40 protein-coding genes are annotated in these 40,676 nt (G+C 54.7%); 17 read left to right on the top strand and 23 right to left on the bottom strand.

The genetic code is table 11. The annotated features are described in order from the left end of the window. The first annotated feature begins 212 nt into the window (after window positions 1-212). The 3 genes from aat to RMS95_RS01100 are packed head-to-tail and all read left to right on the top strand — an operon-like array spanning window position 213 to window position 2,476. Window positions 213-935: a leucyl/phenylalanyl-tRNA--protein transferase gene (gene aat / locus RMS95_RS01110; protein WP_310642842.1), complete on the top strand. Its 723-nt coding sequence runs from the start codon at window positions 213-215 to the stop codon at window positions 933-935. Further along, on the top strand, window positions 932-1,681 hold the full coding sequence (locus RMS95_RS01105) for an arginyltransferase (protein ID WP_310642841.1): 750 nt from the start codon (window positions 932-934) through the stop codon (window positions 1,679-1,681). The genes aat and RMS95_RS01105 overlap by 4 nt, the downstream gene beginning before the upstream one ends. 9 nt (window positions 1,682-1,690) lie before the next feature. Then, entirely contained in the window at window positions 1,691-2,476 is a 786-nt protein-coding gene (locus RMS95_RS01100; protein ID WP_310642840.1) for an IclR family transcriptional regulator, read from the top strand. Window positions 2,477-2,524: 48 nt separating this feature from the next. Here RMS95_RS01100 and RMS95_RS01095 read toward each other — a convergent pair whose 3' ends face one another. From RMS95_RS01095 to RMS95_RS01070, 6 genes are all read right to left on the bottom strand, one after another. Further along, complete coding sequence (locus tag RMS95_RS01095) at window positions 2,525-3,448, bottom strand: D-alanyl-D-alanine carboxypeptidase family protein (RefSeq protein ID WP_405023344.1); 924 nt, start codon at window positions 3,446-3,448, stop codon at window positions 2,525-2,527. Between the two features lie 162 nt (window positions 3,449-3,610). Beyond that, window positions 3,611-5,149, bottom strand: a complete 1,539-nt coding sequence (locus RMS95_RS01090) for a 2-isopropylmalate synthase (RefSeq protein WP_310642838.1) — start codon at window positions 5,147-5,149, stop codon at window positions 3,611-3,613. 201 nt (window positions 5,150-5,350) lie between these two features. Then, on the bottom strand, window positions 5,351-6,154 hold the full coding sequence (gene pssA, locus RMS95_RS01085) for a CDP-diacylglycerol--serine O-phosphatidyltransferase (RefSeq protein ID WP_310642837.1): 804 nt from the start codon (window positions 6,152-6,154) through the stop codon (window positions 5,351-5,353). A 115-nt stretch (window positions 6,155-6,269) separates the two neighbouring features. Beyond that, complete coding sequence (ilvC, locus tag RMS95_RS01080) at window positions 6,270-7,286, bottom strand: ketol-acid reductoisomerase (protein ID WP_310642836.1); 1,017 nt, start codon at window positions 7,284-7,286, stop codon at window positions 6,270-6,272. Between the two features lie 38 nt (window positions 7,287-7,324). Continuing rightward, complete coding sequence (gene ilvN / locus RMS95_RS01075; protein WP_310642835.1) at window positions 7,325-7,816, bottom strand: acetolactate synthase small subunit; 492 nt, start codon at window positions 7,814-7,816, stop codon at window positions 7,325-7,327. Between the two features lie 16 nt (window positions 7,817-7,832). Further along, the gene (locus tag RMS95_RS01070) at window positions 7,833-9,605 is read right to left on the bottom strand and encodes an acetolactate synthase 3 catalytic subunit (RefSeq protein WP_310642834.1); all 1,773 of its coding nucleotides are present in this window, start codon (window positions 9,603-9,605) and stop codon (window positions 7,833-7,835) included. A gap of 258 nt (window positions 9,606-9,863) precedes the next feature. Here RMS95_RS01070 and RMS95_RS01065 point away from each other — a divergent pair, with 258 nt between their 5' ends. The 6 genes from RMS95_RS01065 to RMS95_RS01040 are packed head-to-tail and all read left to right on the top strand — an operon-like array spanning window position 9,864 to window position 13,042. Then, window positions 9,864-10,430 (top strand): RNA polymerase sigma factor, encoded by a 567-nt coding sequence (locus RMS95_RS01065; protein WP_310642833.1) that lies wholly within the window; start codon window positions 9,864-9,866, stop codon window positions 10,428-10,430. Then, complete coding sequence (locus RMS95_RS01060; RefSeq protein ID WP_310642832.1) at window positions 10,427-10,873, top strand: DUF3619 family protein; 447 nt, start codon at window positions 10,427-10,429, stop codon at window positions 10,871-10,873. Before RMS95_RS01065 ends, RMS95_RS01060 begins: the two co-directional genes overlap by 4 nt. Before the next feature lie 16 nt (window positions 10,874-10,889). After that, entirely contained in the window at window positions 10,890-11,543 is a 654-nt protein-coding gene (locus RMS95_RS01055) for a DUF3106 domain-containing protein (protein WP_310642831.1), read from the top strand. Next, window positions 11,540-12,055: an RDD family protein gene (locus RMS95_RS01050; RefSeq protein ID WP_310642830.1), complete on the top strand. Its 516-nt coding sequence runs from the start codon at window positions 11,540-11,542 to the stop codon at window positions 12,053-12,055. Before RMS95_RS01055 ends, RMS95_RS01050 begins: the two co-directional genes overlap by 4 nt. A gap of 10 nt (window positions 12,056-12,065) precedes the next feature. Further along, the gene (locus tag RMS95_RS01045) at window positions 12,066-12,449 is read left to right on the top strand and encodes a diacylglycerol kinase (RefSeq protein WP_310642829.1); all 384 of its coding nucleotides are present in this window, start codon (window positions 12,066-12,068) and stop codon (window positions 12,447-12,449) included. Beyond that, window positions 12,446-13,042, top strand: a complete 597-nt coding sequence (locus RMS95_RS01040) for a TIGR00730 family Rossman fold protein (protein WP_310642828.1) — start codon at window positions 12,446-12,448, stop codon at window positions 13,040-13,042. The genes RMS95_RS01045 and RMS95_RS01040 overlap by 4 nt, the downstream gene beginning before the upstream one ends. Window positions 13,043-13,120: 78 nt before the next feature. Here RMS95_RS01040 and RMS95_RS01035 read toward each other — a convergent pair whose 3' ends face one another. Both RMS95_RS01035 and RMS95_RS01030 read right to left on the bottom strand, forming a co-directional pair. Then, complete coding sequence (locus tag RMS95_RS01035) at window positions 13,121-13,459, bottom strand: P-II family nitrogen regulator (protein ID WP_104800057.1); 339 nt, start codon at window positions 13,457-13,459, stop codon at window positions 13,121-13,123. 66 nt (window positions 13,460-13,525) lie between these two features. Then, window positions 13,526-15,187 (bottom strand): NAD+ synthase, encoded by a 1,662-nt coding sequence (locus RMS95_RS01030; RefSeq protein ID WP_310642827.1) that lies wholly within the window; start codon window positions 15,185-15,187, stop codon window positions 13,526-13,528. Window positions 15,188-15,215: 28 nt separating this feature from the next. On the opposite strand from RMS95_RS01030, the gene RMS95_RS01025 reads away from it, so the two are divergent. Further along, window positions 15,216-16,391 carry a GNAT family N-acetyltransferase gene (locus tag RMS95_RS01025; protein WP_310642826.1) on the top strand — a complete coding sequence of 392 codons (1,176 nt, stop codon included), beginning with the start codon at window positions 15,216-15,218 and terminating at the stop codon, window positions 16,389-16,391. Window positions 16,392-16,460: 69 nt separating this feature from the next. Here the strand turns inward: RMS95_RS01025 and ppa are convergent, their stop codons facing one another. Continuing rightward, window positions 16,461-16,994, bottom strand: coding sequence for an inorganic diphosphatase (gene ppa / locus RMS95_RS01020; RefSeq protein ID WP_310642825.1), 534 nt, complete (start codon window positions 16,992-16,994; stop codon window positions 16,461-16,463). A 175-nt stretch (window positions 16,995-17,169) separates the two neighbouring features. On the opposite strand from ppa, the gene RMS95_RS01015 reads away from it, so the two are divergent. Further along, window positions 17,170-17,706 carry a 2,4'-dihydroxyacetophenone dioxygenase family protein gene (locus tag RMS95_RS01015; RefSeq protein ID WP_310642824.1) on the top strand — a complete coding sequence of 179 codons (537 nt, stop codon included), beginning with the start codon at window positions 17,170-17,172 and terminating at the stop codon, window positions 17,704-17,706. A 75-nt stretch (window positions 17,707-17,781) separates the two neighbouring features. Here RMS95_RS01015 and RMS95_RS01010 read toward each other — a convergent pair whose 3' ends face one another. The 5 genes from RMS95_RS01010 to RMS95_RS00990 are packed head-to-tail and all read right to left on the bottom strand — an operon-like array spanning window position 17,782 to window position 22,380. Further along, window positions 17,782-18,702, bottom strand: a complete 921-nt coding sequence (locus RMS95_RS01010) for a branched-chain amino acid ABC transporter permease (protein ID WP_310642843.1) — start codon at window positions 18,700-18,702, stop codon at window positions 17,782-17,784. 46 nt (window positions 18,703-18,748) lie between these two features. Beyond that, complete coding sequence (locus tag RMS95_RS01005; RefSeq protein ID WP_104800052.1) at window positions 18,749-19,633, bottom strand: branched-chain amino acid ABC transporter permease; 885 nt, start codon at window positions 19,631-19,633, stop codon at window positions 18,749-18,751. A 29-nt stretch (window positions 19,634-19,662) separates the two neighbouring features. Next, the gene (locus RMS95_RS01000; protein WP_310642823.1) at window positions 19,663-20,877 is read right to left on the bottom strand and encodes an ABC transporter substrate-binding protein; all 1,215 of its coding nucleotides are present in this window, start codon (window positions 20,875-20,877) and stop codon (window positions 19,663-19,665) included. 23 nt (window positions 20,878-20,900) lie between these two features. Beyond that, window positions 20,901-21,611, bottom strand: a complete 711-nt coding sequence (locus RMS95_RS00995; protein WP_310642822.1) for an ABC transporter ATP-binding protein — start codon at window positions 21,609-21,611, stop codon at window positions 20,901-20,903. Continuing rightward, a complete protein-coding gene (locus tag RMS95_RS00990; protein WP_310642821.1) occupies window positions 21,604-22,380 on the bottom strand; it encodes an ABC transporter ATP-binding protein in 777 nt (258 codons plus the stop codon). The genes RMS95_RS00995 and RMS95_RS00990 overlap by 8 nt, the downstream gene beginning before the upstream one ends. A gap of 111 nt (window positions 22,381-22,491) precedes the next feature. Here RMS95_RS00990 and moaA point away from each other — a divergent pair, with 111 nt between their 5' ends. Genes moaA through glp form a run of 3 tightly spaced genes read left to right on the top strand, consistent with a single transcriptional unit; the run spans window position 22,492 to window position 25,598 of the window. Further along, a complete protein-coding gene (gene moaA / locus RMS95_RS00985) occupies window positions 22,492-23,655 on the top strand; it encodes a GTP 3',8-cyclase MoaA (protein WP_310642820.1) in 1,164 nt (387 codons plus the stop codon). A gap of 24 nt (window positions 23,656-23,679) precedes the next feature. Next, window positions 23,680-24,318, top strand: coding sequence for a molybdenum cofactor guanylyltransferase MobA (gene mobA / locus RMS95_RS00980; protein ID WP_310642819.1), 639 nt, complete (start codon window positions 23,680-23,682; stop codon window positions 24,316-24,318). Beyond that, window positions 24,315-25,598: a gephyrin-like molybdotransferase Glp gene (gene glp, locus RMS95_RS00975; RefSeq protein ID WP_310642818.1), complete on the top strand. Its 1,284-nt coding sequence runs from the start codon at window positions 24,315-24,317 to the stop codon at window positions 25,596-25,598. The genes mobA and glp overlap by 4 nt, the downstream gene beginning before the upstream one ends. Window positions 25,599-25,636: 38 nt before the next feature. On the opposite strand, the gene RMS95_RS00970 is transcribed toward glp, so the two are convergent. From RMS95_RS00970 to RMS95_RS00950, 5 genes are all read right to left on the bottom strand, one after another. Continuing rightward, window positions 25,637-26,686, bottom strand: a complete 1,050-nt coding sequence (locus RMS95_RS00970) for a nitronate monooxygenase (protein ID WP_310642817.1) — start codon at window positions 26,684-26,686, stop codon at window positions 25,637-25,639. 38 nt (window positions 26,687-26,724) lie between these two features. Then, complete coding sequence (locus RMS95_RS00965; protein WP_310642816.1) at window positions 26,725-29,826, bottom strand: efflux RND transporter permease subunit; 3,102 nt, start codon at window positions 29,824-29,826, stop codon at window positions 26,725-26,727. A 21-nt stretch (window positions 29,827-29,847) separates the two neighbouring features. Beyond that, complete coding sequence (locus RMS95_RS00960; protein ID WP_310642815.1) at window positions 29,848-31,233, bottom strand: efflux RND transporter periplasmic adaptor subunit; 1,386 nt, start codon at window positions 31,231-31,233, stop codon at window positions 29,848-29,850. A 94-nt stretch (window positions 31,234-31,327) separates the two neighbouring features. After that, window positions 31,328-31,780, bottom strand: coding sequence for a ribonuclease HI (rnhA, locus tag RMS95_RS00955; protein WP_310642814.1), 453 nt, complete (start codon window positions 31,778-31,780; stop codon window positions 31,328-31,330). Further along, window positions 31,777-32,517: a methyltransferase domain-containing protein gene (locus RMS95_RS00950; RefSeq protein WP_310642813.1), complete on the bottom strand. Its 741-nt coding sequence runs from the start codon at window positions 32,515-32,517 to the stop codon at window positions 31,777-31,779. Before RMS95_RS00950 ends, rnhA begins: the two co-directional genes overlap by 4 nt. On the opposite strand from RMS95_RS00950, the gene gloB reads away from it, so the two are divergent. From gloB to RMS95_RS00935, 3 genes are all read left to right on the top strand, one after another. Next, window positions 32,516-33,298: a hydroxyacylglutathione hydrolase gene (gloB, locus tag RMS95_RS00945; RefSeq protein WP_310642812.1), complete on the top strand. Its 783-nt coding sequence runs from the start codon at window positions 32,516-32,518 to the stop codon at window positions 33,296-33,298. The genes RMS95_RS00950 and gloB overlap by 2 nt on opposite strands. Further along, window positions 33,295-34,767 carry a transglycosylase SLT domain-containing protein gene (locus RMS95_RS00940; protein WP_310642811.1) on the top strand — a complete coding sequence of 491 codons (1,473 nt, stop codon included), beginning with the start codon at window positions 33,295-33,297 and terminating at the stop codon, window positions 34,765-34,767. The genes gloB and RMS95_RS00940 overlap by 4 nt, the downstream gene beginning before the upstream one ends. A gap of 159 nt (window positions 34,768-34,926) precedes the next feature. Beyond that, window positions 34,927-35,415 carry a PAS domain-containing protein gene (locus RMS95_RS00935; protein WP_310642810.1) on the top strand — a complete coding sequence of 163 codons (489 nt, stop codon included), beginning with the start codon at window positions 34,927-34,929 and terminating at the stop codon, window positions 35,413-35,415. Window positions 35,416-35,480: 65 nt separating this feature from the next. Here RMS95_RS00935 and RMS95_RS00930 read toward each other — a convergent pair whose 3' ends face one another. The 4 genes from RMS95_RS00930 to RMS95_RS00915 form a co-directional block, all read right to left on the bottom strand. Beyond that, complete coding sequence (locus RMS95_RS00930) at window positions 35,481-37,328, bottom strand: methyl-accepting chemotaxis protein (protein ID WP_310642809.1); 1,848 nt, start codon at window positions 37,326-37,328, stop codon at window positions 35,481-35,483. Between the two features lie 144 nt (window positions 37,329-37,472). Beyond that, window positions 37,473-38,621, bottom strand: a complete 1,149-nt coding sequence (locus RMS95_RS00925; protein ID WP_310642808.1) for a GGDEF domain-containing protein — start codon at window positions 38,619-38,621, stop codon at window positions 37,473-37,475. A gap of 14 nt (window positions 38,622-38,635) precedes the next feature. Further along, a complete protein-coding gene (locus RMS95_RS00920) occupies window positions 38,636-39,541 on the bottom strand; it encodes a phosphate/phosphite/phosphonate ABC transporter substrate-binding protein (protein WP_310642807.1) in 906 nt (301 codons plus the stop codon). Then, window positions 39,538-40,464, bottom strand: coding sequence for a GGDEF domain-containing protein (locus RMS95_RS00915; protein ID WP_310642806.1), 927 nt, complete (start codon window positions 40,462-40,464; stop codon window positions 39,538-39,540). Before RMS95_RS00915 ends, RMS95_RS00920 begins: the two co-directional genes overlap by 4 nt. Window positions 40,465-40,676: the final 212 nt, after the last annotated feature.

Here is a 40,676-nt window from a genome sequence, read left to right as displayed (position 1 = left end):
TTTGGTATCGTTCTTCTCGGCTGAGGTGCTTGTACATTGGGCAATTTCGATTTGGCGGTTAAAGCGGCCATGATGCTCTCGCATCCTCAGCCACCTATAACCAGTTCATCTTTGTTGCACTTCGTCCTTGAATCCGCCTTCAATAAATTTATCTGTAGCTATAAAGTTAAATGACCAAACCATCAAATCACATTCCTTGGTTAGAGAATGACATGCCACTACCGCACGCGGAATCGGCTCAGCCCCAAGGGACAGAGCTCGCGGGTTTGGTCGCCGCAGGCGGTGGGCTGTCAACACAACGGTTATGTGAAGCTTATAGCCAAGGCATGTTTCCATGGTTCAGCGAAGGACAACCCGTGCTGTGGTGGTCACCCGATCCGCGGATGGTGCTCAAGCCCGGGGACTTCAAACTTCATCGCTCATTGCGTAAAACCATTCAAAAATTTATGGAATCGCCAGATGCTGAACTCAAAATTGACAGTGCTTTTTCCAAGGTCATCACACACTGTGCGCAGGCATCGCGCGCTGGCCAAGCTGGCACTTGGATCGTGCGCGACATGATCGATGCCTACGTGGCGCTTCACGAAGCAGGGTTTGCACACAGTGTCGAAACTTGGGTCAATGGCCAACTCACAGGCGGTTTGTACTGCATTGCAATTGGCCGAGCGGTATTTGGGGAATCCATGTTTGCATTGCAAACCGACGCTTCAAAAATAGCTTTAGCAGGCCTAGTTGCATTGGGCAAAGCGAACCACGTACCTTGGATCGATTGCCAACAAAACACACGTCATTTGGCATCTCTTGGCGCGAAAGAAATTGACAGATCCACGTTTCTAACAGGCATCACGACTGCTCAACATTTGCCCTCAATAAATTGGCAATTCGAGCCGATACACTGGCAAGAACTCCTAGCCACAGCAACCCACGAGCCATGACCCACCTCCAAGACTTGCCCCCACAAGCCTTGCAGTTTTACGCAACGGCACCCTACCCCTGCAGTTATTTGGCAGAGCACACGGCACGATCCCAAGTGGCGTCACCAAGCGAACAAGTCGACCACACTGCATATTCCGTATTGATTCGCCAAGGGTTTCGTCGCAGTGGCTTATTCACCTACAGGCCTTATTGCGACAGCTGCCGAGCCTGTATGGCCTTACGCGTCCAAGTCGCGCAATTTGCTCCCACTCGAAGTCAGAAACGCGCTTGGAAAAAACATGCGCACTTGGTCGCACGAGTCTTACCTTTGCATTTCCAAGCAGAGCATTACGCGTTTTACAAGCGTTACCAATCTGAACGCCACCCAGGCGGAGGCATGGACCAAGACAGTGTTGAGCAATACGCCCAGTTCTTGTTGCAAAGTCGCATCCACTCCAAATTGATTGAATTTCGCGAACCGAACTCACAAGATGGCAGTCTCGGCGCTCTAAAAATGGTGTCGATCGTGGACGAGATCGAAGATGGGCTCTCAGCGGTTTACACCTTTTTTGATCCAGACGACACGGCAAGTTATGGCACTTACAACGTCATGTGGCAGATCGAATATGCGCATCAATTGGGCTTGCCATTTGTTTATCTTGGTTACTGGGTCGAAGACAGCCCAAAAATGCGCTACAAAACCAAGTTTCAGCCGTTCCAACTGCTGAATCATGGCGAATGGGTGAATTTTGATTTCACGAAGTAAAATATCGTCATGCGCAAATCTACAGTTCCAGCGACTCCCAACATTCAAGTGATCGAGCGGATGTTCTCGCTCATTGACGTCTTGGCCTCGCGCGAAGAAGCCATTTCTTTGAAAGAAATCAGCGAGCGAACAGGACTGCATCCCTCGACGACCCATCGCATCTTGAACGACCTCGCTGTCGGTCGTTTTGTGGACCGTCCTGAAGCAGGCAGCTATCGCTTGGGCATGCGGTTACTGGAACTGGGCAATTTAGTCAAAGATCGGCTCAACGTCCGCGATGTGGCCTTTCAACCCATGCGCGAACTGCATAAGTTAATTCAACAGCCTGTCAATTTGAGCGTGCGCCAAGGCGACGAGATTGTGTACGTTGAACGTGCGTTCAGCGAGCGCTCGGGCATGCAAGTGGTTCGAGCCATTGGTGGACGCGCCCCCTTGCATCTGACATCGGTGGGTAAATTATTTTTGTCCATGGACGATCCGCAACGTGTACGTGCCTACGCCACACGAACAGGACTGAGCGGACAGACACGCAACAGCATCACCCAACTGCCTGTTTTAGAACGTGAGCTTTCCAAAGCCCGTCAATACGGCTTGGCCCGTGACAACGAGGAACTCGAACTCGGTGTGCGCTGCATGGCCTCAGGCATCTACGATGACCAAGGTAAGTTAGTCGCCGGACTGTCTATTTCGGCCCCCGCAGATCGACTGGACGAAGAATGGTTGCCTAAGCTTCAAGTGACCACCCAAGCTATCTCGCATGCTTTAGGTTTCAAAGACAAAGTAAACACGCTTTGAGACGTAAAAAAGGCCAGCAATTGCTGGCCTTTTTTAATTCAACTGGCTTCAAGTCTGAGGGCGATAAGCGTGGTTCACTTCAACCCAACGACGCACGCGCTCGGCGTCACCAATGCGGCTGAGTTTGCCGGCGGAATCCAAGAACACCAAAATCAACTTGCGTCCTGCGATTTTGGCTTGCATAACCAAGCACTGGCCCGCTTCTGAGATGTAACCGGTTTTTTGCAAACCAATGTCCCAATTGGGATTTTTTACCAATCGATTCGTGGTGTTGTACTGCAGGGTGCGCTTGCCCACTTCCACTTGATAGCTGGGTGATGTTGACAATTCACGCAGCATGGCATCGTGGTAAGCCGTCGACACCAAAGTGGCCAAATCTTTGGCGCTGGATTGGTTTTGGCTCGACAAGCCCGTGGGTTCGCTGTAGCGGGTGTCACGCATACCCAACTGGGCGGCTTTGTTGTTCATCAAGCCAACAAAGGTCGACAAACCACCTGGGTAGGTACGCCCCAGAGCATGGGCCGCACGGTTCTCACTGGACATCAAGGCCAAATGCATCAACTCACCACGCGTCAAGGTTGTTCCCACGCGCAAACGTGAGCTGCTGCCCTTTTCGGTGTCCACATCATCTTGCGTGATGGTGATGGACTCATCCATCGGCAGTTTCGCTTCGCTGATGATCAAGCCTGTCATGAGCTTGGTGATCGATGCGATGGGTAAAACGGCACGGTCGTTCTTGCTGAGCAACACTTCATGTGTGTCTTGATCGATGACATAAGCCACGCTTGATTTCAAATCAAGATCGTCTGCCGTCGCATGCAAGCCAGCGATTTGGCCGTAAGAAGGTTTAGCGGCAACGATCTTGCCTGCTTGGCTGCGAATATGCGCCTTCACGACCGATTTCTTTGTTTTCTGAACCGCAGGTTTGTGATTCGTTGCAGCTTGCACAGCCAACGAAGACAAAGAGGCCAAACAACCCAAAGAAATGGCGAGTAGGAATCGTTTCAAAATGAAATCCTTAAACTTGAAAATCAAGAATTAATGATACTCTAACAAAACTTAAAAAATCGCGCAAGATCAAAGACTTGCGCGATTTACATGAGATAACTGATAAGAAGTCACATTCCGTAAAATTTACCCTTGCGCTGCCACACGGTCCGATTTACTTTGAAGCTTATTGAGCGCACTTAAGTATGCTTTCGCTGAGGCTACCACGATGTCGGGATCAGAACCGACGCCATTCACCACACGACCGCTGTTTTGCAGACGCACCGTCACCTCACCTTGGCTTTCAGTGGAACCGCTGATGGCATTGACGGAATACAACACCATTTCCGCACCACTCTTTGCATGTGATTCGATGGCTTTCAAAGAGGCATCCACAGGTCCATTGCCATCGGACTCGCCGCGCACCTCTTTGCCTGCAACCGTGAACACCACACTCGCGTGAGGCCGTTCGCCCGTTTCGCTGTGCTGCGACAAAGACACGAAGGCGAATTGCTCTTTGTCTGCAATCACGCTTTCTTCACTCACTAAAGCCAAGATGTCTTCATCAAAGATTTCGCTCTTGCGGTCGGCCAATTCTTTGAACTTGGCAAAGGCGGTGTTGATATCGGCTTCGCTTTCCATCTGCACGCCTAAGTCTTCTAAGCGTTGTTTAAAGGCATTGCGGCCGCTGAGCTTGCCCAACACAATTTTGTTGGCAGACCAGCCCACGTCTTCCGCACGCATGATTTCATAGGTGTCACGCGCCTTGAGCACGCCATCTTGATGAATACCAGACGCATGCGCAAAAGCGTTAGCACCCACCACGGCCTTGTTTGGTTGAACCACAAAACCCGTTGTTTGGCTCACCATGCGGCTGGCAGCCACGATTTGTTTGGTGTCGATGCCCATCGACAAGTCGAAATAGTCTTTGCGCGTTTTGACCGCCATGACAATTTCTTCCAACGAACAATTGCCAGCGCGCTCGCCCAAGCCGTTGATCGTGCACTCCACCTGGCGTGCGCCACCAATCTTCACACCGGCCAACGAGTTGGCCACAGCCATGCCCAAGTCGTTGTGACAGTGCACCGACCAAATGGCTTTGTCGCTGTTAGGCACGCGCTCACGCAAGGTCTTGATGAAATTGCCATACAACTCTGGTACGGCGTAGCCCACGGTGTCGGGCACGTTGATGGTTGTCGCACCTTCGGCGATCACTGCTTCGATCACACGGCAAAGAAAATCCATCTCGCTGCGATAGCCGTCTTCAGGGCTGAACTCAATGTCACCGACCAAGTTGCGCGCAAAACGTACCGACTGCTTGGCCTGTTCCAAGACTTGCTCGGGCGACATGCGCAATTTCTTTTCCATGTGCAAAGGCGACGTGGCGATGAAGGTATGAATACGGGCACGATTTGCCCCCTTCAAAGCTTCAGCAGCGCGGCTGATGTCGCGGTCATTGGCACGAGACAAAGAGCAGATGGTGGAATCTTTAATAGTATTCGCGATGGCTTGCACAGCCTCAAAGTCGCCGTTAGAACTGGCGGCAAAACCGGCTTCGATCACATCCACTTTCAGACGTTCCAGCTGACGCGCAATACGCAATTTTTCGTCGCGCGTCATAGAGGCGCCTGGCGATTGCTCGCCGTCGCGCAAGGTGGTGTCAAAAATGATGAGCTTGTCGGTCATGGTCAGAACTCCTAAAAACTTGAAAAAACTTGCAGCGTGTGAATTGACCCCAAAGCAAAAGGCCCGCTGCAGGTGCATACGGGCCTTGTTTGGGATTGCGCGTGCGCTACCAACTCCGCCCGTTGGGGGATAGAAGCAGTAGTGTCAGCGAAAAATTTTGCATGGCTTGAATTTAGCACAAAGCCAAACCCATTCCTTGTCTCATTTGTGCAAACCTTGTTCATCAGGCTCATCCGTAGACGTGCTGATGACGCTGGTTTGCAAACCTTTGGCTCGGCGCCATGCGTACAAGGCGTAGCCGCTCAAGCCATAAAACATGAACAAAGCAAACAAAACGATCGGTGGGTGAATGTTGATCACCGCAATCACCAAAGCCAGCATCACGATGACAGCGAACGGCACGCTTTTCTTCATTTGCACATCTTTGAAGCTGTAAAACGGCACATTCGTCACCATGGTCAAGCCCGAGTACAAGCACATGGCAAACATCGGCCACATCACTTCTTCACCTTTGTAGCCCATGTCGTTCATCACCCAAATGAACCCCATCACCAAGGCTGCAGCCGCAGGCGATGGCAGGCCTTGAAAAAAGCGGCGATCCACCACCGCTGTATTCACATTGAAACGAGCCAAACGCAAAGCTGCGCAAGAGATATACACAAAGGCGGCCATCCAACCCCAGCGCCCTGCCCCTTTCAAGGCCCATTCGTAGGAAATCAAAGCAGGTGCAGCACCAAACGACACCATGTCAGCCAACGAGTCCATTTGCTCGCCAAATGCACTTTGGGTATTCGTCATACGGGCCACACGGCCATCCAAGCTGTCCAGCACCATGGCACAGAAAACGCCGATGGCTGCCATTTCAAAGCGATCGTTCATGGCCATCACGATGGCATAAAAACCACCAAACAATGCAGCCAATGTGAATAAGTTAGGCAAGACATAAATGCCTTTGCGCGGTTTGCGAGGCACGTATTCCTCAGCGCTATCGTGTAAATCTGACATGAGTCTTGCTCCGAAAAGTAGACGTTGAGTGTAAGGGCTAGCACGCCCAAAATTGAGCAACGCCGAGAATGACAAAGGCCACCGAAGTGGCCTTTGTCAATGCAAAAAGCAAGGCTTAGTTGCGACTTTGGTCAACCAATTTGTTCTTGGCAATCCAAGGCATCATGGCGCGCAGTTGCCCACCCACCACTTCGATCTGGTGATCGGCGGTGTTGCGACGGCGTGCAGTCATGCTTGGGTAGTTCAAGCGGCCTTCTTGGATGAACATCTTGGCGTATTCGCCGTCTTGAATGCGCTTCAAAGCGTTGCGCATGGCTTCACGGCTTTGTGCGTTGATCACTTCAGGACCGGTCACGTACTCGCCGTATTCGGCGTTGTTCGAGATCGAGTAGTTCATGTTGGCGATGCCGCCTTCATAGATCAAGTCAACGATCAGCTTCAGCTCGTGCAAGCACTCGAAGTAAGCCATTTCAGGGGCGTAGCCAGCTTCAACCAAAGTCTCGAAGCCCATCTTCACCAATTCAACAGCGCCACCGCACAACACGGCTTGCTCGCCGAACAAGTCGGTTTCTGTTTCTTCTTTGAAGTTGGTTTCAATGATGCCGGCCTTGCCGCCACCGTTGGCCATGGCGTAGCTCAAAGCCAAATCGCGGGCTTTGCCGCTCTTATCTTGGTGCACGGCCACGAGGTGAGGCACGCCGCCACCTTGGGTGTAGGTGTTGCGCACGGTGTGGCCAGGGGCCTTAGGCGCGACCATCCACACGTCCAAGTCTGCACGTGGCACGACTTGGTTGTAATGCACGTTGAAACCGTGGGCAAATGCCAACGAAGCGCCTTGCTTGATGTGAGGGGCCACATTGTTGGCGTAGACCTCAGAGATCATTTCGTCAGGCAACAAAATCATGACCACGTCAGCGGCTTTCACTGCGTCGTTCACTTCCATCACGGTCAAGCCGGCTTTGCCGACTTTGTCCCAAGATGCGCCACCTTTGCGCAGACCGACCACGACTTTGACGCCGCTGTCGTTCAAGTTTTGTGCATGGGCGTGGCCTTGTGAGCCGTAGCCGATGATGGCTACGGTTTTGCCTTTGATCAGGCTCAGGTCACAGTCTTTGTCGTAATAAACCTTCATGGTCTCTCCTAAAAAATCTTTTGAAAGGGGGTTAAAAATCAAACGCGCAAGATGCGCTCACCGCGGCCAATGCCACAAGCGCCCGTGCGAACAGTTTCGAGAATTGCGCTGCGGTCGATCGCCTCCAAGAACGCGTCGTTCTTGGACAGATCGCCCGTCAACTCAATGGTGTAGCTCTTCTCAGTCACGTCAATGATGCGGCCACGGAATATATCCGCCATGCGCTTCATCTCTTCACGCTCTTTGCCTACAGCGCGCACTTTGACCATCATCAATTCACGCTCTGTGTAAGGGCCTTCCGTCAAATCAACCACCTTGACCACTTCGATGAGGCGGTTCAAATGCTTGGTGATTTGCTCAATGACGTCATCTGAACCGTGAGTTTGGATGGTCATGCGTGACAAGCTGGCGTCCTCGGTCGGTGCGACCGTCAACGACTCAATGTTGTAACCACGCGCAGAGAACAAACCCACCACACGCGAGAGCGCGCCGGGTTCGTTTTCGAGCATCAGGGAAATGATATGTTTCATGTCTTGTTCTCCCTGATCACAAATCTTCGCTGTTCAACAGCATTTCAGTGATGCCCTTACCAGCCTTGACCATCGGGAACACGTTCTCGGTGGGGTCGGTACGGAAGTCCATGAACACGGTGCGATCCTTGAGCTTGCGAGCTTCGCGCAGCGCGGGCTCCACATCCTCTGGACGCTCAATCAACATGCCCACATGGCCATACGCCTCTGCCAACTTCACAAAGTTAGGCAACGCATCCATGTAGCTGTGGCTGTAACGGCCCGAGTACTCAATTTCTTGCCATTGACGCACCATACCGAGGTAACGGTTGTTCAAGGCCATGATCTTGATCGGCGTGTTGTATTGCAAACAGGTGGACAGTTCTTGGATGCACATTTGCACAGAACCTTCACCTGTCACACAAAACACTTCGCTGTCAGGCTTGGCCAGCTTGATGCCCATGGCGTATGGAATACCCACGCCCATGGTGCCCAAACCGCCTGAGTTGATCCAACGACGTGGTTCGTCAAAGCCGTAGTACTGCGCAGCCCACATCTGATGCTGGCCCACATCAGACGTGATGTAGGTGTCGGTACCCTTGGTCATTTTGTGCAAGGTTTCGATCACGTACTGCGGCTTGATCACCGTCGTGTTCTCGCGGTCGTATTTCATGCAATCGCGCTTGCGCCATGCGTCGATGGTCTCCCACCAACTGCCCAAAGCATTCGAATCAGGCTTGAGGCCAGACTCTTTGATCATCTCGATCATCTCGACCAACACGTCTTTGACATCACCCACGATGGGGATGTCCACTTTCACGCGCTTGGAAATACTCGAAGGATCAATGTCAATGTGAATGATCTTGCGTTCGTTTTGCGCGAAATGCTTGGGGTTGCCAATCACACGGTCGTCAAAACGGGCACCCACGGCGAGCAAAACGTCGCAGTTTTGCATGGCGTTGTTGGCCTCCAACGTGCCGTGCATGCCCAACATACCCAAGAACTTGGGATCGCTGGATGGGTACGCGCCCAAGCCCATCAAGGTGTTCGTGCAGGGATAGCCCAGCATGTCGACCAAGGTACGCAGTTCTTGCGAAGCGTTGCCTAACAAAACACCGCCACCGGTGTAGATGTAAGGCCGCTTGGCCGACATCAACAACTGAAGTGCTTTGCGAATTTGACCGCCGTGGCCTTTGCGCACGGGGTTGTAAGAGCGCATTTGTACGTCAGCGGTGTAGCCTTCGTAGGTTGTCTTGTTGAAAGACACGTCCTTTGGAATATCCACCACCACAGGACCGGGACGGCCACTGCGCGCAATGTGAAACGCTTTCTTGAGCGTGATTTCCAGATCGCGAACGTCTTTCACCAAAAAGTTGTGTTTGACGATGGGGCGGGTGATGCCAATGGTGTCGCACTCTTGGAATGCATCCAAACCAATCGCATGCGTCGGCACTTGACCGGTGATGATCACCATCGGAATGCTGTCCATATAAGCCGTGGCAATACCAGTCACGGCATTGGTCGCACCTGGGCCCGAGGTGACAAGGGCCACACCGACATCGCCTGTGGCGCGTGCGTAACCGTCAGCCGCATGAACCGCCGCTTGCTCGTGACGAACCAGCACGTGCTGAATGGTGTCTTGCTTGTACAAAGCGTCGTAAATGTAGAGAACGGCACCGCCGGGGTAACCCCAGACGTACTTAACGCTCTCAGCTTGAAGCGCTTTCACGAGAATCTCAGAGCCCATCAGCTCCTGCGATTGCCCGTTCAAGGCTGTGGCGGAGTTTTTATCCGCAGTGGAAGTATTCATGATTAACCTTAGTGAATTTCGTCAACGAAAAACCCGGGGTGCTTCTTGGCGAACCCTTGTGGGGCAGCGTCGAAACTTGAGGCCTTCAGCCATGGACGCATGAGTGATTGCGCCGGACCCAGACCCGTTTGCCTATTTTTTGTCGAATTGCAGCCTACGATTATGGCATCAAGCGCAAGCGTCAATCGAGCGATACATCTGCATTTGCTTGACTCCAGTGACATAATCGCGCCCGTCTCATCTTGAACAATGTCCTTCGTGGCCTCAGAAAAAGAACTTTCAGACTTCCTTCGTAGCGTAGAAAAACGGGCATTCAAGCGCTCGGTTTATCACGTTCGAGACGATGAAGCGGCCCTTGACATCGTTCAAGACAGCATGATGAAGCTCGCCGAGCATTACGGCGACAAACCAGCCAACGAGCTGCCCATGCTGTTCCATCGGATTTTGTCGAACACCACCTTGGACTGGTTTCGCCGAAATAAAACCAAACGTGCCTTGTTCAGCAACTTCAGCGACTTTGAGTCGGGCAGCGAAGATGGCGACTTTGACCTCTTGGAGTCGTTGGCCGCAGAAAACGACACACAAACCACTCAAAGTGCGGAAGATAACTTTGCAAGCACTGCACGGGTTGAAGATATTGAAGAAGAGATACAAAATTTGCCTGCGCGTCAACGAGAAGCCTTCCTGCTACGTTATTGGGAGGACCTCGACGTTGCCGAGACGGCAGCTGCCATGGGATGTTCAGAAGGAAGTGTCAAAACGCACTGTTCGCGTGCAGTTCTAGCGCTCAGCAAAGCGCTCAAAGCAAAGGGAATTCAACCATGACGACCACACATACATTCAGCCCTTCGCTTCAAGACCAATTGGGGCAGCGTATCGCTGCGCGACTCAACGCCGATACGTTGGACCTCCCTCACGACATCACCGAACGGCTGCGCGCAGCCCGCACGCGTGCAGTGGCAGCCCGGCTCACACCACAAACTCGATTACAAACCAGCCAAGCCGTGGTTGGCCAAAATGGGACAGCATTGCTTCACTTTGGTGACGAAGGTCTCAACTTGTGGAGCCGCTTGGCGTCATTCTTCCCACTTATCGCCCTAGTTGCTGGTTTGGCACTTATTTCTACGTTTTTAGATGACGATCGCGCCAATGAGTTGGCCGAAATCGACTCCGTGTTATTGACCGATGACCTGCCTCCTGCCGCTTACGCAGACCCTGGTTTCCTTCAATTTCTCAAAAACCCCATCGTTCTTGACAAACAAGAGTAAACCAAGCCCTATGTCTGTGCTGCGTCCGCTTTCGCTGCTTTTTGCACCATATCTCTTGGCGTGCTTCGCTCTGTTCGGCGTTTGCAACCTGAGTGCGGCGCAAACAACGGCCGCCACCACGCCGCAAATGGGCACGATCACCGCGCCCAGCCGTCCATTGTGGCAAGAGCTCTCCTCAGCACAACAACAAGCTTTATCGCCACTGATCCAACTGTGGCCATCGATGACTGAGCCACACAAGCGCAAATGGCTCGCCGTTTCGCAAAACTTTGCACAACTCTCAACCGACGAGCGCGCCACCATTCAAAGTCGCATGCGCGAATGGGCTGCCTTGACCGCACAACAGCGGGCTGCTGCCCGCTTGAACTTCGCCAATGCCCAACAATTGTTGCAAGAGGACAAGCGTGCCAAATGGGAGGCCTACTTGGCCTTGCCTAACGAAGCCAAACAAAAACTAGCCGCTCAGCACGTCAAGCCCGTCATTGGTGCCGCCCCCGCTGTGAAGCCTATAGCGGCTGGAAAAATTACCACACCTCCTGCAGCCAGCAACACCAAAGCCCTGCCACGCATTGCATCTGATCAAGTGGCTCCCGCCACCTTGTTGCCCATGACCACAAGTACCGCACCAGATACCGCACAGGCTCCTGACAGCACGGTTTCCCCTGAATGAGTTCGCATCTTGAGGTGACCGACGCGGCGCTCCGCGCGCCTGGCTTGCGTCGACGCATGGCATGTTGGATTTACGAAGGCTTGTTGCTGTTCGCCGTCATGTTCATGGCTGGCTACCTTTTCAGCACACTGAGCCAAACCCGACACGCACTCGACAACCGCCATGGTTTGCAGGCATTTTTATTCCTGATCTTTGGCATTTATTTCACGTGGTTTGGTCACAAGGGCCAGACCTTGGCCATGAAAACTTGGCGAATTCGCGTGGTTGACACCTCCGGACAAGCCCTCACCCAAGCCCGTGCTTTGTGGCGTTACGTCTTGAGCTGGGTCTGGTTTTTACCGCCCTTGATGCTGGTCTCTGGCTTTTCGTTGTCTGGCAGAGAAACCCTGTGGCTGCTCTTGGGTTGGGCATGTGTGTGGGCATTGCTAAGTCGCTTTCAGCCAGAAGGTCAGTTTTGGCACGATGTGTGGGCAGGCACACGGCTGATCCATTCAGAACCTCTGAGCCGTTAAAGTTGTCTATATGGAAGTTAACCCTCAAAAACAACGCACAGGCCTGAGTCGACTCTTTCACGCGTTTGGCTACTCACTCAGCGGCTTGCGTGCAGCTTGGTTTGAAAAGGCTTTTCGCCAAGAAGCCATCGCGGCTTTGGTCTTGGTGCCTTCTGCCTTTTGGCTGGGCAGCACTTGGCTTGAAATCGCCATGCTCGTCAGCGTGGTGTTTTTGGTCATGATTATCGAGTTGCTCAACACAGGCATCGAGTCGGCCATCGACCGAATTGGCCCTGAATGGCATGAGCTGGCGAAACGTGCCAAAGATATTGGCAGTGCAGCCGTGCTGATGAGCTTGGTGCTTTGCCTCGGCGTTTGGTTCGGCGCACTTTGGACGCACGTCATTGCCTCATGATCACTAAAAATATCCCCGCTTTTTCCGTCTGTGTGTATTGCGGCTCACGCGACGGCGCTCTGCCGATCTACGCAGAGATCGCGCGTGAAGTAGGCCAATGGATTGGCACCCACAACGGCCAATTGGTGTACGGCGGCGGCAACAATGGCTTGATGGGTTTGGTAGCGCAAGCCACGGCAGACGCTGGCGGTCGGGTCGTGGGAATCATTCCCAAAGCGCTTCAGTCCAAAGAAAACACCCGCACCGCCTGCACCGAATTGCATGTGGTGGACACCATGCACGAACGCAAGCGCATGATGGCCGAACGGGCTGATGTGTTTTTAGCCCTGCCCGGCGGTATTGGCACCTTCGAAGAATTTTTTGAAGTTTGGACTTGGCGTCAACTCGGCTACCACGACAAACCCATTGGCTTGCTGAACACCCAAGGCTATTACGACGGCCTTTTGAGCTTTGCAAAAAACAGCGTGGCGCAAGGCTTTTTGAGCGACTGGCAGATGGACTTGATCCGCACCGGCGACCAAGCACAACCGCTGTTGCGCGACTTGGTACAAGCCGCAGGCTTCACACCACAGCCGCATTTGGCCGCGATCTAAGCGCCACACCGTAAGCGCCATCTTTATGAAAAAAGCCGCCCTCTGCAAAGAGGGCGGCTTTTGACGGGGTGGGTAAGCTTAAATCGCCGTTTCATCCAACTCGCCTGTGCGAATACGCACCACACGCTCCACAGGCGTGACGAAAATTTTGCCGTCACCGATCTTGCCGGTGCGTGCGGCACGAACGATGGCGTCGACACAGTTGTCCACATCACTGGACTTGACCACCACCTCCACCTTCACCTTGGGCAAAAAGTCCACCACGTACTCTGCGCCACGGTACAACTCGGTATGTCCTTTTTGGCGGCCAAAGCCCTTCACCTCGGTGACGGTCAAGCCAGTCACACCGCACTCTGCCAATGCTTCGCGCACTTCTTCGAGTTTGAAAGGTTTGATGACTGCGGTAATTTGCTTCATGGGGAGGCTCCTTGAACTTGAAAATGACTAAATAGTGAGACTGCGCCAAAGATTCAGAACTGAACCTCAAGCGCGAAATTTATTGGTAATAGGATAACGCCAATCTTTGCCGAAACTTCGGTGCGTCACACGAATGCCCACCGGTGACTGGCGACGTTTGTACTCGTTGATGCGAATCAAGCGCGTCACTTTCTCCACATCAGCAGGCGCAAAACCAGCGGCAATGATGTCGGCAGAACTTTGGTCGTTCTCCATGAAACGCGACACGATCTCATCCAGTACCTCATATGGGGGCAAACTGTCTTGGTCGGTTTGATCAGGACGTAACTCAGCGCTCGGTGGCCGCGTGATGATGCGCTCGGGAATGGGCTCGGCGCCCGTGCCAAACGGGTCATTCGCGTTGCGCCAATGGGCCAGCTTGAACACCAAGGTCTTGGCCACGTCTTTGATCACAGCGAAACCGCCAGCCATGTCACCGTACAAGGTGCAATAACCCGTTGCCATCTCGCTCTTGTTACCTGTCGTCAACACGATGGCACCAAATTTATTCGACAACGCCATCAACAGGGTTCCACGAATGCGGGCCTGAATGTTCTCTTCTGTGGTGTCGAGTTGTGTGCCTTCAAAATCGGCTTTGAGTGAGCCTAAAAACGCTTCAAACTCGGGAACGATGGACACTTCGTCGTAACGTACCCCCAGACGCTGGGCCATGTCACGCGCATCCACCCAGCTGATTTCGGCGGTGTACGGCGACGGCATCATCACCGTGCGGACCCGATGAGCGCCCAACGCGTCCACCGCAATCGCCAACACCAGCGCAGAGTCAATGCCACCAGACAGCCCCAGCAAGGCCCCTGGGAAGCCGTTTTTACCAATGTAATCACGCACGCCCAAGACCAGTGCGTGCCACAAATCTGACTCTAAGGAAGCCTCGGCCGCTACCTCACCCTGCATCACAGGCACAGCACCGGCTGTGTAAGTGATGTTGAACTGACAGGCTTCAAAACTGGGGGCTCGCGCAGCCAAAGCGCCGTCTGCATTCAAAGCGAATGAGCGGCCTTCAAACACCACCTCATCTTGACCACCCACCAAATGGGCATAGATCAACGGCAATTGCGTTGCATTGACGCGGCCACGCATGGCCTGTTCGCGCTCGTCCCCCTTGCCTACATGGAATGGCGATGCGTTGATCACCGCCAGCAACTCGGCCCCAGCGGCTTTGACATCTGCGGCAGGCGCATCAAACCAAGCATCTTCACAAATCAGCAAGCCTACGCGTACGCCTTGCACCTCGAAAACGCAAGGCGCTTGACCCGGCGTGAAATAACGGCGCTCGTCAAACACTTGGTAATTGGGCAGCTCGCGCTTGGCATAAGCGGCCACCACGCGTCCTTCGCATACCACGCTGGCCATGTTGAACCGCTGCTGCACCGAGACCGAGCGTGTGCGATGGCTCTCGCCCGTGGGGTGCCCAACCACCACATGCAAACCTGCAAGACCTGCCAGCGCATGGGACACTGTTTTCAAGGCATCATCACAGGCTGCCATGAACGAGGGGCGCAAGAACAAGTCTTCTGCCGCATAGCCGCACAAGGAAAGTTCTGGCGTCAAGACAAGGCGAGCGCCTTGCGCATAAGCCTCTTGGGCGCAGTGGATGATTTTTTGGGCATTCCCAGCCATGTCACCCACGACAAAATTCAACTGAGCAACGCAAATTTTGAGAGTCATGGCAGAAGCAACACCGTCCGAAAAAAACATGTCTAAAAAGCTGACCGATTATGTCATTCGCGTGCTCGACAACCCGATTGATCTCCCCGCCGCCGCGTGGGACACCTTGAATCAGACCCAAGATGTGCCCTCCCCCTTCATGCGCCACGCCTATTTAGCAGCGCTGCACAGCAGCGGCAGCGCGACAGTAGACACCGGTTGGACGCCGCGCTTTGTCACGCTTTGGCACAACGACGCCTTGGTCGCTGGCTGTGCGCTGTATCTCAAAGACCACTCGTACGGTGAATACGTCTTCGATTGGGCTTGGGCCAATGCTTACGCCGAACATGGCTTGAACTATTACCCCAAAGCCACCAGCGCAGTGCCTTTCACGCCCGTGCCCGGTGCCCGTTTGCTCGCCGTCGATGCCACAGCACGTCAAGCCCTGCTCGAAGCCGTGTTATCGCTGTGCCAGCAATTGGGTCTGTCCTCGTTTCACGTGTTATTCAACAGCCCCAACGACCGCGTTGCCTGCGACGCATTGGGCTTGATGCAGCGCCAAACCGTGCAATTTCACTGGCACAACACAGGCTTTGTCGACTTCGAAGACTTCTTGAGCAGCCTATCCCAAGAGAAACGTAAAAAAATTCGCCAAGAGCGCCGCCGAGTAGCCGATGCGGGCGTGGTGTTTCGCACACAAGTTGGCACGGGCATCAGCCCTTCCGACTGGGACTTCTTTTACCAATGCTACGAACGCACCTACCTCGAACATGGCAACGCCCCGTACCTAAGTCGCGACTTCTTTGTCAGCATGCAGACCAACATGCCTGACAACTGGGTCATGTGCATCGCCGAGCGCGAAGGTCGCCCCATCGCCTGCAGCCTCATTGCCGTGCAAGGCCTAGGCAGCACCGAGCCCATCGCCTATGGCCGCTATTGGGGCGCATTAGAGCGGGTGGATTGCTTGCACTTTGAAGCCTGCTACTACCAACCCCTGAGCTGGTGCATCGCCAATGGTGTAAAGCGTTTTGAAGGCGGCGCCCAAGGCGAACACAAAATGGCACGCGCCCTCATGCCCGTGGCCACTTACAGCGCGCACTGGTTGGCGCACCCCGCCTTTGCCGATGCGGTCGAACGATTCTTAGAGCGCGAACGTGCAGGCGTTGACAACTACCTCGACCACTTGGCGGCACGCAGCCCTTTCAAACACCACGAGCCGCAATAAAACGCACGGCACAGACGTGAAAAAGCCCGCCCTCGTTGCCGAGGCGGGCTTCACACTCAACACCAAAAATTACTTGGCGTTGTTGTAGTTCGCGATACCGTCCAAGATTTCTTTCTTGGCGGAATCCAGGCCTTCCCAGCCCTTGACCTTGACCCACTTGCCTTTTTCGAGGTCTTTGTAGTGTTCAAAGAAGTGCGCAATTTGCTGCAACTGCAGGTCATGGATGTCAGCCAACGATTGGATGTTGCTGTAACGGGCCAAGATTTTTTCGGTGGGCACAGCCAGCACTTTGCCGTCCATACCGCCTTCGTCTTCCATCATCAAGATGCCCAAGGCACGGCAAGGCACCACCACGCCGGGTGGCAATGGGAAAGGTGTCATGACCAACACGTCCACAGGGTCGCCATCGCCAGCGATAGTTTGGGGCACGTAGCCGTAGTTGGTGGGGTAATGCATGGCTGTACCCATGAAACGGTCGACGAACAAAGCGCCTGACTCTTTGTCCACTTCGTACTTCACAGGATCAGCGTTCATCGGGATTTCGATGATCACGTTGAAAGCTTCAGGCACATTCTTACCGGGGGTGACTTTGTTGAGGGACATGGTGTCTCGTTAGAAAAGTTAAAACAAACAGCGAAGATTAGGTCTGATTTTACTTTCATGGGGCTTGCGCGATCATGGGACCGCCAATTCGGCACACATTCAAGGCGCTGTCGCACATTGGGCTGACAACCAAAGGCCCATGCCATAAGGTGTGGACTTCATTGATGGAGGACCCATGACGCAGCCCAACACCGCATCCCACGCCGCAGATGACCGCGTGCCTTACGCCAAGCCTCAACCTTGGGGCATGGCACCCGATATGGTGATTCATGATGTACAGACCACCGATGAGCGCCTGTGGGCGCCTGTGGCCCCCGGCATTTGGTCACGACCACTGCATTTGAACGTCTCGGGCGGTTTTTACATCCATTTGCTCAAAGTCAAGCGCTCAGGTCTTCTGCAAAGACACCGCCACTCTGGTCAAGTACACGCCCATGTATTGCGCGGTAAATGGCTCTATTTAGAGCACGACTGGGTGGCCGAAGAAGGCAGCTATGTGTTTGAGCCCCCCGGCGAAACCCACACCTTGGTGGTGCCCGACGACTGCCAAGACATGGTCACCATGTTCACCGTCCATGGCTCGCTGATGTACGTCGACACCCAAGGCAATGCCACCGGTTATGACGATGTGTTCACCCGCATCGAGAAATACCGAGCCCACTTCGAAGCCGTTGGCTTGGGGGCAGACTACGTCAAGCAATTCATACGTTGACACGCTGACCAGAACGAAAAAACCGCCAATCAAGGCGGTTTTTTCATGAAGTTTCACCGAAGGTGAACGCTGATTTCAAAGTGGCTTTTTGATCCAGTTGGCAATTTCACCAATGATGCCGCGTCGAAACGCCATCACGCAAATCACAAAAATCAAACCTTGGATGATGGTCACCCAAGCGCCCAAATGGGCCAAATAATTTTGCATAGAGACAATCACCGCCGCCCCTAACACTGGCCCAAACAGGGTACCCAAGCCTCCGACCAGCGTCATCAGCACCACCTCGCCGGACATGGACCAATGGACATCGGTCAGCGATGCCAATTGAAAGACCAGCGACTTGGTGGCACCGGCCATACCCGCAATCGCACCTGACATGATGAACGCGACCAATTTGTAGTGATCGGTGTCGTAGCCCAACGAAATAGCGCGGTCTTGGTTTTCACGAATGGCCTTCAAAATTTGACCAAACGGTGAATGCACGATGCGCCAAATGATGGCAAAGCCCATCAAGAAAATGGCCATCACAAACATGTACATTGCGGCGTTGTTCGACAGGTCAAACATGCCAAACAATTGACCGCGCGGTACGGCCTGAATGCCATCTTCACCGCCCGTGAATGGGGTTTGCAAGTAGACAAAAAACACCATTTGCGACAACGCCAAGGTGATCATGGCGAAGTAAATACCTTGACGACGAATCGCCAACAGGCCCGTCACGACCGCCAACAAACCAGAGCACAAAGTGGCGAACAGCACCGCCAACTCAGGGTTCCAACCCCACACCTTGGCGGCATGCGCGGCGGCATAGCCTGCGGTACCTAAAAACATGGCGTGGCCGAAAGACAACAAGCCACCAAACCCGATCAACAGGTTGAAGGCACACGCGAACAAGGCAAAACACATCACCTTCATCAAGAAGACCGGATAAATCCAAATCGGCGCAATGGCAAAAGCCAGCACCATGATGGCAAACGCCACCCATTGGTGCGTCATCGATTGAACGGGAGCAGCAGAAAGCGAAGGGTTGCGCATGGGAGTCTTACTTTTGGGTACCAAAGAGCCCTGCGGGCTTGATCAACAGCACGATGGCCATGATGACGAAAATCACGGTGTTGGACGCTTCGGGATAGAACACCTTAGTCAACCCCTCCACCAAGCCGAGACCAAAACCCGTCAAGATCGCACCCATGATGGAGCCCATACCGCCAATCACCACCACCGCAAACACCACAATGATGATGTCCACGCCCATCATCGGGTTCACTTGGTAAATGGGGGCGGCCATCACGCCAGCCAAAGCGGCCAAGCCCACGCCAAAACCGTAGGTCAAGGTGATCATGCGTGGCACGTTGATGCCAAAGGCTTGAACCAAACTGGGGTTTTCAGTGGCAGCCCGCAAATAGGCGCCCAGCTTGGTGCGCTCAATCACGTACCACGTCGAGAAACACACCACGACCGAAGCCACGATCACCCAAGCACGGTATTTGGGCAGGAACATGAAGCCCAAATTGAACACGCCTTGAAACACCTCGGGCACCGGATAAGGCATGCCGGAAGAACCAAATTCATTGCGAAACAAGCCTTGAATGATCAAGGCCAAACCAAACGTCAGCAGCAAGCCGTACAGATGGTCCAGTTTGTAGAGCCGCGACAGCATGGTGCGTTCAATCACCACACCCGTCGCGCCCACCAAAACTGGTGTCACCACCAACGCCACCCAGTAATTGAGCCCCAATTTGCTCAAGCCCAAGTACGCCACAAAAGCGCCCAGCATGTACTGTGCGCCGTGGGTGAAGTTGATGATGTTCAGCAAGCCGAAAATCACAGCCAAACCCAGCGAAAGCAGTGCATAAAACGAACCGTTAATCAGCCCGATCAACAACTGCCCAAACAGGGCTTGGGAGGGAATGCCAAAAATTTCCATGATGTGCGTTCGACTTGCTCAGTTTCGTTTTACTTTTTCACCAAAGGACAGTCGCTTTCAGACAAAGGTCGGAAAGCTTCGTCCGCTGGAATGGTTGCCATCAGCTTGTAGTAGTCGTAAGGACCTTTGGATTCCGAAGGCTTTTTGACTTCAAACAAATACGCGGGGTGCAACTTGCGACCATCTTGGCGGATGGTGCCCTTACCGAACAACACGTCGTCCGTCGGCAAAGTCTTCATCTGCGCGGTGACTTTGGTGCCATCGTCGGTCTTGGCGGCATCGACCGCTTTCAGGTAATGGATCACGCTGGCATAGACGCCGGCATGGTTCATCGAGGGGAACTTGCCGCCGTTGGCTGCTGCAAAACGCTTGGACCAAGCACGGGTGCCGTCGTTCAAGTCCCAGTAGAAGGTTTCGGTCAACAACAGGCCTTGTGCCTTTTCCAATCCCAAGGCGTGCACGTCAGGCAAGAACACCAACAAACCGGCCAAGTTTTGGCCGCCCTTGGTGATGCCGAACTCATAGGCTTGCTTGATCGAATTGGTGGTGTCGCCACCCGCGTTGGCCAAGCCAATGATCTTGGCTTTGGAGGCTTGCGCTTGCAACAAGAAAGACGAGAAGTCTTGGGTGGGGAATGGGGTGCGCACTTTGCCCACCACCTTACCGCCGTTCTTGACCACCACAGCCTCGGTGTCGCGCTCCAAGGCTTGACCGAAGGCGTAATCTGCGGTCAAGAAGAACCACGTGTTGCCACCGTTTTTCACAATCGCTTTGCCCGTGCCATTGGCCAGCATGTAGGTGTCGTACAGCCAATGGATGGTGTTGGCGTTGCAAGACTTGCCTGTCAGGTCTGACGTGGCGCCGCCCGTGTTGACGTGAATCTTGCCCTTTTCTTTGGAGATTTGGCTCACCGCCAACGCCACCGATGAGGTAGGCACGTCAACCACCATGTCGACCTTGTCGGCGTCGTACCACTGGCGTGTGATGTTCGATCCCACGTCGGGTTTGTTTTGGTGATCGGCACCGACCACCTCCACTTTCAACGCGCTTTTAGACGCTTTCAAATAATCTTCCACCGCCATCTTGGCGGCCGTCACCGAGCCTTGGCCCGTGATGTCAGAGTACACGCCCGACATGTCGTTGAGCACACCAATTTTGACGATGCCATCTGAGATTTGCGCTTGCGCGGCGCCTGTGAAAGCACATGCCAAAGTGGCTGCCATTGCGATAAGTTTGCGATTCATCAAGTTGTCTCCTAGGGAAAAAATCAAACACCGAGATATTCATGCAGCAACGCCATCTTGTCTGGCAGTTCTGCGGCGGTAAAGCCTTGCACCATTTGGCCGTGCTCCATCACATAAAAACGGTCAGCCAAAGGCGCGGCAAAACGGAAGTTTTGTTCCACCATGATGATGGTGAAGCCTTTGGCCTTGAGCGCCAAAATCATGCGGGCCAAGGCCTGCACAATCACGGGCGCTAAGCCTTCAGAAATTTCGTCAAGCAATAAAAACTTGGCGCCAGTTCGCAAAATTCGCCCCACCGCGAGCATCTGTTGTTCACCGCCAGACAAACGCGTGCCGGGGCTGTCACGACGCTCGAGCAAATTAGGGAACATCTCGTAAATTTCGTCCACCGACATGCCGTTGGGTGCGATCACCGGTGGCAGCAGCAAGTTCTCTTCGCAGGTCAGCGCCGAAAAAATGCCGCGCTCTTCTGGGCAGTAACCCAACCCCAAACGGGCAATTTGATGGGGGGCCCAAGTGATGGTTTCTTGGCCATTGATCTTCACAGACCCCGTGCGACGCCCCACCAAGCCCAGCAGAGACTTCACCGTGGTGGTGCGCCCTGCACCATTGCGCCCGAGCAAGGTGACCACCTCACCTTGGTTCACGGTCATGTCCACGCCGTGCAAGATGTGCGACTCGCCATAAAACGCATGCAAATTCGAGACGCGCAAAAACTCTTGAGGCTCAGACATGGGCGCCCTCTAATTCGTTATCGGTGGTGCCCATGTAGGCTTCTAACACTTGAGGGTTCTTCGACACCACGGCGTAAGGACCTTCGGCAATGATTTGTCCTCGCTGCAACACACTGATGGTGTCGGCAATGCTGGAGACCACGCTCATGTTGTGCTCCACCATCAAAATGGTGCGGTTGGCGCCCACTTTTTTGATGAGTTCTGTGACGCGGCCCACGTCTTCATGCCCCATGCCTTGGGTGGGCTCGTCCAACAACATCAACTCGGGATTCATCGCCAAGGTGGTGGCGATTTCCAAAGCGCGTTTGCGGCCGTAAGGCAACTCCACCGCTGTGATGTCAGCCATGTCATGCAAATCCACTTCGTCCAACAACGCCATGGCCTTGTCATTGAGCTGGTGCAAGACGCGCTCTGAGCGCCAAAAGTGCATGGACAAACCGGTGGCCCGTTGCAAAGCCACACGCACGTTTTCGAGCACGGTCAAATTTGGAAAGGTGGCCGAAATTTGAAATGACCGAACCAAGCCCATGCGGGCCACTTGCGCGGGCTTGTCGGCCGTGATGTCTTTTCCGTTGAACAAGATGTGACCCCGTGTCGGAATCAAAAATTTGGTCAGCAAATTAAAGACAGTGGTTTTACCTGCCCCGTTGGGACCAATCAAGGCATGAATTTGTCCACGCTTGACCGACAGGTTCACACCGTTGACGGCGACAAAACCTTTGAACTCTTTCACAAGTTCGCGGGTTTCTAAGATGATGGCTTCAGACATGGCCTGATTCTGAGAGCAGGTCCAAACCCCCTCCGTTATGGTTATCCCGAGTCGGTGTCTCCCTCGCGTCTTTGGCTTTAGGGTTATAGGCAATCAGGCAAAATCAGCGTTATGTCTGAACGTGTCATTCCTCTCGTCGATCAACGGATCCAAGCACTGGTGGCGACGGTCCCCTCGCAGCCCATTGCCACCCTTGGTTTGCTGAGCGACAGCTTGGGTCGGCCATTGCACGACCTGCGCATCAGCGTGACGGACCGTTGCAACTTCCGCTGCAACTACTGCATGCCCAAAGAGGTGTTCGACAAAGACTACGCTTATTTGCCGCACAGCGACTTGTTGAACTTTGAAGAAATCACGCGCCTCGCGAAAATTTTTGTGGCGCACGGTGTGCGCAAGATTCGACTCACGGGCGGTGAGCCTCTGCTGCGCAAAAACTTAGAAATTTTGGTTGAGCAATTGGCCAACATTCGCACACCCGATGGCACGCCACTTGATCTGACCCTCACCACCAATGGCTCTTTGCTCAAGCGCAAAGCGCAGCAACTCAAAGACGCCGGTCTGAACCGTGTGACGGTCAGCTTGGACGGATTAGACGATGCGGTGTTCCGACAAATGAATGACGTTGACTTTCCGGTCGCCGATGTGCTGGAAGGCATCGAAGCAGCCAAGGCAGCGGGCCTTGGACTCGACAGCCAAGGCCGCTTGACAGGCCTCAAAGTCAACATGGTGGTCAAGCGCCGTACCAATGTTGACCAGATCTTGCCCATGGCACGCCACTTTCGCGGCAGCGGCATCACGCTGCGTTTCATCGAATACATGGATGTGGGCGCCACCAACGGTTGGTGCATGGACGACGTCTTGCCATCGGCCGAGGTGATTGCCAAACTCCAACAAGAATTCCCCTTGGTGTCTCTGGAAGCCAGCACACTGGGCGAAACAGCACAACGTTGGGGCTACGCCAACGCAGCAGGTCAGTTCGACCCGAGCTTGGGTGAAGTGGGCGTCATCAGCAGCGTGACACAAGCGTTTTGCCAAGACTGCAACCGCGCTCGCCTATCCACCGAAGGCAAGCTCTACCTGTGCCTGTTTGCCTCCCAAGGCTACGACCTGCGAAGCCTGATGCGCCAAGAAACCGCCACTGACGCGCAACTCGCCTCGGCCATCGGCCACATTTGGCACCGCCGCGACGACCGTTACTCTGAACTCCGAGCCAGCTTGCCCGCCGACAGCGCCCCTGCCGTGCGTCGCGTTGAGATGAGCTACATCGGTGGTTAACCCCCTCTTTCCCAACACATTGCCATGACCGACGCCATTCATCCACAAGACATCACAGGCCTCATCTTGGCTGGTGGGCGCGGTAGCCGCATGGGCGGCGTCGACAAAGGTCTGCAAAACTTCAACGGTCTGCCACTCGCCCTACACGCCCTGATGCGCTTAGGTCCGCAAGTTGAGACCGTGATGGTCAACGCCAACCGCAACCTCTCCGCCTACGAGTCATTTGGCGCGTCAGTATGGCCAGATGCGTCCGCAGACTTCGCGGGACCGTTGTCGGGCTTTGTGGCCGGTCTAGAGCGTTGCGAAACCCCCTATCTGCTGACCGTGCCTTGTGACACCCCACGTTTGCCGTTGGACTTGGCCGAGCGCTTGGCGCAAGCTTTGGTGAACGACGATGCCGACATGGCGATGGCGGCGGCCCCCGAAGTCAATGCCCAAGGTCAAATCGAACTACGTAGCCAACCCGTTTTTTGTCTCATGAAAGTCACGATGCTGGAAAACTTGGTGGCCTTTACCCACGCCGGTGGCCGCAAGATCGACGCATGGACGAACCAGCACAAAACCGTGTTGGTGCCCTTTAATGCACCCCAAGATGATCCCCTCGCCTTTGCCAACGTGAACACCTTGCAAGAGTTGCAAAACCTCGAATCTCAGCCCGCATGAAAAGCCTCGACGACATCGCCGCAGCCCTGCAAGGCTACGACCCACAAGCCTTGAGCGTGCGCCAAGTGGGTGATTTTTTAACGCACTTGACGCAACCGCTGCCTGCCAGTGAAGCGCAAGACGTCTTTTTGTTTGATGCCCTTGGCCGCGTTTTGGCCCAAGACGTGATCTCGCCCATCAGCGTACCTGCGCACAACAACTCGGCCATGGACGGGTTTGCGTTCGACGCGTCGCAATGGCAAGCCAACCACCCCTTGAGCCTGCGTGTGGTCGGCACAGCGCTAGCAGGCAAAGCGTGGCAAGGCAAAGTCAACACAAGCGAGTGTTTGAAGATCATGACGGGCGCCATCCTGCCCGATGGGCTCGACACGGTGGTGCCGCAAGAGCTGGCACACATCACCACGGCCCACGACGTCACCACCATCACCTTGGCGGCCAATCTCTTGAAAGCCGGTGACAACCGCCGTTTAGCAGGCGAAGACTTGATGCAAGGCCAGCCCGCATTGAAAGCGGGCCAGCACCTCACCCCTGCTGCCTTGGGCCTGATCGCCAGTTTGGGGCTACCCGATGTGCGGGTGCACCGCCGTTTGCGCGTGGCTTATTTCTCAACCGGTGACGAAGTGATGAGCTTGGGCGAGTCACCGCGCGAAGGTGCGGTGTACGACAGCAACCGCTTCACCGTGTTTGGCTTACTCACACGTCTGGGTTGCGAGGTGATTGACATGGGCGTGGTGCGTGACGACCCTGCGCTCTTGGAAGCGGCGTTTGCCAAAGCCGCACAAGAAGCCGATGCCATCATCACCAGCGGCGGCGTGAGCGTCGGCGAAGCAGACTTCACCAAAGCGATGATGAAAAAACTTGGCGACGTGGCATTTTGGAAAATTGCGATGCGCCCAGGCCGCCCAATGGCGGTCGGTCGCATTGGCAAATCCGTGCTGTTTGGCTTGCCCGGCAACCCTGTCGCGGTGATGGTCACCTTCCTTGCTTTTGTACGTCCCGCACTGCTGCGCATGATGGGCAGCACCGCTCAGCCTGCGCCACTGTTGCGCGCCAAAAGCTTAGAGCCCTTACGCAAAAAAGCAGGCCGCACGGAGTACCAACGTGGTTTCGTCAGCAGCGCTGCTGACGGCACGCTGCAAGTACGCACCACGGGCAATCAAGGCTCAGGCGTGTTGAGTTCTATGGTGCAAGGCAACGGACTCATCGTTTTGCATCACAGCCAAGGCAACGTGGCCATCGGCGACGACGTCGATGTCATGATGTTTGAAGGCGCCATCTAGGCCACAACCCTAGGCAAGAAGCCACGGCATTCAGCCTATCAAACGCGACGGCAAGCCTGCAGCTGTTCGCTCCAATGCTGCATCAAGACCGCCGCAGGCAACGCTTGCGCTTGTCGGTAGGCCGTCCCCGCCCACAAGCTTTGGTGTTCGCCATCGTTACGCTGAACAGCGCGTTGGCGAATGGGGCCCGTCAACGTGTTTTGAATCGGAAAAGGCAAGGTCGTTTGACCGTGCAATGCGGTCATGAATTGGTTGGCAATGCCTTGGGCACGGCGGCCAGAAAAACCGCGCGTGAAAGCCGTGCCTCGCGCATGTTCGTGGCGAATGAACGCTTGATGCGCAGGACTCGCCCCCGATTCGTCACAGCACAAAAAGGCCGTACCCATTTGTGCGGCCACAGCGCCCAAGCGCAACACGCGCTGAATGTCGGCACCATCCATGACCGCACCGGCTGCCACGATGGGCAAGCGGCAATGGGCGGTCAACACGGACAGCAAGGTATCCAACGGCCAATCTGTGTCGGCGTCGCCTTCGGGCTCAAAGGTGCCCCGATGACCACCGGCTTCTATCCCTTGCGCCACGATGAAGTCAGCACCTGCGGCTTCAATCTGCGTCGCTTCGGCCAGACTGGTGGCCGTGATGCCGACGGCAATCCCCAAGGCTTTGGCTTGTTGCAAGACGGACGCGGGCGGGATACCAAAATGAAACGTCAGCATGGCGGGTCGGTGTTGCCACACGGGCACCAACAGGCTGTCTAAATCGGGATAAAAAGGCGCTTGCGGCACGCGCAACACGCAATCGTCGGGCAACCCTAAGGCAGTGAAAGCCGCCAAGGCAGCGGCTTGTTGCGCCGCATCGGGCAAGGCAACCGGTTGAAACACGAAGAAATTGGCATTCAAGGGGCCCGTTGTCAGGGCTTGGGTTGCACGCAAATCAGCGCTGATTTTTTCGGGGCTGCTGTAGGCGAAGCCAAAACTGCCCACCCCGCCCGCGTTCGCGACCGCAGCCGCCAACGCGGGGGTGTTGATGCCACCCGCCATAGGCGCTTGAATGACGGGGCATTGAAGTTGAGAGAAATCAAACGACATAACCCTGCCCCACCTTCACATTTAAAAATCTGCTGGCGTCACGCGCCCACGTCATCATCTTCGTGACGAATCGTGATGGCACCGGGCACTTTGTGACGTGCCAACAAGGTGTACATGGTCGGCACCACAAAAATGGTGAGCAAGGTGCCCAAACTCATGCCCCCCACAATCACCCAGCCAATTTGCTTACGGCTCTCAGCGCCCGCCCCTGTGGCCAGTGCCAAAGGAATAGCGCCCAGCACCATGGCACCGGTGGTCATCAAAATGGGACGTAAGCGCAAGGTGGCCGATTGCGTGATGGCCGCGAACAACTCCATGCCCTCCTCACGCAACTGATTGGCAAACTCCACAATCAAAATACCGTGCTTGGTGATCAACCCGACCAAAGTGATCAAGCCGATTTGGCTGAACACGTTCAAAGTGCCGCCGCTGAACTGCAAGGCCAACAACGCACCCACCATCGACAACGGCACAGACAGCATGATGACCAAGGGATCAATGAAGCTCTCAAACTGGGCCGACAAGACCAAGAAGATAAACAACAGGGCCAACACAAACACGATCACCAAAGAGCCTGACGACTTCACGAACTCACGCGAAGTACCGTTCAAATCGGTCGAGTAACCGGGTTTGAGCAACTTCTTTGATGTGGCATCCATGTAAGTCAAGGCCTCACCCAGCGAGTAAGTGGGCGCCAAGTTGGCGGTGATAGAGGCGCTACGGCGCTGACTGAAGTGGTTCAACTCACGCGGCACCACCACCTCTTTGATCTTCACCAAAGCAGACAGCGGGATCATGGCTTCGTTGCGACCGCGCACAAAAATATGCTCAATGTCATCCGGCGTGTCACGGCCCGTGGGGGCTGTTTGCACGATCACATCGTATTGATCGCCTTCACGCTTGTAACGCGTGACCTGTCGCCCACCCATCATGGTTTCCACGGCTCGGGCAATGGCTTCGACGGGAACGCCCATGTCTGCCGCACGCTCACGGTCCACTTCCATGCTGATCTCAGGCTTGTTCAAACGTAAGTCGGTGTCCACGCTGACGATGCCTGGGTTCTTCGCCAGCTCCTCTTGGAAGCTGCGCACCACTTGAGACAGGTTTTGATAGCTGTCTGAGGTCAAGATCACAAAGTTCAAAGGACGCTCGCGGAACGCTTGGCCCAGTGAAGGCGGCGTGATGGGGAACGCGGTCACGCCAGGCAGCGAGGCCACGGCAGGCGTCATGTCACGGGCGATTTCAAGCGTGCTTTTCTTCCGTTCCTCCCAAGGCAAGGCGCGATAAAACACGTTGCCCTGCGCCACCGTGGGGTTGCCCACCACCGTGAAAATGCGATCGAATTCGGGATATTTGGACGACATGCCCTCAATGGCTTTGGCATAGCGTGTGGTGTAGTCCATCGTGGCACCGTCAGGACCATTGATGACGGTCAAGATCACGCCTCGGTCTTCGAGCGGCGCCAATTCGCTTTTGGTCGACTTGAGCAAGGTGAACGTGCCAATGCCTGCTGCCACCATGACCGCCACCACCAACCAGCGGCGAGAGATGTCAAACCCAGCCACGCGTCCGCGAGACAAGGTCCAAGCCAACACGCGTCCGTAAGCGTTGGACAAGCGCTGCAGCTGCGTCTCCATCGTGCGGTCAAACCAACTCGGGTTGTGGTTGTGTTTGAGCATCAACGAACACATCATGGGTGTGAGCGTGAGCGCAACAAATCCAGACACGACCACCGAGCCCGCCAACACCAGCGCAAATTCGGTGAACAACTTGCCAGTGCGCCCTGGCGTGAACGCCAACGGGGCATACACCGCAGCCAGAGTCATGGTCATTGCGACGACCGCAAAGCCCACTTCTTTGGCGCCTTTGATGGCCGCATGGAAGGGCGACATGCCCTCTTCGATGTGGCGGTAAATATTCTCCAAAACCACAATCGCATCGTCCACCACCAAGCCAATGGCCAGCACCAAGGCCAGCATGGTCAAGGTGTTCACCGTGAAGCCAAACATGGCCATCAAGGCAAAGGTACCAATCAAGCACACAGGAATGGTCACCAACGGAATGATGGATGCGCGCAATGTGCGCAAGAACACAAAAATCACCAGCGCCACCAAAATAGCGGCTTCAAAAATGGTTTGGTACACCGCCTTGATCGATCGATCGATGAACACCGAGTTGTCGTTGGCCACTTCGATTTCAACGCCAGGGGGCAAGTTTTCTTTGATGCGCGGAATCATGGCGCGCACGGCGGCACTTAAATCCAAGGGGTTGGCCGTGGCGTTGCGAATCACGCCCAAGGTGATGGCGTCTTTGCCATTCAAACGGGTTGAGGTGCGCTCCAACTGCGGACCCTGCTCCACACGCGCCACATCGCCAATACGCACCTGAAAACCATTCACCGTCTTGATGACGACTTGACTGAACTCCACTGGCTTTTGCAAATCTGTCGAGGTGGTGACGTTGAACTCGCGCAATTTACTTTCCACACGGCCTGCGGGCACCTCGACGTTGGAGCGACGTAACGCATCTTCTACATCTTGCGGCGTGAGTTTGTAGGCGGCCAAACGATCGGGATCGAGCCAAATGCGCATGGCATATTTACGCTCACCGTACACACGCACGTCCGAAGCGCCAGGCGCCGTCTGCATCATCGGCTTGGCAATGCGGTTGGCATAGTCCGTCAGTTGCAGAACATTCAAATTGTCAGCGCTGAAAGACAACCAAATCACAGGGAAAGCATCGGCTTCAACCTTGGCAATCACGGGTTCATCAATGCCTTGCGGCAGTCGCTGGCGCACACGGCTGACTTTGTCACGCACATCGGCAGCGGCTGAATCGGCGTCACGAGAGAGCACAAAGTTGATGGTGATTTGACTTTGCTCTTGACGGCTGATGGAAGTGATGACATCCACGCCCTCAATACCCGACAAAGAGTCTTCCAACACCTTGGTGACCTGCGACTCCACCACCGCACTGGATGCACCGGTGTATTTGGTTTCGACGGTGACCACGGGGTTGTCAATTTTGGGATATTCGCGCACATTCAAACGAGTGAATGACACAAACCCCACCAACAAAATCAGCAAGGAAAGCACGGTGGCGAACACCGGGCGGCGAATGGATATCTCAGGCAACTGCATAAGGCGTTCTTTGAGAAAGGTTTAGCGGCTTGCTGAAGCCGCAGTGGCCGATGCGGCAGCTGAGGCAGCAGACGCGGGATTGGCGGCGGCTTTGCCCATTTCCACCAAACGCAGCGGTGAGCCATCTTTTTGCAAACGCTGCTGGCCAGCGACCACCACCACATCACTTTCGGTGAGGCCGCTGATCACCTCCACTTGACCAGCACGTCGGACGCCCAACTGCACCTCGACACGTTGCGACACCGACTTGGTGTCCGCAGGCAACGCTGGTGCACTGGCCGATGCCGCGGGGAAATCCGCAGGCGCCACAGCCTTGATCACAAACTGTTTGCCGCCTTGCGGGACGATGGCCTCTTCGGGTACCACCAGCGCATTGGGTTTCACCGAAAACACCGCGGTCACACGCGCAAACATGCCAGGACGCAAGGGACCATTGCCGCCTGAAGGTGCTGCGTTTTTACGGTACTCAAACATGCTAGGCGCACAACCCAAACTTTGAGGTGTGGGCAATGGCGTGGAGCGTCCGACGGGCGCTGAGGTGTAACTGCCTTTGGACACCGCAGCTTCAGCCGAGGCTTGACGACGTTCGCCCACGGAGGCTAAAGCCTCGCCTGGGCCATTGACCAAAACAGCACGCACACCGATCGAGCGACCATTGGCATCAATCAAAGGATCAACGGCTTCGACGGTGGCTTTGAACAAGCGATTAGGAATGGCATCCAGCTTGATTTCGACCACTTGGCCGGGTTTGACTTGCACCTGGTAACGCTCAGGCAATCGGTAATCGACATACAACATGCCGATGTCTTCCAGATTGATCAAGTCCGCACCGTCTTTCACGTAGTCACCCACGTTCACGTTGCGCATACCCACAACGCCGTTGAATGGAGACACGATGCGCATGCGTTCCAAACGCGCACAAGAGAGGCCTAACTGCGCATCGGCAACTTGCATGGCGGCCGCGCTTTCATCCAATGCACGTTGCGCCACGAAGTTTTGCGCCACCAAATCTTGGTTACGCTTGTAGTTGGCCCGTGCCACTGACATTTGCGCCAACGACTGCTGCACCTCGGCGCGCTGAAAGGTGTCATCCAACTGCACCAACAGCTGCCCTGCATTCACGCGTGCGCCATCGGAAAAGCCCAAAGACACAATGCGACCAGCGACCTCAGGTCGCAGCATCACGCTTTGGCGTGAGCGCAAACTGCCCACCGCTTGGGCATCATCACGCAAAGTGATCTTTCTCACAGCCGCAACTTCTACGCCGACCGTCTTGACGCCGCTGGGCGCACCAGTACCCGTGACGACCGTGTCTGATTTAGGGCTGTTTTGATACCACCACGCCACACCAGATGCCGCTGCAATACCGAACAACGCGACCAGGGGATAAATCTTTTTGGATGCCATGAAGATATTTCTTTTGAGTTTCATTCACACAACCGGCCAATGTACCAGTCGGGATGTACTTCAAGACAGATTTACCAAGGCTTCACACAAGTTGTCACTGAGAGGACAGCACCATCTCCACACCTCGGTTAGCTAATCCATCAGCACGTTCGTTGTCCACGTGACCCGCATGACCTTTGACCCAATGCCAATGGATGTGATGGTCGCCGTCGTGCACCAACGCATCCAACATTTGCCATAAATCTGCGTTCTTCACGGGTTGCTTCGCGGCCGTGCGCCACCCACGCGCTTTCCAGCCATGAATCCACTCTGTGATGCCTTTGCGCACGTATTCACTGTCTAAATACAAAGCGACATGACAAGGTCGCTTCAGTGCGCGCAAAGACTCAATCACCGCCAACAGCTCCATGCGGTTGTTGGTCGTGCCCAACTCGCCGCCAAAGAGTTCTTTCTCTTCACCCGAAGGAGAGCGCAAAAGCGCCCCCCAGCCGCCAGGACCTGGATTGCCTTTGCAAGCGCCATCGGTATAAATTTCAACTGAGTTCATTCCATTCCTTTGGTGGCTGTCGTCACAGCCTTGGCCGCGCGGGCCGGTGATGTCTTCCAAGCCGGTCCCATCAAGCGCATACCGCGCACACGTTTGATTGCCGACACCATATAAACGCCGCCAAAAATGGGCCACGAGCGTGAGCCCGCCGAGTCCAACCAAGCCAAACGTTGCAACCAACGCTCCGAGCGCACGGCCGGACGATAGCAGCCAAAGTGGTTGTCCTGCACCTCAAAGTTCAACAGCCGCAACCAATCGCGCAACCGCCAATGACCGATGTAATCGCCCACGTCAGGCGGGCCTTTGCCACAGCTTTTTTGCACCCCCCACAAGCTGGTGGGATTGAAACCCGCAATCACCACGCGCCCCTCGGGCACCAACACGCGTGCGACCTCTCGCAAGGTGGCGTGGGGATCAAAACTCAACTCGAGCGTGTGAGGCAAGACCAACAAATCAAGGCTGGCATCCGAAAACGGCAATGCCTCGTATTGGGTCAAAAACACATCACGGCCTAGGCTTGCGCCGACAGGTAAACGATCGCAGCCCAACCAGCGATGCGGCATGCGGTTGGCCGCAAGCGCATCGAACTCGGACAACCCAAGCTGCAAGGCATGAAAGCCAAACACATCAGCCACAGCACGGTCAAATTGGCCTTGCTCCCAGCGCAGCAAGTACTGCCCAGTGGGGGTGGCCAACCAGTCGTGCAAACTATCGGTATTTATGCGTGGAGATGTCATGAAACTCGTTGAACTGCCCGCCTTCGCCGACAACTACCTGTGGTTGTGGCAACAAGACGACCAAGCGGTGGTGGTCGACCCCGGTGACGCAGCACCTGTGCTGCAAGCACTGGCGCGTGAAGGCCTGATTTTGACCGCGATTCTAGTCACCCACCACCATGCAGACCATGTGGGCGGCGTGGACGAATTGCGAGCGGCAACAGGTGCACAAGTTTTCGGCCCTGCACGAGAAAATATTCCTCAGCCCTTCACCCCCGTGATGGCAGGAGAACCCTTGTCGTTACTCGGTCAGCACATCGACGTGCTCGATGTCCCTGGCCACACCGCAGGCCATGTGGCGTACTTTTTACCCCATGCCGAACCCAGCCCCGTGTTGTTTTGTGGCGACACCTTATTCTCTGGAGGATGCGGACGCTTGTTTGAAGGCACACCGGCCCAAATGCTCGCTTCCCTAGACGCCCTCGCCGCATTACCCGCAGACACGCAAGTGTGCTGCGCCCACGAGTACACTCTGTCCAACTTGCGATTCGCCCTCGCCGTAGACCCCCGCAACACAGACTTGCAGGCCTACCAGATTCATTGCCAAAATTTGCGTGCACAAGGAAGACCCACCCTGCCCGCCCGACTTGGTACCGAATTGCAGATCAACCCGTTTTTACGGGCTCGTCACCCCGATGTGCGACACGCTGTGGCACAACACGCAGGCCTCGATGCCAAGACACAAGCCGACGATGTGGCTGTCTTTGCGGCACTGCGCCAATGGAAAAACGACTTTCAATGAGACTTTTGAACACCGCTTTGATGCTGGCCCTCACCGCTTTAGCGGGTTGCGCCAACCTAGAACAAGTTGACACATTGCCACCCCGTGCATCGAATGCCCCATTGATGCCCGCGGCACCTGGCCTGAGTCCCGTCGCCAAAGGTCAAGTTCGTCACGAGAACGTTGTCACCTTGGCCCTGCCCAACGACTTATGGGAGCGCATTCGCAGGGGCTACACCATGCCCGACTTGGACAACGAATTGGTGAATGACCGCACACAGTGGTACAGCAACAAGCCCGATTATTTGCAACGCATGGGCGAGCGATCCAGCAAATACCTCTATCACATCGTTGAAGAACTCGAACAACGCAACATGCCCACCGAGTTGGCTTTGTTGCCCTTCATCGAGAGCGCTTTCAACCCCCAAGCGGTGTCAAGCGCACGTGCCAGTGGCATGTGGCAGTTCATGCCAGCTACCGGCAAAAGCTTTGACTTGAAACAAAACGCCTTTCGCGATGACCGCCGCGATGTGCAAGCCTCGACACGCGCAGCCCTCGACTACCTAGAACGCCTTTACAAAATGTTTGGCGACTGGCACTTGGCATTGGCAGCCTACAACTGGGGCGAAGGCAACGTCGGCAAGGCCATTGCACGCAATCAACGCGCTGGCTTACCCACCACCTACGCAGATCTGAACATGCCGATGGAAACGCGCATGTATGTGCCCAAGCTGCAAGCGATGAAAAACATCGTTGGAAACCCGACCACCTTCAACGTGTCGCTGCCCAACATTCCGAACCATCCTTATTTTCAAAGCGTGCCTCTGCCGCGTGACATGGATGTGACCGTCGCGGCCAAGTTGGCCGAAATTTCATTGGACGATTTCAAAGCCTTGAACCCCTCAGCTCACCGTCCCGTGTTGTTGGCAGCAGGCATTCCTTCCATCTTGCTGCCTTGGGACAATGCCGAAGTGTTTCAGCGCAACTACGAAGCCTCTGCAACCGGCCGCATGGCCACTTGGACCGCTTGGATTGCCCCCAGCACCATGAAGGTGTCAGAAGCTGCCCAAAAAGTCGGTATGAGTGAAGCTGACTTTCGCAGCATCAACAACATTCCCCCCCACATGATGATTCGCGCAGGCTCGGCGCTGCTGGTGCCACGCACCTCACACATGGCCGATGACGTGACCGCGCGCGTGGCTGACAACGGTCGACTCGAGCTGTCACCCGAGCAAGTCCTCAAACGCATGACCGTCAAAGCGGGCAAGCAAGACACGGTCGCGAGCATCGCCAAACGCAACAACGTCAAGCCCGAACAAGTGGCGGAATGGAACAAAGTTGCGGTCAATGCCAGCTTCAAATCAGGTCAACAAGTGGTACTGTTTGTGTCCGGCAAAGTACGCGGCAACACTCACGTGGCTGCAGCAAAAGGCAAGAAGAGCGCAGTGGCAAGTAAATCGAATTCGGGGACTAAATACGCCAAACGATAAATCAACAAAATTGTGGATTTAGGTTATTTTTGGCTTATTGCTGTTGAAGTTGATGCATGTCAAATCGTCGTTGGCAGGGGATGGACAAAATCCATCTCTTAACCAAGACAGATCTGAATGACTTCCTTCCGCATTACCCCTACTACTCAAGAAAAAGTCATGCGCGAAGGAGACTTGATCGTCTCCAAGACTGACATCAAAGGTCGCATCACCTACGGCAACCGCACCTTCAATGAATATTCGGGCTTCAAGGAGTCTGAGCTTTTAGGCACACAGCACAACATCATTCGTCACCCAGACATGCCGCGGGCCGTGTTCAAACTGTTGTGGGACCGTTTGCAAGCGGGTCAAGAAGTTTTTGCCTTTGTGAAGAACATCAGCAAGGATGGTTCCTTCTATTGGGTGCTTGCCAACGTCACTCCCTCGTACGATGCACAAGGCACCTTGTTGGGTTACTTCTCTGTGCGCCGCAAGCCCAATCCCAAGGCTATCGCGCAAATTCAACCGCTTTATCGACAAATGTTGCAAGCTGAGCGCAGTGCAGGCACGCGTGATGCCATCGCTGCCTCAACACAGTTATTGACCGGCACCTTGGCCGCCAACCAAATCAGTTACGACGACTTCGTACTGGGTCTACAAGAAGCTTGACGACGTGTCGTACTTTGGAGCCTGCGCGCCAGGCTTCTGAGTTCTGATCGGGTCTTATGCCACTTTTAAGTTTCGAATTTCTCAACTTCGCGGCGTGTCGCATCCGCAATTTTGGAAAGTTCAATCACGGTAGCCGTGATTTCTTCAGATGCAGCCGCGTTACTGCGAGCAATGTTGTCCACGTTGCTCAAGTTGGCGTTGATCTCTTCGACGGCCGCACTTTGCTGCTCAAGCGCAGCGGCAATGCGTTGCAACATGGTGTCAGTTTCACGCGCGCCTTGTTCGATGTTGGTCATGTCTTTGTTGACTTCCATCACCGCAGCGACTGCGCGATGCGCTTCCTCGACCGCTTGCTGCACCAAAGCCGCAATTTCTTGTGAGCTTTGGGCACTGTTCAAAGCCAACTTACCCACCTCATCCGCCACCACGGCAAAACCTTTGCCGTGTTCACCCGCACGCGCAGCTTCAATGGCAGCGTTCAGCGACAGCAAATTGGTCTTGTTGGCGATCTTCTCGATCACCTCGGTGATCTTGTTGATCTTCTCGGAGTTGCTGGCGATGTTGTTCACCACCGTGACCATCTCTTCCATCTTGCGCATGCTGGAGCGCACAGACTCCACGGACTTCTTCGATTGGTGGCTGGCGAACTCGGTGTTTTTGGACACATCCGACACCGACGTCACGGTTTGGCGCACGGCTGTGGCAACTTGACCAATCGCGTGCGTCTGATTTTGAGCGCCATCGGAAATTTGACCGATCGCGTTGCTGGTCTGATTCGAAGCAGCCGCGACTTGGCGGGTGTTGTTGTGAATCATCATCATCGCATTGCGCAGCGCTTCTAACGAGGTGTTGATGTTGGCTTTGAGGGCTTCCAAATCACCTTTGGCTGCCACGGTCACGCGACCATTCAAATTACCTTGAGCCAAACCCTTCATCACCAAGGTGATGTCCTCAAACACCGATTGCTGAGCTTCGATGCTTTGGTTCACATTGTGTTTCAAGGCTTCCAAATCACCTTTGGCAGACACCGTCACACGATCAGCCAAATTACCATGCGCCACCGCATTCATCACGGATGTGATGTCGTGGAACACGGCTTGTTGGGCTTCAATGCTTTGGTTGATATTTTGTTTCAAGGCGTTCAAATCGCCTTTGGCTTCCACCGTCACACGACCTGCAAAGTTGCCTTGCGCCACACCGTTCATCACCTTGGTGATGTCTTGCAATGTAGAGTCCAAAGACTTTTGCATGTCCGACACTTGTTTCAACAAGGGGAAGCCCGTTTGAGCGGCTTGATGATCTTTCGATGCAAAGTTACCCAAGCTGATGTCACCCGCCAACTCAGCCACCAAGGCTGACTCCACCGCTTCACGGCGCAAGATAACGGCCATGAAAATCAGCACCGAGGTTTCAAACACCACAAAAGCTGCATGCAAGATGATGATCCAAGGGTTGATCGCGCCATCAATCACAAAGAGCCCCGCAAATCCTGTGGCTTGCAAAAAGGCAAAGCCCACATGATGCACGGCAATCACGGCAGCAGCGGCCACCAATGGACGCCAATCGCGGTAGTAAAGCAAGAACGCCAGCAACGCAAAAATACTGAAGTGCATCTCGGACATACCGCTGGTTTGCTGAATCATCAGCGCCGAATACACCATGAACGCACTGGCGTTGGCCAAGCGTGAGCCCAGCGACCCTGGGGCCATCGAATAAATCACAAGGGGGACGGCAAGCGCAGGCAAACCAATCGCCAAAGCCACACCCCACGTTTGCGTGAAGTAAGCAATGCCCATGCTGATCACAGCCAGAAACACCAAGGTACCCAGCATCACCACATCGGCTTTGACCCTTTGCGGCTGGAGAATCAACTCAATGTTGTGAGCGTCTCTTTTAGATTGATTCAGATTCATCTCAAGTTGTCCTGCAAAAAGCATTTAAAAAACCAGGGTTTTGGTGGATGTACCAACCCAAAGCAACAGTGCTGTAAACCAACCACGCCAACAACAAGGGCCAGACCAAACCCTTACCTTGAAACTGACGCAAAGCCGTGCGCATCACTCGGCGCCCGCTTGCCAAAGTGCCCAACCACCACCACCTGTGCGCTTGGCTTTGTACATGGCTTGATCGGCGTGATTGATCAAGGTGTTCGCATCCGATTTATCTTGTGGATAAATCGTCACGCCAATACTGAAGCCCAAGCGAGCGGAATGGCCTTCTGCCAAAAATGGGGTGGTGGTCACATGCAACAAACGGCTGAGCACGGGTTCGATTTCCCATGTGTTTTCTAAGCCGTGCACGATCAGCACAAATTCGTCGCCGCCAATGCGCGCCAAAAAGTCACCCTGACGCGCCATGGTACGGATACGGCTGGTCACCGACTGCAGCACCTTGTCGCCAACGCGATGGCCGTGTTCGTCATTGACAGGTTTGAAACGGTCTAAGTCGATGAAGCAAACCGCCAAGCTGCCCGTGCCTGCTTCGTCCACACGTGCCATGCTGTCTTGCAACTTTTGCATCAAGGCGGTTCGGTTGGGTAAACCAGTCAGCGGGTCGTTGTTGGCTTTGTCGGTCAGGTGTGAATTTTCGGTTTGCAGGCGTACTTCATTGCCGTCAATCACCACATAAGCGCGGCGCAAAATCCAACCAAACACCAACAACATGAAGCCCGAAAAAATCACGGCCACGATCAAGGTTTCACGGGCCAAACTACGCAAAGCTTTTTTGGTGTCATCGACCACTTCCAAGCGCAACCACCCCACTGGGTTCGCACCGTTGAGGGCATGCCAGCTCAGCAAATTGCCATCGTCGTCCAACACCGCACTGGATCCCGTGGCGGGTGGCGTCATGCGTTGCGTTGAAAACACGGCCATGGGGCGACCTGTTTTGGCATCGCGCGCCACATTCGCAATCACGTTACCGCGCACGTCTGTCACCGCCGCCGATTGCACGTTGCCGTTGGACAACGCCTGCATCAAGCGTGCCTCAATCGCGCCGAAATCGCGCACCAACAAACTTTCTAACACGGCCAAGGACACCCCCTCGGTGAGCATGACCATGGAGGTTTGGCGACGTTCTTCAAAGAGCTTTTCTGAATGGCTGTAAACCAGCCAAGAGCCCCCGAGCAGCAAACATGACACCAACGCCACAAGAAAAATCGCCATACGGGCGAAAGCGCGGGAAGAGTTTTTTTTCAAATCAGTCATGTCGTGGTCAACGGTCAGCGTTTGGGAGCTTCAACAAACGCTTCAATTTTTAAATGTTCGAGCGGCAAATAATCACGGGCATAGTCAACGGCCACGGGTTGCGGCATTTGCGCTTTGTTCATGGCGGCTTTGCCTGCATCCGTGCCGGCATAGGCAATGAAAGCTTTGCGCACGCTTTCTTGCACCGCAACAGGTACGCGTGGATGTGCAGAAAATGGATGGGCGCGATAACCTGCAGACTCAAAGAGCACCTTGAGTTGAGATTGCAGCCCCTCGGGCTCGCGCAACAATGTGGTGTTCACACCACCGCCAGCCACCACGTCTGCTTGCAGCACGCTGCGGTAGACATTGCTGTGGGTCTTCACGTAGAGGGGTTTGATGTCAATCCCACGTTGGCTCAAAGTGGCACGCGTGATCAAAGACGCGGCGAAAGCATTGGGTGATGGAAACGCCAATTGCTTGCCATTCAAGTCATCCATTTTGTTAATACCACTGTCGCGACGCACCACCACGATGCCGGTCAAAGGCGTGGCGTCGGCCACCAAGGGGCGGTAAGCCTGACGGCGATAGGCCATCACTTGGTGGTACGGATTCATGTACGAGAAATCAGGTGTACCCGCCAACAACTCCACCTCAAAATCGGGAATTGTTTTGGAAATATTCAGCGTGAAGCATTGCTTGGAGGCAAGGCCGACGGCCTCCAAGACCGGGGCCCAATGGCTGTAGGTTTCGGATGCGGGCAGCTGAGGGACGACTGACACCACATAAGGCTTAGTCACACTGACGTCCCCTAAGCAATTGCTAGCTTGGGCATTGGCCAATGACGGCAGCAGCGCGCTGCCTATTCCCAACAACGCAAGCACGCACACACGCGGCAACATCAAGGCGCGCTGCATGGCGCCACAAAAATTGGTGATCATTCGGAGAGGTTTGCTTTCAGCTCAGACTGTGTCGAAGAGCCCGCATTCAGAGATTGGGCGCGCATCTCGCGGGCCCAACGCTCATCCTCCAACACGTCTCGGTGTTTGGCATCTGTCAAACGCAGATGCGACAAAGCGACCAAATCTTCGGCCGTTGTTGCATCGTTGGGAAATAAAGCCATGCCTAAGCGCACGCCCTTCCAAGGGGTCAGAGGCGAAGGTGGGTTTTCAAGTTTTGTCATCAACCGCTGAATCACCGCCGCGATGCCATCGGGTTGCATGAGTCGATCAATGATGATGCCGAACTCGTGATCCCCCAAACGAATCACACGGTCGTGCTTGCGCAGCATGGTCATGATGCGTGTCCCCATCTCGTACAACAGGTTGCGTGCCGTGTTCGCCCCCAACACATCGTTGAGCGCTTTGAAGGCCTTGATGTCAACATGAATACATGCCACGCCATAAGTGTGCCGCTGTGCTGCGTCAAGGCAGTGGGTCAAATGCGTCATCCATGCCAAACGTTCTGCATCGTGGCCTTGCGGCACTGTTTGCGTCACCACAGATCGTGGCTGATTTTGCGCAGCCAGGGCCGAAACGGCGGTTAACCAACGCTGCGCAATGATGAGCAAATGCTCGCCCAACTGCCCCACTTGTTCACCTACGCGTTGAGGCGAAATCATTTCCAACACACGCACAGACGGGCCATCGATCAACAAATAACGGCCTACAAAAGGCTGCGCGCGGTCATCGTCATTCATGAGACGCATCGCACCGATTTCATAGCGCTCGGCTTGGTGCAAGCGTTGTAAGCTCTGGGCTAAACCACTGACGACTTGCTCCGACTCAAAATACGTCATCCATGCAGCAGCTTCGCTTGCCAAAAAAGTGGCAGCGTCAAACGTCGCAAGAACGGGGTCGTTCATGAGCAGATTTCTCGGTAAGGTTTAAAATTGTCACTAGTTTAACAAAAGTGATGAAATCACAATAAATATCAAGGGGCGGATTCAAGGACGAAGTGCAACAAAGATGAACTGGTTATAGGTGGCTGAGGATGCGAGAGCATCATGGCCGCTTTAACCGCCAAATCGAAATTGCCCAATGTACAAGCACCTCAGCCGAGAAGAACGATACCAAA

This window comes from Limnohabitans sp., assembly GCF_031539175.1.
In the GTDB taxonomy this organism is placed as follows: Bacteria; Pseudomonadota; Gammaproteobacteria; order Burkholderiales; family Burkholderiaceae_C; genus Limnohabitans.
Note: the sequence above shows the minus strand (reverse complement) of the source record. Positions and strands in the feature narration are given on the sequence as shown.

Bases quoted from the DNA above. Each gene is read 5' to 3' on its own strand.
- aat (WP_310642842.1), top strand. From the start codon at position 213: ATGCCACTACCGCACGCGGAATCGGCTCAGCCCCAAGGGACAGAGCTC.
- RMS95_RS01105 (WP_310642841.1), top strand. From the start codon at position 932: ATGACCCACCTCCAAGACTTGCCCCCACAAGCCTTGCAGTTTTACGCA.
- RMS95_RS01100 (WP_310642840.1), top strand. From the start codon at position 1,691: ATGCGCAAATCTACAGTTCCAGCGACTCCCAACATTCAAGTGATCGAG.
- RMS95_RS01090 (WP_310642838.1), bottom strand. From the start codon at position 5,149: ATGACCGACAAGCTCATCATTTTTGACACCACCTTGCGCGACGGCGAG.
- pssA (WP_310642837.1), bottom strand. From the start codon at position 6,154: ATGTCAGATTTACACGATAGCGCTGAGGAATACGTGCCTCGCAAACCG.
- ilvC (WP_310642836.1), bottom strand. From the start codon at position 7,286: ATGAAGGTTTATTACGACAAAGACTGTGACCTGAGCCTGATCAAAGGC.
- ilvN (WP_310642835.1), bottom strand. From the start codon at position 7,816: ATGAAACATATCATTTCCCTGATGCTCGAAAACGAACCCGGCGCGCTC.
- RMS95_RS01070 (WP_310642834.1), bottom strand. From the start codon at position 9,605: ATGAATACTTCCACTGCGGATAAAAACTCCGCCACAGCCTTGAACGGG.
- RMS95_RS01060 (WP_310642832.1), top strand. From the start codon at position 10,427: ATGACGACCACACATACATTCAGCCCTTCGCTTCAAGACCAATTGGGG.
- RMS95_RS01050 (WP_310642830.1), top strand. From the start codon at position 11,540: ATGAGTTCGCATCTTGAGGTGACCGACGCGGCGCTCCGCGCGCCTGGC.
- RMS95_RS01045 (WP_310642829.1), top strand. From the start codon at position 12,066: ATGGAAGTTAACCCTCAAAAACAACGCACAGGCCTGAGTCGACTCTTT.
- RMS95_RS01040 (WP_310642828.1), top strand. From the start codon at position 12,446: ATGATCACTAAAAATATCCCCGCTTTTTCCGTCTGTGTGTATTGCGGC.
- RMS95_RS01035 (WP_104800057.1), bottom strand. From the start codon at position 13,459: ATGAAGCAAATTACCGCAGTCATCAAACCTTTCAAACTCGAAGAAGTG.
- RMS95_RS01030 (WP_310642827.1), bottom strand. From the start codon at position 15,187: ATGACTCTCAAAATTTGCGTTGCTCAGTTGAATTTTGTCGTGGGTGAC.
- RMS95_RS01025 (WP_310642826.1), top strand. From the start codon at position 15,216: ATGTCTAAAAAGCTGACCGATTATGTCATTCGCGTGCTCGACAACCCG.
- ppa (WP_310642825.1), bottom strand. From the start codon at position 16,994: ATGTCCCTCAACAAAGTCACCCCCGGTAAGAATGTGCCTGAAGCTTTC.
- RMS95_RS01015 (WP_310642824.1), top strand. From the start codon at position 17,170: ATGACGCAGCCCAACACCGCATCCCACGCCGCAGATGACCGCGTGCCT.
- RMS95_RS01010 (WP_310642843.1), bottom strand. From the start codon at position 18,702: ATGACGCACCAATGGGTGGCGTTTGCCATCATGGTGCTGGCTTTTGCC.
- RMS95_RS01005 (WP_104800052.1), bottom strand. From the start codon at position 19,633: ATGGAAATTTTTGGCATTCCCTCCCAAGCCCTGTTTGGGCAGTTGTTG.
- RMS95_RS01000 (WP_310642823.1), bottom strand. From the start codon at position 20,877: ATGAATCGCAAACTTATCGCAATGGCAGCCACTTTGGCATGTGCTTTC.
- RMS95_RS00995 (WP_310642822.1), bottom strand. From the start codon at position 21,611: ATGTCTGAGCCTCAAGAGTTTTTGCGCGTCTCGAATTTGCATGCGTTT.
- RMS95_RS00990 (WP_310642821.1), bottom strand. From the start codon at position 22,380: ATGTCTGAAGCCATCATCTTAGAAACCCGCGAACTTGTGAAAGAGTTC.
- moaA (WP_310642820.1), top strand. From the start codon at position 22,492: ATGTCTGAACGTGTCATTCCTCTCGTCGATCAACGGATCCAAGCACTG.
- mobA (WP_310642819.1), top strand. From the start codon at position 23,680: ATGACCGACGCCATTCATCCACAAGACATCACAGGCCTCATCTTGGCT.
- glp (WP_310642818.1), top strand. From the start codon at position 24,315: ATGAAAAGCCTCGACGACATCGCCGCAGCCCTGCAAGGCTACGACCCA.
- RMS95_RS00970 (WP_310642817.1), bottom strand. From the start codon at position 26,686: ATGTCGTTTGATTTCTCTCAACTTCAATGCCCCGTCATTCAAGCGCCT.
- RMS95_RS00965 (WP_310642816.1), bottom strand. From the start codon at position 29,826: ATGCAGTTGCCTGAGATATCCATTCGCCGCCCGGTGTTCGCCACCGTG.
- RMS95_RS00960 (WP_310642815.1), bottom strand. From the start codon at position 31,233: ATGGCATCCAAAAAGATTTATCCCCTGGTCGCGTTGTTCGGTATTGCA.
- rnhA (WP_310642814.1), bottom strand. From the start codon at position 31,780: ATGAACTCAGTTGAAATTTATACCGATGGCGCTTGCAAAGGCAATCCA.
- gloB (WP_310642812.1), top strand. From the start codon at position 32,516: ATGAAACTCGTTGAACTGCCCGCCTTCGCCGACAACTACCTGTGGTTG.
- RMS95_RS00950 (WP_310642813.1), bottom strand. From the start codon at position 32,517: ATGACATCTCCACGCATAAATACCGATAGTTTGCACGACTGGTTGGCC.
- RMS95_RS00940 (WP_310642811.1), top strand. From the start codon at position 33,295: ATGAGACTTTTGAACACCGCTTTGATGCTGGCCCTCACCGCTTTAGCG.
- RMS95_RS00935 (WP_310642810.1), top strand. From the start codon at position 34,927: ATGCGCGAAGGAGACTTGATCGTCTCCAAGACTGACATCAAAGGTCGC.
- RMS95_RS00930 (WP_310642809.1), bottom strand. From the start codon at position 37,328: ATGAATCTGAATCAATCTAAAAGAGACGCTCACAACATTGAGTTGATT.
- RMS95_RS00925 (WP_310642808.1), bottom strand. From the start codon at position 38,621: ATGACTGATTTGAAAAAAAACTCTTCCCGCGCTTTCGCCCGTATGGCG.
- RMS95_RS00920 (WP_310642807.1), bottom strand. From the start codon at position 39,541: ATGATCACCAATTTTTGTGGCGCCATGCAGCGCGCCTTGATGTTGCCG.
- RMS95_RS00915 (WP_310642806.1), bottom strand. From the start codon at position 40,464: ATGAACGACCCCGTTCTTGCGACGTTTGACGCTGCCACTTTTTTGGCA.